The organism is Alteromonas sp. KUL49 (assembly GCF_006538345.1).
Classification (GTDB): domain Bacteria; phylum Pseudomonadota; class Gammaproteobacteria; order Enterobacterales; family Alteromonadaceae; genus Alteromonas.
In genome coordinates this window covers 230,687-288,357 of the sequence record NZ_BJKL01000004.1, presented here as the reverse complement: position 1 = coordinate 288,357, position 57,671 = coordinate 230,687, and the positions used below count along the sequence as shown (strand labels likewise).

Annotated in this window: 55 protein-coding genes and 5 tRNA genes (2 of these 60 running past the window's edge); 29 read left to right on the top strand and 31 right to left on the bottom strand. The window is 44.5% G+C overall.

What is annotated here, in order from left to right; all coding sequences use genetic code 11:
• The 5 genes from EYS00_RS09170 to miaB form a co-directional block, all read right to left on the bottom strand.
• Positions 1–175, bottom strand: the beginning of a protein-coding gene (locus EYS00_RS09170; protein ID WP_130636248.1) for a hypothetical protein. The gene continues 362 nt to the left of window position 1, outside the view; 175 of the gene's 537 nt are visible here — the first part of the coding sequence; its start codon is at positions 173–175; its stop codon lies off the left edge, out of view.
• A 191-nt stretch (positions 176–366) separates the two neighbouring features.
• Positions 367–786, bottom strand: a complete 420-nt coding sequence (locus tag EYS00_RS09165; protein ID WP_307723735.1) for a 3-phosphoshikimate 1-carboxyvinyltransferase — start codon at positions 784–786, stop codon at positions 367–369.
• 53 nt (positions 787–839) lie between these two features.
• Complete coding sequence (gene ybeY / locus EYS00_RS09160; protein ID WP_130636247.1) at positions 840–1,313, bottom strand: rRNA maturation RNase YbeY; 474 nt, start codon at positions 1,311–1,313, stop codon at positions 840–842.
• On the bottom strand, positions 1,310–2,380 hold the full coding sequence (locus EYS00_RS09155) for a PhoH family protein (protein WP_130636246.1): 1,071 nt from the start codon (positions 2,378–2,380) through the stop codon (positions 1,310–1,312). The genes ybeY and EYS00_RS09155 overlap by 4 nt, the downstream gene beginning before the upstream one ends.
• Before the next feature lie 24 nt (positions 2,381–2,404).
• Positions 2,405–3,841 (bottom strand): tRNA (N6-isopentenyl adenosine(37)-C2)-methylthiotransferase MiaB, encoded by a 1,437-nt coding sequence (gene miaB, locus EYS00_RS09150; RefSeq protein WP_130636245.1) that lies wholly within the window; start codon positions 3,839–3,841, stop codon positions 2,405–2,407.
• A gap of 292 nt (positions 3,842–4,133) precedes the next feature.
• Between miaB and EYS00_RS21170 the strand changes: the two genes are divergently transcribed.
• The 6 genes from EYS00_RS21170 to EYS00_RS09130 all read left to right on the top strand — a co-directional run bounded on the left by EYS00_RS21170 (position 4,134) and on the right by EYS00_RS09130 (position 11,141).
• Complete coding sequence (locus EYS00_RS21170; protein WP_307723734.1) at positions 4,134–4,451, top strand: FAD-dependent monooxygenase; 318 nt, start codon at positions 4,134–4,136, stop codon at positions 4,449–4,451.
• A complete protein-coding gene (locus EYS00_RS09145; protein ID WP_307723733.1) occupies positions 4,427–5,320 on the top strand; it encodes an FAD-dependent monooxygenase in 894 nt (297 codons plus the stop codon). The genes EYS00_RS21170 and EYS00_RS09145 overlap by 25 nt, the downstream gene beginning before the upstream one ends.
• Entirely contained in the window at positions 5,311–5,484 is a 174-nt protein-coding gene (locus tag EYS00_RS20510) for a hypothetical protein (RefSeq protein WP_165399344.1), read from the top strand. The genes EYS00_RS09145 and EYS00_RS20510 overlap by 10 nt, the downstream gene beginning before the upstream one ends.
• Before the next feature lie 186 nt (positions 5,485–5,670).
• Entirely contained in the window at positions 5,671–6,798 is a 1,128-nt protein-coding gene (locus EYS00_RS09140) for a hypothetical protein (protein ID WP_130636244.1), read from the top strand.
• Between the two features lie 109 nt (positions 6,799–6,907).
• The gene (locus tag EYS00_RS09135) at positions 6,908–8,635 is read left to right on the top strand and encodes a sulfotransferase (RefSeq protein WP_165399343.1); all 1,728 of its coding nucleotides are present in this window, start codon (positions 6,908–6,910) and stop codon (positions 8,633–8,635) included.
• Positions 8,636–8,654: 19 nt separating this feature from the next.
• Positions 8,655–11,141, top strand: coding sequence for a tetratricopeptide repeat protein (locus EYS00_RS09130; protein WP_130636242.1), 2,487 nt, complete (start codon positions 8,655–8,657; stop codon positions 11,139–11,141).
• Between the two features lie 71 nt (positions 11,142–11,212).
• Here the strand turns inward: EYS00_RS09130 and EYS00_RS09125 are convergent, their stop codons facing one another.
• The 5 genes from EYS00_RS09125 to EYS00_RS09105 all read right to left on the bottom strand — a co-directional run bounded on the left by EYS00_RS09125 (position 11,213) and on the right by EYS00_RS09105 (position 14,081).
• Entirely contained in the window at positions 11,213–12,616 is a 1,404-nt protein-coding gene (locus EYS00_RS09125; protein WP_130636241.1) for a sodium:alanine symporter family protein, read from the bottom strand.
• 169 nt (positions 12,617–12,785) lie between these two features.
• Positions 12,786–12,861, bottom strand: a tRNA-Gln gene (locus EYS00_RS09120).
• Positions 12,862–12,865: 4 nt separating this feature from the next.
• A tRNA-Leu gene (locus EYS00_RS09115) sits at positions 12,866–12,950 on the bottom strand.
• 36 nt (positions 12,951–12,986) lie between these two features.
• A tRNA-Met gene (locus EYS00_RS09110) sits at positions 12,987–13,063 on the bottom strand.
• Positions 13,064–13,238: 175 nt separating this feature from the next.
• On the bottom strand, positions 13,239–14,081 hold the full coding sequence (locus EYS00_RS09105) for a peptidylprolyl isomerase (protein WP_242618715.1): 843 nt from the start codon (positions 14,079–14,081) through the stop codon (positions 13,239–13,241).
• Between the two features lie 71 nt (positions 14,082–14,152).
• Here EYS00_RS09105 and EYS00_RS09100 point away from each other — a divergent pair, with 71 nt between their 5' ends.
• Positions 14,153–15,262, top strand: a complete 1,110-nt coding sequence (locus EYS00_RS09100; protein ID WP_130636239.1) for a GDSL-type esterase/lipase family protein — start codon at positions 14,153–14,155, stop codon at positions 15,260–15,262.
• Between the two features lie 58 nt (positions 15,263–15,320).
• Here EYS00_RS09100 and ychF read toward each other — a convergent pair whose 3' ends face one another.
• The 8 genes from ychF to lolB form a co-directional block, all read right to left on the bottom strand.
• Positions 15,321–16,412, bottom strand: a complete 1,092-nt coding sequence (gene ychF / locus EYS00_RS09095; RefSeq protein ID WP_130636238.1) for a redox-regulated ATPase YchF — start codon at positions 16,410–16,412, stop codon at positions 15,321–15,323.
• Between the two features lie 37 nt (positions 16,413–16,449).
• Positions 16,450–17,031: an aminoacyl-tRNA hydrolase gene (gene pth, locus EYS00_RS09090; protein WP_130636237.1), complete on the bottom strand. Its 582-nt coding sequence runs from the start codon at positions 17,029–17,031 to the stop codon at positions 16,450–16,452.
• Between the two features lie 5 nt (positions 17,032–17,036).
• Positions 17,037–17,660: a 50S ribosomal protein L25/general stress protein Ctc gene (locus EYS00_RS09085; RefSeq protein WP_130636236.1), complete on the bottom strand. Its 624-nt coding sequence runs from the start codon at positions 17,658–17,660 to the stop codon at positions 17,037–17,039.
• A gap of 170 nt (positions 17,661–17,830) precedes the next feature.
• Positions 17,831–18,289 (bottom strand): ribose-phosphate pyrophosphokinase, encoded by a 459-nt coding sequence (locus EYS00_RS09080; protein WP_130636235.1) that lies wholly within the window; start codon positions 18,287–18,289, stop codon positions 17,831–17,833.
• A gap of 277 nt (positions 18,290–18,566) precedes the next feature.
• The gene (locus tag EYS00_RS09075) at positions 18,567–19,514 is read right to left on the bottom strand and encodes a ribose-phosphate pyrophosphokinase (RefSeq protein WP_130636234.1); all 948 of its coding nucleotides are present in this window, start codon (positions 19,512–19,514) and stop codon (positions 18,567–18,569) included.
• Positions 19,515–19,547: 33 nt separating this feature from the next.
• Positions 19,548–19,623, bottom strand: a tRNA-Gln gene (locus EYS00_RS09070).
• Between the two features lie 5 nt (positions 19,624–19,628).
• Positions 19,629–20,510 carry a 4-(cytidine 5'-diphospho)-2-C-methyl-D-erythritol kinase gene (gene ispE, locus EYS00_RS09065; protein WP_130636233.1) on the bottom strand — a complete coding sequence of 294 codons (882 nt, stop codon included), beginning with the start codon at positions 20,508–20,510 and terminating at the stop codon, positions 19,629–19,631.
• A complete protein-coding gene (gene lolB, locus EYS00_RS09060; RefSeq protein WP_130636232.1) occupies positions 20,495–21,157 on the bottom strand; it encodes a lipoprotein insertase outer membrane protein LolB in 663 nt (220 codons plus the stop codon). Before lolB ends, ispE begins: the two co-directional genes overlap by 16 nt.
• Before the next feature lie 71 nt (positions 21,158–21,228).
• Here lolB and hemA point away from each other — a divergent pair, with 71 nt between their 5' ends.
• From hemA to kdsA, 6 genes are all read left to right on the top strand, one after another.
• Positions 21,229–22,503: a glutamyl-tRNA reductase gene (gene hemA, locus EYS00_RS09055; RefSeq protein ID WP_130636231.1), complete on the top strand. Its 1,275-nt coding sequence runs from the start codon at positions 21,229–21,231 to the stop codon at positions 22,501–22,503.
• Positions 22,504–22,519: 16 nt separating this feature from the next.
• Positions 22,520–23,605: a peptide chain release factor 1 gene (prfA, locus tag EYS00_RS09050; RefSeq protein ID WP_130636230.1), complete on the top strand. Its 1,086-nt coding sequence runs from the start codon at positions 22,520–22,522 to the stop codon at positions 23,603–23,605.
• Positions 23,606–23,616: 11 nt separating this feature from the next.
• Positions 23,617–24,459 (top strand): peptide chain release factor N(5)-glutamine methyltransferase, encoded by an 843-nt coding sequence (gene prmC / locus EYS00_RS09045; RefSeq protein ID WP_130636229.1) that lies wholly within the window; start codon positions 23,617–23,619, stop codon positions 24,457–24,459.
• Between the two features lie 80 nt (positions 24,460–24,539).
• A complete protein-coding gene (locus EYS00_RS09040; protein WP_130636228.1) occupies positions 24,540–26,114 on the top strand; it encodes a response regulator in 1,575 nt (524 codons plus the stop codon).
• A 33-nt stretch (positions 26,115–26,147) separates the two neighbouring features.
• A complete protein-coding gene (locus EYS00_RS09035; protein ID WP_130636227.1) occupies positions 26,148–26,525 on the top strand; it encodes a SirB2 family protein in 378 nt (125 codons plus the stop codon).
• 52 nt (positions 26,526–26,577) lie between these two features.
• Positions 26,578–27,432, top strand: coding sequence for a 3-deoxy-8-phosphooctulonate synthase (gene kdsA, locus EYS00_RS09030; RefSeq protein WP_130636226.1), 855 nt, complete (start codon positions 26,578–26,580; stop codon positions 27,430–27,432).
• Positions 27,433–27,501: 69 nt separating this feature from the next.
• Here kdsA and EYS00_RS09025 read toward each other — a convergent pair whose 3' ends face one another.
• Entirely contained in the window at positions 27,502–27,771 is a 270-nt protein-coding gene (locus tag EYS00_RS09025; RefSeq protein WP_130636225.1) for a hypothetical protein, read from the bottom strand.
• 214 nt (positions 27,772–27,985) lie between these two features.
• On the opposite strand from EYS00_RS09025, the gene EYS00_RS09020 reads away from it, so the two are divergent.
• From EYS00_RS09020 to EYS00_RS08970, 11 genes are all read left to right on the top strand, one after another.
• Complete coding sequence (locus tag EYS00_RS09020; protein WP_130636224.1) at positions 27,986–28,885, top strand: transcriptional regulator GcvA; 900 nt, start codon at positions 27,986–27,988, stop codon at positions 28,883–28,885.
• Entirely contained in the window at positions 28,878–29,531 is a 654-nt protein-coding gene (locus tag EYS00_RS09015) for an alpha/beta family hydrolase (RefSeq protein WP_130636223.1), read from the top strand. Before EYS00_RS09020 ends, EYS00_RS09015 begins: the two co-directional genes overlap by 8 nt.
• Positions 29,532–29,555: 24 nt before the next feature.
• On the top strand, positions 29,556–29,942 hold the full coding sequence (locus EYS00_RS09010; protein ID WP_130636222.1) for a DUF423 domain-containing protein: 387 nt from the start codon (positions 29,556–29,558) through the stop codon (positions 29,940–29,942).
• Positions 29,935–31,023 carry a 23S rRNA (cytidine(2498)-2'-O)-methyltransferase RlmM gene (gene rlmM, locus EYS00_RS09005; RefSeq protein ID WP_242618714.1) on the top strand — a complete coding sequence of 363 codons (1,089 nt, stop codon included), beginning with the start codon at positions 29,935–29,937 and terminating at the stop codon, positions 31,021–31,023. Before EYS00_RS09010 ends, rlmM begins: the two co-directional genes overlap by 8 nt.
• A 182-nt stretch (positions 31,024–31,205) precedes the next feature.
• Entirely contained in the window at positions 31,206–33,290 is a 2,085-nt protein-coding gene (gene fusA, locus EYS00_RS09000) for an elongation factor G (RefSeq protein WP_130636220.1), read from the top strand.
• Between the two features lie 143 nt (positions 33,291–33,433).
• On the top strand, positions 33,434–34,054 hold the full coding sequence (locus tag EYS00_RS08995) for a SeqA protein (RefSeq protein ID WP_130636219.1): 621 nt from the start codon (positions 33,434–33,436) through the stop codon (positions 34,052–34,054).
• A gap of 52 nt (positions 34,055–34,106) precedes the next feature.
• Entirely contained in the window at positions 34,107–35,759 is a 1,653-nt protein-coding gene (gene pgm, locus EYS00_RS08990; RefSeq protein ID WP_130636218.1) for a phosphoglucomutase (alpha-D-glucose-1,6-bisphosphate-dependent), read from the top strand.
• Positions 35,760–35,972: 213 nt separating this feature from the next.
• Positions 35,973–38,453, top strand: coding sequence for a glycogen/starch/alpha-glucan phosphorylase (locus tag EYS00_RS08985; protein WP_130636217.1), 2,481 nt, complete (start codon positions 35,973–35,975; stop codon positions 38,451–38,453).
• A gap of 212 nt (positions 38,454–38,665) precedes the next feature.
• A complete protein-coding gene (locus EYS00_RS08980) occupies positions 38,666–39,973 on the top strand; it encodes a bifunctional diguanylate cyclase/phosphodiesterase (protein WP_130636216.1) in 1,308 nt (435 codons plus the stop codon).
• A 73-nt stretch (positions 39,974–40,046) separates the two neighbouring features.
• On the top strand, positions 40,047–41,108 hold the full coding sequence (gene astE / locus EYS00_RS08975) for a succinylglutamate desuccinylase (RefSeq protein WP_130636215.1): 1,062 nt from the start codon (positions 40,047–40,049) through the stop codon (positions 41,106–41,108).
• A gap of 109 nt (positions 41,109–41,217) precedes the next feature.
• Complete coding sequence (locus EYS00_RS08970) at positions 41,218–41,538, top strand: heavy metal-binding domain-containing protein (RefSeq protein WP_130636214.1); 321 nt, start codon at positions 41,218–41,220, stop codon at positions 41,536–41,538.
• A 47-nt stretch (positions 41,539–41,585) separates the two neighbouring features.
• On the opposite strand, the gene EYS00_RS08965 is transcribed toward EYS00_RS08970, so the two are convergent.
• The 7 genes from EYS00_RS08965 to EYS00_RS08935 form a co-directional block, all read right to left on the bottom strand.
• Entirely contained in the window at positions 41,586–43,457 is a 1,872-nt protein-coding gene (locus EYS00_RS08965) for an extracellular solute-binding protein (RefSeq protein ID WP_130636213.1), read from the bottom strand.
• Positions 43,458–43,533: 76 nt separating this feature from the next.
• On the bottom strand, positions 43,534–43,686 hold the full coding sequence (locus EYS00_RS08960; RefSeq protein WP_130636212.1) for a DUF2897 family protein: 153 nt from the start codon (positions 43,684–43,686) through the stop codon (positions 43,534–43,536).
• Complete coding sequence (locus EYS00_RS08955; RefSeq protein ID WP_130636211.1) at positions 43,683–44,351, bottom strand: M15 family metallopeptidase; 669 nt, start codon at positions 44,349–44,351, stop codon at positions 43,683–43,685. Before EYS00_RS08955 ends, EYS00_RS08960 begins: the two co-directional genes overlap by 4 nt.
• Positions 44,348–45,478 carry a succinyl-diaminopimelate desuccinylase gene (gene dapE, locus EYS00_RS08950; protein ID WP_373995561.1) on the bottom strand — a complete coding sequence of 377 codons (1,131 nt, stop codon included), beginning with the start codon at positions 45,476–45,478 and terminating at the stop codon, positions 44,348–44,350. Before dapE ends, EYS00_RS08955 begins: the two co-directional genes overlap by 4 nt.
• Entirely contained in the window at positions 45,478–45,822 is a 345-nt protein-coding gene (locus tag EYS00_RS08945) for an ArsC family reductase (protein ID WP_130636209.1), read from the bottom strand. The genes dapE and EYS00_RS08945 overlap by 1 nt, the downstream gene beginning before the upstream one ends.
• 101 nt (positions 45,823–45,923) lie before the next feature.
• Positions 45,924–46,427, bottom strand: a complete 504-nt coding sequence (locus EYS00_RS08940) for a PTS glucose transporter subunit IIA (protein ID WP_130636208.1) — start codon at positions 46,425–46,427, stop codon at positions 45,924–45,926.
• Positions 46,428–46,432: 5 nt separating this feature from the next.
• Complete coding sequence (locus EYS00_RS08935) at positions 46,433–46,819, bottom strand: ACT domain-containing protein (protein ID WP_130636207.1); 387 nt, start codon at positions 46,817–46,819, stop codon at positions 46,433–46,435.
• A 348-nt stretch (positions 46,820–47,167) separates the two neighbouring features.
• Between EYS00_RS08935 and EYS00_RS08930 the strand changes: the two genes are divergently transcribed.
• On the top strand, positions 47,168–47,545 hold the full coding sequence (locus EYS00_RS08930) for a VOC family protein (protein ID WP_130636206.1): 378 nt from the start codon (positions 47,168–47,170) through the stop codon (positions 47,543–47,545).
• 72 nt (positions 47,546–47,617) lie between these two features.
• On the opposite strand, the gene hppD is transcribed toward EYS00_RS08930, so the two are convergent.
• Together hppD and hmgA are read right to left on the bottom strand one after the other, a co-directional pair.
• Complete coding sequence (gene hppD / locus EYS00_RS08925) at positions 47,618–48,697, bottom strand: 4-hydroxyphenylpyruvate dioxygenase (protein ID WP_130636205.1); 1,080 nt, start codon at positions 48,695–48,697, stop codon at positions 47,618–47,620.
• Between the two features lie 273 nt (positions 48,698–48,970).
• The gene (hmgA, locus tag EYS00_RS08920; protein ID WP_130636204.1) at positions 48,971–50,263 is read right to left on the bottom strand and encodes a homogentisate 1,2-dioxygenase; all 1,293 of its coding nucleotides are present in this window, start codon (positions 50,261–50,263) and stop codon (positions 48,971–48,973) included.
• A gap of 141 nt (positions 50,264–50,404) precedes the next feature.
• On the opposite strand from hmgA, the gene EYS00_RS08915 reads away from it, so the two are divergent.
• The 3 genes from EYS00_RS08915 (at position 50,405) to EYS00_RS08905 (ending at position 52,204) form a co-directional block, all read left to right on the top strand.
• The gene (locus EYS00_RS08915; RefSeq protein ID WP_130636203.1) at positions 50,405–50,848 is read left to right on the top strand and encodes a MarR family winged helix-turn-helix transcriptional regulator; all 444 of its coding nucleotides are present in this window, start codon (positions 50,405–50,407) and stop codon (positions 50,846–50,848) included.
• An 84-nt stretch (positions 50,849–50,932) separates the two neighbouring features.
• A complete protein-coding gene (locus EYS00_RS08910; RefSeq protein WP_130636202.1) occupies positions 50,933–52,006 on the top strand; it encodes a patatin-like phospholipase family protein in 1,074 nt (357 codons plus the stop codon).
• Between the two features lie 121 nt (positions 52,007–52,127).
• Positions 52,128–52,204: transfer RNA gene (locus EYS00_RS08905), tRNA-Val, on the top strand.
• Between the two features lie 16 nt (positions 52,205–52,220).
• Here EYS00_RS08905 and EYS00_RS08900 read toward each other — a convergent pair.
• The 3 genes from EYS00_RS08900 to EYS00_RS08890 are packed head-to-tail and all read right to left on the bottom strand — an operon-like array spanning position 52,221 to position 57,132.
• The gene (locus tag EYS00_RS08900) at positions 52,221–53,294 is read right to left on the bottom strand and encodes an ankyrin repeat domain-containing protein (protein WP_130636201.1); all 1,074 of its coding nucleotides are present in this window, start codon (positions 53,292–53,294) and stop codon (positions 52,221–52,223) included.
• Between the two features lie 9 nt (positions 53,295–53,303).
• Positions 53,304–54,656 (bottom strand): DUF1552 domain-containing protein, encoded by a 1,353-nt coding sequence (locus tag EYS00_RS08895; RefSeq protein ID WP_130636200.1) that lies wholly within the window; start codon positions 54,654–54,656, stop codon positions 53,304–53,306.
• Complete coding sequence (locus EYS00_RS08890; protein ID WP_130636199.1) at positions 54,628–57,132, bottom strand: DUF1592 domain-containing protein; 2,505 nt, start codon at positions 57,130–57,132, stop codon at positions 54,628–54,630. The genes EYS00_RS08895 and EYS00_RS08890 overlap by 29 nt, the downstream gene beginning before the upstream one ends.
• A 212-nt stretch (positions 57,133–57,344) precedes the next feature.
• Here EYS00_RS08890 and EYS00_RS08885 point away from each other — a divergent pair, with 212 nt between their 5' ends.
• Positions 57,345–57,671, top strand: partial view of a PepSY-associated TM helix domain-containing protein gene (locus EYS00_RS08885; RefSeq protein ID WP_130636198.1) — the 5' portion only. 207 nt of this gene lie beyond the right edge of the window; the window shows 327 of its 534 coding nt (coding positions 1–327); its start codon is at positions 57,345–57,347; the stop codon falls past the right edge of the window.

Below are 57,671 nucleotides of genomic sequence, written 5' to 3'. Positions count from 1 at the left end.
AGTCGCCTTTTATAATCAGGTCGACATAAACGCTTGAGTAAGTGTCATTGAGTGACACGGTTTCTGAATATGTCTGGCCTGTAGTTGTCAATTCTGTAAAGTCACTCGTGATGACCGCTGCGTTAGCTGACATACACATAACAGCGCCGAAAAATGTGATTAAAAACTTCTTCATTTGTTTTTTCCCGAAAAGTAAAAAGTACACTCGTTAGTAAGCATTTAGTGTGCCAGTTTATTAGTGTTATGATATATAAGGTTTTTTTGAAGTTGACTTAGTTTATTTTATTCTGTGTAAAAATATTTGACAAGATTTAGACGCCGGTGTCGTTAATAAATACTTAGTTAATTCAGCACGTTTTTAAATTATCACTTAACGGAAATAAAAAATATTCCTCTAAACCAATCCCACAACCCTAAACTCCAGCCCTCGATCAAATTAATGCCCAATGCCGATTTAATCAGATACAAAACTATCAACCCAAACAGTACTGAGATACACACAAACCCAGTAAACAGCATAGCGTTCAACAGAGCAGCTATACGCAACTCTTTGTCTGATAGTGTTCTGCGGTTGCGTCCAGCGAGTATGACGTAATAGTAACGCCAGCGGAAGAACTTGATGGTGCCTCTTAAATCAACTTTGTGTACACCCCATTCACGCGCGCCAATGGCATTGCGTATATGAGATAATTGCTCCTCGTCGAACGAGTCTGCGACTCGTTCAGGCATCTTCTCTAAAAAACGAAGTATGACGGGGTCGTGTTTTATGTCGTTGATTTCCAGCACAGCATTATCCCTTAATATTTCTTCCCATGATTCTGGGGCTATTAATGAATAACTTACTGTGCTTGATAGGGGTCGTCTATACCCAAAGTTAACAAAATAGCGATTTCTTTGGCTTCCATTGCTTCCGCTTCGTCATTTTCGATATGATCGTAACCAAGCAGATGCAAAAGTCCATGCACTATCATGTGAGCGTAATGAGCATTGGATGTTTTTGACTGTTCTGATGCTTCACTGATGATCACTGGTACACAAATGACTAAATCTCCGAGCAGTGGGATTTCTATTCCCGGCGGAGCTTCAAAGGGGAATGAAAGTACATTGGTAGGTTTGTTTTTACCACGGTACTCATTATTGAGCCCTTGAGATTCTTGTTCGCCTACGAAGCGTACCGTAAACTCTTGCTCGTCTAGCGCCTCTGCAGTGAGTACCGCATTTGCCCATAACTGAATATCTGCAAGAGGAGGGATGGACGCTATACTATCCGAGTCCCCCTCGTAGGCTTGCTGTAAGTCGACGATTGCGCTCACTCGTCATCACCACTATTGGCATTCGACCCAGAGTTATCTTCAGCCTGCTGTTTGAGCGCTTGCTCTTTCTTCTCTTTGCGAATGCGCTCTTGTTCAGCGTCGTGTACTTCGTAAGCTCTGACGATACGAGCAACCACTGGATGCCTCACAACATCATCGGCATTGAAGAAATTAAACGATATGTCGTTCACGCTTTCAAGCACTTGAATCGCATGTCGTAAACCTGAACGTGCACCGCGAGGTAAATCGACTTGGGTGATATCCCCTGTAATTACCGCTTTTGAATTAAATCCTATGCGGGTGAGGAACATCTTCATTTGTTCAACAGTGGTATTTTGACTCTCGTCCAAAATAATAAACGCATCATTTAATGTACGACCACGCATATAGGCTAGGGGAGCCACTTCTATGACGTTCCGCTCCATGAGCTTTTCGACTTTTTCAAACCCAAGCATTTCAAATAGCGCGTCGTATAAAGGGCGCAAGTAAGGGTCGACTTTTTGTGACAAGTCACCAGGTAAAAAGCCGAGTTTCTCTCCGGCTTCTACCGCTGGACGAGTGAGCAGAATCCGACGAATCTCTTGGCGCTCTAGGGCGTCTACTGCAGCGGCGACGGCTAAATATGTTTTACCGGTACCCGCAGGGCCAATACCAAACGTAATATCATGGTTGATAATATTGGCTACGTACTGGCCTTGGTTGGGGTTGCGAGGCTTTATAACACCGCGCTTGGTCCGGATGTTGACTTCTTTTCCGTAGGCATGTGTCGACTCTTTCTCTAACACTCGAGCTTCCTGAATGGCCAAATGAACTTGCTCAGGCTCTAGTTCAGGAATGCGCCCTTTAATCGGTTGAGTCTCGATATAGAGTAACTTGAGTAATTCGGCGGCACTATTCATTTGTTGTGGCTCACCTAACACCTTGAAGTCATTGTTGCGATAGGTGATCTCAACGCCGAGTCGACGTTCTATTTGTTTGATATTGTCATCAAACGGGCCACATAAACTAGACAGGCGCTTTGCATCTGCCGGTTCTAAACTAAATTCGCTGCTTACCAAAGTACTCAAGTTTCTTATTTCCTCTCTAATCTTTTATTGAGACGGTGTGTATTGACCAACACCGAGTTCATCTGGCTGGTTAGGTTGATGTTTCGCCACAATAGATTGAGGAGAAACTGCAACGCGTAGTCCCATATCTTTTTCACGACGAACTAGCTCACCACGAAGTGAGTTTGTGAATACGTCAGTAATTTTTACATCCACGAATTCACCAATCATATCCGGGCTACCTTCAAAGTTAACCACACGATTGTTTTCAGTACGTCCTGAAAGCTCCATTGGGTTTTTCTTTGATGGTCCTTCAACAAGAATACGTTGTTCTGTATCTAGCATGCCACGCGCAATGCGAAGTGCTTGTTGAGTTATTCGTTGTTGAAGCAAGTAAAGACGTTGTTTCTTGGTGTCTTCTGTCACATCGTCTACGGCATCAGCTGCTGGAGTGCCAGGACGCGCACTGTAAATAAAGCTGAAGCTCAAGTCGTAATTTACGGCTTGAATGAGGTCCATAGTAGCTTCGAAATCTGCATCGGTTTCACCTGGGAAACCAATGATAAAGTCTGACGACATACAGATATTTGGGCGAACTTTACGAAGACGACGAATTTTAGACTTATACTCAAGCGCTGTGTGACCGCGCTTCATAAGGTTGAGTACGCGGTCTGAGCCGCTTTGTACGGGTAGATGAAGGTGATCGACTAATTCTGGAATAGACGCATAGGCTTCGATGATGTCGTCGGTAAATTCTACCGGGTGCGATGTGGTGTATCGAATACGGTCAATACCATCTATGCTGGCAACTAGTTCTAACAACTCAGAGAAGCGGCAAACCGTGCCATCGTGATGATCACCGCGGTAAGCATTTACGTTCTGACCCAGCAAATTCACTTCACGTACGCCTTGCTCAGCAAGCTGTGCGATCTCAAGTAATACGTCATCTACTGGGCGGCTGACTTCCTCACCTCGAGTGTAAGGAACCACACAAAAAGTACAGTATTTCGAACAACCTTCCATAATCGATACGAATGCCGTAGGCCCTTCAGCGCGTGGCTCAGGTAAACGATCAAATTTCTCTATCTCGGGGAAGCTAACGTCGATAACTGATTTGGCACCGCCGTTAATTTCGTTAATCATTTCTGGGAGGCGGTGAAGGGTTTGTGGACCAAATACTAGGTCAACGTAGGGCGCTCGCTGCCTGATGGTGTCACCTTCTTGTGACGCTACGCATCCTCCCACACCTATAATCAAGTTGGGGTTGTCTTGTTTTAACGTTTTCCACCGACCTAGTTGGTGAAACACTTTTTCTTGTGCTTTTTCACGAATCGAACAGGTGTTGAGCAAAATAACGTCTGCATCTTCTGGCTCTTGCGCCGCAGTGAATCCGTGAGTCGTATCTAATAGGTCAGCCATTTTCTCCGAGTCATACTCGTTCATTTGGCAGCCCCACGTTTTTATATACAGCTTTTTAGTCATAACAACTATTCATCAACCTGTTGTAGCATCCTGTAACGCACTGACATTACGTATTTTTAAGTTCGCTCAGCACCTTGCTGATATTGCCGTGGCGTAGAATCAGGGAATATGTTCAAAATAGCCGCGTATTTTAGCGCTAAAGAGGGTCGTTGCCCAGTACTATGAACGAATAGACCAAGATTTTAATGTACAGGTTGCCCGACTTAATCTAACGCAAGCGTCGATTCGTTTTTAGTTAACTATGAGGGTGTAAATGAGTAATATTACCTAGCGTATGCATACAGGAGTGAAGATGTACGATTTTTGTATCAATGGTGGAGGTATGGTCGGTGCAGCTACGGCGCTTGGTTTAGCAAGCAAGGGCTGCCGCGTCGCGATAGTCGAGCCGCATATGCCCTCGCCATTCGATCGGGAAAGTAAACCAGATATTCGGGTATCAGCAATCAGTCAGACATCGGCTGATTTACTGGATGCCCTTGGAGCATGGCGTCATATCGCAGCCATGCGGGTTAAAACCCTACACCGGACTGAGTGTTTGGGAAAAACGCTGACTCACGCACTGACTTTACCGCAAGCAGTATTGGCATGCCTCAATTGGGCTATTTTGTAGAGAATCGCCTGATTCAGTTGGGCTGTCACCAAGCACTAAAAGCGTTCGATAACGTTGTGTGGTTTACTGATGACCATATTACTGATTTGTCTATTGGCACAGATAGTTCAACTATCACAGTAGGAAGTCAGTCTTTTGAGGCGCGCTGGTTGATAGGGGCGGATGGGGCAAACTCTCATGTTCGTAACGTTGCTCGTATTGGACAAGCAGGTTGGCAGTACAGGCAACATGCCATGGGTATCTTGGTCGAAATGGCTAACAAAGCCGAACCAATAACGTGGCAGCAATTTACACCGACGGGCCCTAAAGCATTTTTGCCTTTATTCGGTCGTTACGCGTCGCTTGTGTGGTATGACAGTGAGAATACGCTGAATGGTCTTAAAAAACTCTCGCCTGATCAGCTCAAAGCCAAGATTATATCTGAGTTTCCAGACGAATTAATGCTTAACAATAATGATTTCGATGTGCTGGAGTGTGCTTCTTTTCCTCTCACGCGTTCTCATGCAACTAAGTATGTCTCTCAATCGTCTATCTTGATTGGCGATGCTGCGCATACCATTAATCCGCTTGCGGGCCAGGGAGTTAACCTCGGATTTAAGGATGTGAGTGCGCTACTCGATTGTGTGGAGCGTTGTTCAGACATTAAGTCAGTAGAGTTTTCAAACTTGCTAATTACTGATTATGAAACTCCAAGACGTAGAGATAACCTATTAATGATGTCTGCGATGGATGGGTTTTATTCTGTGTTTAGTAACTCAAATTCTTTGGTATCTTCAGCTAGGAACAAGGTATTAAAACTTGTACAACGCTTTACCCCTCTAAAACAACAAGTGCTGGCTTATGCAATAGGAGCTCAAAAATGGAAGTGATAATTTTACTAGCAGTACTTTTCGGACTGTTGGCTATTGTGGTACCGCTATTAGAACGCTCCAAAATGCGTATTAGTAACGAAGATGCTGCAAAATGGGCCCGTTGGATATGGCCCCTTATGGGGATTTTACTCTTTATACAGCTCATTCGAATGCTTTTTTAAATCAGGTTCGTGTCGTTTATTGCTTTGTAATTGTAAATTAATTGTCAATAAAATTTACAATTGTAATTGAGCTAAAGTTAAAGGTGTTTAAATTTCAGTCAGTTATAAAATGGCATAAAAATGGCTTAGACCTAAGTATAAAGCGAACCTTCTAGTGGTAGCGGAAATACTAAGGAAAAACTGGGCATGAAAAACACCGTTAAACTCACACTTGTCTCTGCAGCAGTTGCCGCTGCGTTCTTATCTTCCACAGCTCATGCAACTCACTTTCGTGGGGCCGCGGTTGTTCCAAGCGTAAGTGCTACTGGCCTTGTGTCTGTTGACGCTACATCGTTTTGGCGACTTCAAAATGGTACTTCTGCAGGTAGCTTCCCTCATAGCGGTATTGCAAGTTTATCCGTAAGTGGAGGGGTTGGCAGTGTCAGCCGCACTACAGTCACCCAGAACACGAGCGATACCCGAAGAGCTGCCGTGTTTGAAGATTTTAGTTTTCAGCTGCCCTCTGCTGGTTTGTATACCATTTCCTGGGGCTCAAGTAGCTGGGTGGGCGGCGTTCCAAATGCTCGCAATAGTTACGGTACTACGTCCTCTATTTTCTGGGATGGAAGTAATGCTAACTCACCCATTGTTTTCGATATAGAAAATATTCAACAAGAGGTTGTTCGAGGAACGACATATAGCGACAATTTAGATGTGATCGGTAATGTTACCTACGACGATACGCATCTCTCTTTAGGAATGACTGCACAAGCTTCTGGCTACAGTATTGATAGTACGGGTCAAATAACGGTTACTAATCCACAATTCGCTGACAATTCGGGTAATGATGGTGCCGACCAAGCCTTCAGTGGCACCATAGACGCTGCTGACGGAAGTTCCGTAGAATTTGTATGGCTTTTTGATGCGGTTGATACGGGCACTGTCACGAATCAGGCTCCAACGGTGGTTGACGATGTAGTTAATGCGCTTGTAGGCGATACGATATCTGAAACCATTGTCATGACGGACCCTGATTTGGATACTGTGACGGGGTCGTTTGTGAGTTTTCTTGATAGCTCGGGCGGTGCGGTTAATGCCTCCACCTATAGTTTCACTCCTGGAACATACGCTTTTGAGTGGGATTCAACTGGCTTTGCCGCAGGTACATATCAAGCGGTATTTGAAGGCACTGATGGCAGCCTTACCGACCGCGGTACACTCACTATCAACTTGACTGAGCCAGTGGCCGCGGTATCCGCACCATCTATCTTTGCTCTTGGTGGGTTAGCTGGGTTATTTGTGTTCCGTTCCCGAAGAAACAAGCGTAAGCTTTAAGTACTCATTCGTTTTCGATGAAGGCAGCCAATGGGCTGCCTTCCTTATTGAGTGGTCATAAATGCCTCGATGTCAGTGTGGCAATAATAAAACACCTTCGTCGTGTTGCTTGATAAAGATATCTAGCAAGCCGTGGACAGGCTTACCTAAAAAAGTCCTTATTAAGCAAGCGTTATCCGATGCTCAGAGTCTCGCACAGCAGGGTAACTGGCGACTGTGCCTTGATATATGTGAACATGTAGAACGTAAGGTTAAAGACCATCCTCAAACGATTTATTTGAGAGCCTTACATGCTGCTTCACTAGGTCATGCCGCTAAAAGTGCTGTGCTTTTTAAGTCAATTTATGACAGTCAAAACGGTAAACTTCCGTACCTGCTTAACTATGCCAATGCACTTTATCAGTCTGGCAACCGCGCCGATGTTTTAACGCTCATTGAAGCTAATGAGAAAGCCTTTTCTTCTGATTTGAGAGGCTTAAAGTTAGCAGTGGATATTTACACGTATTTAAACCAAAACAAGTGTGCTGCTAAATACATTCGCACCTTGATAAAAAAGCAACCTGATGAAGTAGTACACAGATTAGCGTTAGCAAACACTTACCATCGTTCACTCGATGACGAAGCAGCGCTCGCAGTGCTCGACGACGCGTTGCGAAAGTTTCCAAATCATCCTGAGCTGCTATTTACCAAGGCGAGTATTTTGGAAATACAGAATACTGATCAACAGGCGTTAGACCTTGTTATTGATATACTCGAGCAAGGTAACCATAGTGCTCATGGGTATATTTTAGCGGCAAAACTATCCAGAAAACTCAATCGCATGAGCGAGGCATATCAGTATCTAGATAAGGCTAAACAGGAACTATCAAATAGCAACCAAGATACACAACGTGCATATCTAGGTGAGCGTTTAGCACAGGCAAGACTATCAGGGAATTACAAATTAGCGTACGAAACCGCAGTAGCGCAAAAACAGGGTAGAAAGAAATCAACTGATAGGGATTGGCAAATATTGGAGAAACACCGGGCATGCGTGTCTCAATTTGTACCCTCGACCCGCGTAGTAAAAGAGGAAAGTGATAGCAGCTCGCCTCATCTATTTATTGTTGGCTTTCCGCGCTGTGGCTCAACGCTGTTAGAAAGGTTGCTTTGCTCGAATTTTGTAGCGAGCAGTTACGGTGAGTCAGATGTGATACCGAGAGTCATTTCTTCTCTCACTGTTAACAAGACTGATGAATGGTGGAGCTTAGCTGACGATGCATGGAATTGTGCGAACCAAAAAACGTTGAGCGATCCTACTTACTATGACCAAAGCACAGCTAGTGTAGACAAAAACCTATTTAATGGGCTTCGAATACCTTTTATACGTCATCTTGATACAAATGCAGTGGTAATTAGGTGTCTTAGAGATCCACTATCAATAGTTATGTCTAATTTTTTTGCTAATTATATGCAATACGAACCTTGGCAATACTCGGTTGAAAGCATTACCAAGTTTTTATTCCATGTAGACACTGTGTGGGACGCTACCGTAAACCCGTGTGATGAACGGATTGTGACGGTAAAGTACGAAGAGGTAACACAGCGCAACGGTATACCATCAACGCTTGATGTTTTTTTAGGTAAGTACTGGGGCGCTCAAAGAGTGGAGCGCGGTGTGATTAAACAACGAGCTTTGGCATTCTCCACGAGAACCGCTTCGTACGAGCAAGTTACAAAGAACATCACAACAACAGCAAACGATGAATATAAGCACTATATTTCTATGATACCCCCATCAGTTAAAATAAAAATCGCTGAACTACAGGAAAAGTGGGGATACGAACTGGCAGTTTGATTTATGTTAAGGACACTTTATGTCGTGTACTGTTCGAGGAAAATTGCGTTTAGTAGTTAAGTCTATAGCCTTTGCGACGGCGTTGATAACCGTATTATTGTCAACAAGCTTGCATGCTGGTCTAACCGCTACTCCAACTGAATTAGAAAAGCGGTATAGTTCAGGGATTTGGTCAGACTCTGGTTTGATGGAATTACTTTCAAAAAGTCAACTTAACGATATTAATCGCGGTATGGCTGAATATATCGTAGCCCCCCCATTGCAAGATAGTGTTAAAGATCCGGAAGCACTTTCGTTTATAGCTCAGCTCATGTTAGCAGGTGATCCAAGAGCATCTCAAGGATTGGCAAATTACCTTAAACGTTACCCTGAAGATATGTACGGCCTTTATCTGGCATCCGTTGCACTGATCAAACAAGAGAAGTTTTCTCAAGCTGAAGCTGCGCTAAAGCGTGTTATCAATGCTTATCCTGATTTTAGTACGCCCTATGTTTTGATGGGAATTATGGCGTTCAATGAACAGCGATACGCCAAGGGTGTTCCTCATTTTAATCGAGCAGTAAGTGCCGAACGGCCAGATTTACGTGGTTATAAGTATTTAATTTGGTTCAACTTACAGCAAGGCAACATTTCCGATGCTATTGATTACACTGAGCAACGCAATCAGTGGCTAGACGGTGAGGCACTATCGTTAGAAGTACTCGAGCTTGCAGAGCTTTATCGGGTAGCGCAGCGATATGTGGACATTACGCATCTGCTCTCGCCTTATGAATCTTTACCAGTGATGAATGATGAGAATAACCTTCATTACGAAGCGAAAATAAGGCTGCTGGAAGCCTACAGCCTTATTGGCGAAACTGCGAAAGGTCTGGCGGTCTACAGTTCGATAAGTCAAACAGACGCTGTTAAGTTGTTTCCATCATTATTAGCGCAATCCCGACTGTTAAACCAACAGGGCAATCACGACGAAGCAATTGCTCTGCTAGAAGGACTTGAGCCACGGTCTAACCAGCTTATTCGCTTGAAGGAACTTGAATTATTAAAGAGTTACACATTAGCAGGTAATAATAATGGCCAACAAATAGCAGTCGCGCGCTACTTTGACAGCCTATCTCGTCCACTGCAGCCATCGGAAATAGCGCCACTAGGCGAATTTTCCATGCAAGTCGGCCTTGGTAACTCATTGATTCAATTGGTAATGAGCGAACTAAACGAGTCAACTAACAACCTATCAACATTACTAGTGTTGTCTGATTTGCATCTTGCGGCAGGCGACACCTACGAGGCAAATCGATTGCTGTCTCAAGGATTAGTGAAATACCCCGATGCACACGAAATACACTACAGACAAGGAGTGCTGTTTTACAACGATATGCAAAATGATGAGGCAAAAGCGGCTTTTACAAAGGCGACTTCTCTGGCTCCTACACAGATCGATTATTGGATGGCGTTGATTGGTGCTGCGCATGATCATCGAGAACATAGTCACTCGTCTGGTATGGCCGCAAATGACCACAAATCCGTATTGCCACTTTTTGACCAAGCAATCGCTGCAAACCCTTTATCTTCAGAACTCTATTACGAAAAGGGGCTTACGGCCTATTCTGGAAGCGAACTCGCACTGGCACAGGAGCTATTCGCAAAGTCAGTTTCACTTACACCATTTAGTGTCCCCGCACTAGCGATGCAGGCGATGACGATTATTGATAGTGATGGCGATTTGTCTTTGGCGTCTGCCTTGCTTGATAAGGCCAGTAATATCGATAGCACTAACCCAGCAGTCATCGATACTCAAGGCTGGCTGTTAACAAAGCAAGGAAGTCTTGATGAGGGTAAAAGTGTGCTAGAAAGAGCGTTGGCTCTTATGCCATCTGATGAAGCTGTGCTGGCTCACTTGGCTGTTAATCGAAAAATGATGAGCGATACAAAGGGGGCTTTGGATTATTCACTTTTAGCACTTCGCGGTAACTTACCTGATCATATGGAAACACCGCTCCGAGAAATTTTGACAACACTCGATCCAAGAGACGTTCTACAGTTTCCTATTCACAAAATTAATAATTTAGGTGTAGCTCAATCATTGGGTACTGCTGAAATCACTGCCGTGGATGAGGGAGTCATGGTAAAGGTAGATGCTGAAGGCCTTCCACCAGGTCTCAATGGATTGCACTTTCATGAAAACCCTTCATGCGATGCGGGAATGCTAAATGGTGAGCAAAAAGCGGGTCTAGCCGCAGGTGAACACTATGGACACGATATGACTATGATGGCAGGTATGGATATGTCTTCCATGACGCCAGAACAGCACCGCATGCACATGGCGATGATGAAGCCTAAAGGAGACTTGCCACCTTTAGAAGTTGATGAGAGTGGGAGTGTTGTAGCGCCTGTGATAGGTAAAGGGCTCACTTTAAATGAGTTAAGAGGCCGTTCTCTAATGATACACAGAGGGCCCGATGTAGATGGTGTTTCTGGCCCTAAATACGCTTGCGTAGTGATTGAGTAGTTGTACGGAAAAGCAACACACTTTTTACTGCACGCCGAAAAGTGTGTTGCTTATCATTAAGCGCCAATGGCTTACCAAATACCTTCTTCTGACTTACCTTGAATTTCACAGTCGCCAGTTTTGTACTCAGGTTTTTCACCCTTATCATGCTTTGTAAAGTAGTCTTTGCTGATTGATACAATCGTAGGTGTCATCCATACAATGGCAATGATGTTAATGACCGTCATTAATCCTAGCGCCATGTCTGCCATTGCCCACACTTGAGGTAGGGCTGCTTGCGCACCCCAATAAATCATTGCGAGGTAACCGATAGTATAGGCAGCGCGACCAGCACGGTTGTCCAGTTTAAACATGTGCAGGTTACTCTCGCCATAGGCGTAGTTAGCAACCACTGAGGTAAATGCAAATAAGCTGATTGCTGCTGCAACAAAGTCAGTGCCGCCAGTGCCTAAATGACTACTCATGGCTTCTTGAGTAAGACGAATACCTTCCATTTGATCAGAGCTAGAGCCGCCAGCAAGAAGGATGATGAATGCAGTGGCCGTACATAGGATCATAGTGTCAATGAATACCCCCAGCATTTGTACATACCCTTGCGAGACTGGGTGGTTAGGGTAGGGAACCGCACTTGCAGCAGCATGGGGAACTGAGCCGCTACCAGCTTCATTAGAGTATAGCCCTCGCTGAATACCGTTCTTTATCGCCGCTCCCAATGCGCCTGCACCGGCCTCTTGAAGACCGAACGCAGATTTAACAATATCTAGTAGCATGGCGGGGAGTAAATCTATGTTTAGCACGGTAATGACCAACGCCACTGAAACATAACCCACAGCCATGAACGGCACCACGTATTCAGCAAATCGCGCAATGCCTCGCAAGCCGCCAACTACGATAAGTGCAGCCATTACAATGATCACAATACCGGTATATTCACTGGGGAATTGATACGCATTATTCAGTGCATCTGTAATGGTGTTGGCTTGTACCGCACTGAACACGAATCCGTAGCCAAAAAACAAAAACAGTGAAAACGCTACTGCGAGCCATGTTTTGTTCAAACCTTGTTTTATATAATAGGCTGGCCCACCACGAAACTCGCCGTTTTCATCTTTAACTTTATAAAGTTGGCCTAAAACACTTTCAGCAAAGCCGGTGGCCATGCCTAAAAGTGCAATCATCCACATCCAAAAAATAGCACCAGAACCGCCCAGAGATATTGCCACGGCGACACCAGCCAAGTTTCCTGTGCCCACTCGTGCAGACAAACTAGTACACAATGCCTGAAATGCACTAATGCCCTCACTTGATGATTTGTTACTACCTTTGAGTAGGGTAAACATATGACCGAAATGGCGTATTTGGACACCACCGAGCTTAACGGTAAACCAGACACCACAGGCGATAAGCATGAAAATAAGAACCTGGCCGTTGCCCCAAAGCACATTATTGACGGCCGATACAATGTCGTTGATCACAGAAATTCCCTTGTTGTTTTATTTATAGTCGCGCTGAATAGCGGGTAGTAGGCATATTTTTATTATTGTGTATGGCTTTATACTATCACGGAGGGGGAAAGATTGAAGTGATTAAAATTAAAGGTCGGTAGAAAGTAAAAAACCGGTCATAAGACCGGTTTCTTGAATATGGCTGGGGTAACAGGACTCGAACCTATGAATGGCGGGATCAAAACCCGCTGCCTTACCAACTTGGCTATACCCCAATAATGGTGCGGAAGGAGAGACTTGAACTCTCACGCCGTGAAGCACTGGAACCTAAATCCAGCGTGTCTACCAATTCCACCACTTCCGCGCAGTCAGACTTTCCTTTAAGAGTGTAAAAAAAGAGTGGTGGCTATGGCGAGATTCGAACTTGCGACCCCATCATTATGAGTGATGTGCTCTAACCAACTGAGCTACATAGCCTCCGGGTTTTTTTCTTTTCCCTCTCAGGAAGTGGCGCGTATTATGCTGATATGAATGCGCACCGTCAACCCCTTTTTTACTAACTTTTTCTAAGTGCTCAATATCTGTTCTTTGCAGTCGTATTTATCAGCAAACTGGGTTTAAATTGAACATAATTGGCAAAATAAAGGCATTGCTACCAAGGTGTTGAGGTAACTTTGAGTTGGTGATAACACACATCAATGGCTCTTGGGCCGAAAATATTGTCGTGAAAAAATGGGTTATCTAGATTTCTACCCGTATTTATTCGTTTTTCATACTCAGGGTGACTGGTTTTTTGGATGAAAATAGGGCGATCGGCACCTATAGTGGCTGAAATGATTTTATTTTTCTCTTCCATTACATCCAACACGCCAGCATTTTCCATATTGCCACGTAATAGGCTTTGCAACACAGGCATACCGCTTACTACTTTACCTATCACCGACATGTTTCTGTCCAGATGGCGGGGTGCTTGCCCTATTACCGCATAAAATTCTGTGCTTGCTGTGTCTTTAGCAACATCTCGAGCAAAAGCGACCGTGCCAGGGCAGTGTAAACCCCACATTTCGTTACGCTCGGTATCTAAGCCAACGGGAAAGCCAACTAAAAAGCCTGTTGCGGGTGCGAACATATCGTTATGTTCTATCACCACGACGTCTTTTGACGGCTTAACGACGAATTCTGCGTCTAGTGTCCCAGAATTTCTTGTGTCTTCTGAGTGATTGCCGTTACTTCCGCCTTGAGCAACAAATCCGTCGACTACTCGGTAAAAAAATTGGTCGTTAAAGAAGCCTTGAGCCGTCAGTGCTTTAAAACGCTGCACATGTTTCGGGGCCAGTCGTTCTGAAAGAGCAAAAACTACGTTGCCTTCTAGGGTTTCAAGTGTAATCAAATCCTCATTGGGCACAGAGTACCAATGTTGATCAATGTTCTGTTCTTGTGCTCCGCTTTTTACAGCAACGAGTAGCATCAGCGTTATTAATGTCGACTTCATCATATAATTTTCGTTATCTTTGTTGATGGAAAAGGGCCTTTGAAAAGCCATGTACAATCGTTATAAGGATTACTGTGAATAGATTACTACAAAACATCAAGGTGTCTAAGGTACTCAGCACAATACTGATGTTGCTGAGTTTTCATGCGAATGCGCTTAATCCAAATGGTAATTACTCTTCAAATAGTGATGAGTTTAGATACAGTGGGAGAATAAGCTTTAATCAAGAAAGTGCTTATTTAACATGGCCTGGAACCAGTGTGTCGTTTTCGTTTTCAGGGCGCAAACTAGTGCTCGATTTAGATGATGATACGGGTAACAACTACTTCAATGTGATTATTAATGACAATCAGGACTTTCCTTTAGTGTTGAATACGAAGAAAGGACGGCATCAATACGACATCAGCTATGCAATAAACACTGATGTTTCCTCTGTAACACTCTTTAAAAGAACGGAAGGGGCAGAGGGCGGTACGTTTTTCCATGGTGTTGCTCTTGATAGTGAAGAAGTACTTTTAGACAGTGCTCTAGTATCAAGGAGGAGGATCCTTTTTTATGGTGATTCGATTACTGTGGGTATGGGCAATGAGGCTGCTGATAATAATCGGGATAATTTAGCCTCAGAGAAGAATCACTACCTGTCTTATGCTGCGATCACAGCCCGAAATCTCGACGCTGAGTTTCACTCTATCGCTAAGAGCGGTATCGGCTTTATGGTGAGTTGGTTTGATTTCATTATGCCTGAGTATTACGACCAACTGACTGGCGAGAGTAATAATGATTCAACATGGGATTTTGAACAATGGCAACCTCATGTCGTGGTGGTTAATTTGGGACAGAACGATAAGTGGCTTATTGAAAATGAGCGAAAGTTGTTGGCAACACCTCAGGAAATTCAGAACGCCTATGAAGCATTTATTCGAGAGCTGATGCGACTGCACCCTGATGCAACCTTTGTATGTGCTATAGGAAGTATGGACGCTTCTCGCGATGAGCGTTGGCCCGGATATATTGATAATGCAGTCAATAAGATAAAAGTATCACCAGATAACGAGGGAGATAGCACGCGCATCTATACGACTGTCTTTGAGTTTAATGGATACGGTGCGCATCCAAGAGTTGCTCAGCACCATCAAAATGCCGAGAAGCTAACCTCAATACTAAAAACAGTGATGGGCTGGTAGGTTTACCTTTTAAAAAAATCCCAGCTAAGGCTGGGATTTTTTAACGATAATTGGCGAGTTACACGTTAAAGCGGAAATGAATGACATCACCGTCTTGTACAATGTAATCTTTACCTTCTAAACGCCACTTACCAGCGTCTTTAGCGCCTTGTTCACCGTTGAACTCAACATAATGGTCGTAGCCAACGATTTCTGCGCGAATAAAGCCTTTTTCAAAGTCGGTGTGTATTTTACCTGCTGCCTGAGGTGCGGTTGAACCGTCAGGGAAGGTCCATGCACGTACTTCTTTTACACCTGCCGTAAAGTAGGTTTTTAGCGTAAGTAGGTTGTAACCTGCGCGAATAACACGATTAAGGCCTGGTTCTTCAAGGCCCATATCTTCCATGAATTCGTCACGTTCTTCGTCGTCAAGTTCAGCAATTTCTGATTCAATTGCAGCACATACCGCAACAACCACAGCGTTTTCTTGCGCTGCAATTTCTTTGACTTTGTCTAAGTAGGGGTTGTTTTCAAAACCGTCTTCGTTGACGTTTGCAACATACATGGTTGGCTTAAGTGTGAGCATGTTCATGTAGCTGATGGCTGCCAATTCTTCAGGGCTAAGCTCTACAGAGCGGAGTAACTTGCCTTCATCAAGGTGTGGCTTGATCTTTTCAAGCACTTTAAGTTCGTACTTGGCATCGGCATCACCGCCTTTAGCGCGCTTAGCTACGCGAATGAGAGCCTTTTCTGTGGTCTCTAGATCAGCAAGTGCAAGCTCAGTATTGATGACATCAATATCGTCCTGCGGGCTTACTTTACCTGCAACGTGAACAATGTTTTCGTCATCAAAGCAACGCACCACGTGTCCGATGGCATCGGTTTCGCGAATGTTAGCGAGGAACTTGTTACCTAGGCCTTCGCCCTTTGAAGCGCCTTCTACCAGACCCGCAATATCCACAAACTCCATGGTGGTGGGAATCACTTTTTCTGGGCTTACAATAGCGGCTAATTTGTCCAAACGTAGGTCTGGAACAGGCACTACGCCAGTGTTAGGCTCGATGGTACAAAAAGGAAAGTTAGCTGCTTCAATGCCCGCTTTAGTCAGCGCATTAAACAATGTGGACTTACCCACATTTGGCAAGCCTACGATACCGCATTTAAAACCCATGGTCGTGGATCCTTGTTAGAAGGTTATTCTGTAAAGGCTACCCTTTGTGGGAATGTAGCCGGTTTTGTGCTTGCTTTAGGTCGCCCTTCAACAGTATTTCTGTACAACGAACTGCTTCGTCAATGGCACTGTCAATGGCCTCTTTTTCATCTGCGGGCGGTTTACCTAATACATGGCCGGTAACTCGGCTTTTGTGGCCAGGGTGCCCAATACCTATGCGCAAGCGCAAGAAATTCTTATTGTTACCCAGTTTTGACACAATGTCTCTAACGCCGTTCTGGCTAGAGCTGCCACCTACCTTAAATTTTGCCACTCCCGGTGGTAAATCCAGTTCATCGAAGGCAACTAGGATCTGTTCTGGTTCAATTCGGTAGAAGTTCGCGAGCGCAGCAACGCCTTGACCGCTTTTGTTCATAAAAGTAGTAGGGTAGAGCAAGCGAATATCGTGACCTGCAATGGTGATTCTTGCAGTTTTACCAAAGAACTTAGATTCGGGTTTTAGTGGAGTGTTGTAGGTGCTCGCCAGTTGGTTGAGATACCATTCTCCGGCGTTGTGTCGGGTATTATCATATTCGGGGCCTGGATTACCCAGACCCACGATAAGACGAATATCAGACAAGCTGATTATTCCTCAGTTGCTTCTTCGCTTTCGTCAGAAGCAGCACCTTTAGGCGCCTTAACAGTAACAACAGCTAGGTCGTGTGACTCGTCGTCTTTTGCTAGCTCAACAGAAGAAACGCCTTCTGGAAGTGCTAGGTCAGAAAGGTGAAGAGTTTGACCTAATTCAACGTTAGCCATGTCTACTTCGATGAACTCAGGAAGTGCAGCTGGAAGACAAGTTACTTCAACTTCAGTAGCGTGGTGTTCTGCAACACCGCCTGCCTTGATTGCAGCAGAGCTATCTTCGTTGATGAAGTGTAGAGGCACGTTAGTGTGTACTTTGTGGCCAGCAACTACACGTTGGAAATCTACGTGCATGATTTTTGGCTTGAACGGGTGACGCTGCATGTCTTTAACCAAAACTTCTACAGACTGACCGTCTACATTAAGCGTAAGAACGTGTGAGTAGAATGCTTCAAATTCAGAAGCTTGGAAAACCTTGTTATGAGCAAGGGTGATTGATACAGGCGCTTCTTCGCCACCGTAGATGATACCAGGAAGCTTGTCTTCGCGACGTAGGCGGCGGCTCGCACCTTTCCCTAGGTCAGAACGAACGGTAGCGTCCAAGGTAAAAATTGCTTCAGACATTGACTGTCTCCAAAATAATAAAATGTAATTTGTAGATTTTTGCGACCAAAACCTACGCTATCGGGCTTTTCAACTGCTTAAAAAAGCAAAAAGCCGCCACTCAAAATTTGAGGGCGGCGAATTCTAACACCATAGCACCGCAGTTACAAACGTTATACTGTTGGTTTGAACTACAAAATCGTATTGTTCTGAATAATACTTTTCGCGGCGCTGTCGTCTAATACTTCCACACTAGTCACTTCAAATACAGTTCCGAATTGGGTGATTGTCATCATGTCTGGTTGAGGCGTACCCGAAACTCGAACGATCAATCCGTCTTTTTGGTGAACAGATTCAAGATTGTGAAGGGTATAATGTGCGCCTGACTCATCAATAAATGCAAAAAAGCCACCTTCAACATCTTTGTAAATAATGGTGCCTACTAGTGTTGTCTCTGCCATGCCTGAAGTATCCGATTTTTCTGTTTCTACTGGCGCAATGGTTTGCTCTGCGGGTGTTGCTTCTATACCAGTTGGTGCTGAAGACGATGCCGTCTCATCAACGTCTTCACTGGCTTTTTCATTGCAACCGACAAGGAAAAAGGGAACTGCAATCAATGCAATCAGTGTTTTTGCAGAATTGTTTCGCATGGTTAAATCCATCTATCAATGTTGTGAACGTAACCTAACTTTATCTTCTACGAAAATAAAGGCAAATAATGGCTGAGGTTTTAGAAGGAGACGAATGAGCTAATGTTCATTCAGTTTCGCTGACAATAACTAAGAAATACGAGAGAAGGAGCGATGAGCTTTTTATTGTCATCTAAGGCAAGGATGCTGAAGCTGAGCCCCACGAATGCCGCTAGCGTACAATAAAAAGCTCATCGCTCCCTCTCAAAACGGGCGAATAAGCTGTTGCGCTTTGTTCTTAGTATTCGAACATCGCAGAGATAGACTCTTCGTTGCTAATACGGCGAATCGTTTCTGCTAGCATGCTTGAAAGGGTAAGTTGTTTTACTTTACCTATGGCTTTCATGTCATTGCTTAGTGGAATTGAGTCGGTAACAATGATTTCATCGATCACTGATTCTTTGAGGTTGTTGGCAGCATTACCCGAAAAGATAGCGTGCGTGGCATAAGCGTATACGTTACGAGCACCATGGCTCTTAAGCGCTTCAGCTGCTTTTGCTAATGTACCACCAGTATCAATCATATCGTCAACGATAATACAATCACGGCCGTTCACATCACCAATAATGTTCATTACTTGAGCAACGTTAGCCTTTGGACGACGCTTATCGATAATCGCTAAATCAGAGTCGTTTAATAGCTTCGCAGTTGCGCGGGCACGCACAACACCACCAATGTCTGGGGATACTACAACCGGATCATCAAACTGACGCTGTACCATATCTGCAAGTAAGATAGGTGTGCCGAATGCGTTATCTACTGGTACGTCAAAGAAACCTTGAATTTGTTCAGCATGTAAATCGATAGTCAGTACGCGGTCTACACCGACGTTAGACAGGAAATCAGCCACAACTTTTGCGGTAATAGGTACACGAGCTGAGCGCACTCGGCGGTCTTGGCGAGCATAACCAAAATACGGAATAACAGCAGTGATTCGGCCAGCAGACGCGCGACGCAGGGCGTCGATCATCACGATAAGCTCCATCAGGTTATCATTGGTCGGTGCGCATGTAGATTGAATGATGAAGGTGTCCGAACCGCGGACATTTTCATGTATTTCTACGGCAATTTCGCCATCACTGAAACGGCCAACACTGGCGTTTCCGAGTTTAGTATATAGGCGATCGGCGACTTTCTGGGCAAGTTCTGGTACGGCATTACCTGCGAAGAGCTTCATATCTGGCACAAGTGGTTCCTCAGTGCATTGATAAAAAAGAGGTGGCTGGGGTAGCAGGACTCGAACCTACGAATGGCGGGATCAAAACCCGCTGCCTTACCAACTTGGCTATACCCCAATTGTTCAATTCATGTCCGATGTGGCGTTCACGAGTTTTAGTTTTTCTTGTAATGGTGAGATATTTACACCTTTTGAGACAAAACTTGACCAAGAATTGGGCATAAGTGCCTGAATTTTCTCAGCTTCCATCCTACTCTTAAAGGTAGCAAATACGCACGCACCTGTGCCCGTCATTCGCGACGGTGCGTAGTGTAACAACCACTGTAATAATTTTGCAACTTCGGGATAGCGATCCTCGACGAATTGCTGACAATCATTTCGTGTTTCTTCGAAAGTATAGTCGCTCCATTCCATTATCGGAGTGTTTCTTGGCAGTTCCGGATCGCGAAAAACATCTGCAGTTGAGATGTGAACGCCGGGATTTGCCACGAGGAACCATTGCTCTTTTTGAGGCGCTGGAGTTATTTCCTCCCCAACTCCGCCGGCAAAAGCGGTTAGACCGTGAATAAATATAGGAACATCAGCACCTAGTTGTAGCCCCAAGTTGGCAAGGGTTTTTACTGACAAATTACACCGCCAAAGGTGGTTCAGTGCTACAAGGGTGGTGGCGGCGTTTGACGATCCGCCACCAATACCGCCACCCATCGGTAAGTGTTTTTTGAGAGAGATAGCCACTCCCGAGGTTAGGTTACAGTGTTTAGCAAGTAGCTTAGCCGCTTTAATAATCAAATTATCCTCGTCTGGAACACCTTTTAGTGGTGTTTCCATAACGATATTTGACGAATCAAGTAGGTCAAAGGCTAGCGAATCACCACAATCAAGCATTTGGAATAAGCTCTGAAGTTGGTGATAGCCGTTTTCATACCTGCCCACTATGTGAAGAAATAGGTTGAGCTTTGCTGGCGCAGGCCACCAGTCTTTATCAATTGTTAGTTGATTGTCCATTGGTAAACTTTAATCTTTATTGTTGTGTTTGGATCATACTTTGACGTTAAGGTTACATTGCGAGGCAGCCACACAGTTTGATCCTGCTCATTCTCAACCGCCATGTAATTTTGATAGCTCACCGACCATTGTTCGCATTGATAGCAGAACCCCTCAAGTGTTTTCAGTAGCCCTTTGTCATTTACCGTGTAAGTATCTTCCCGCAATGGTAATCCTTTCATCCAGAAGAGCAGTTGATTGACCGGAACGGTCAGGCCCGACGCTTGATAAATAAGATATGCGGGATCGCTTCCTTCATACGTTTTACCGTCGGCTTTTAATACTGCACCACCATCATTTGATGACAAATTGACAAGGGTGACACCAAGCACGTTTGTTAATCGAAAATTGAAATCAAGTTCATCGGTATTCCAGTTAACTGTAGCGCTAAGCGAGGATTCTGGGCTGATGAAAGCCATTTTTCCTCGTAGCGTCCATGTCGAAATATCAGCAGCCCGTTGTAGTTGAGAGCTCAGGTTAACTGGGTGTTGTGGGCCTGTTGGTCGGTTTGCACAGCCGACAAGAAAAAGGGCAACCACGATAAATAAGGTGGCAATTCGAAGCATGTTCGCATGGGTAAAATAAATCGTAGGGATATGGGAACACATAACAGTCGATACTTTCAATCATTTTGGCTTTTTCGTACAATGCCGCCCCTACGACGTAACCATATGAATCAATGACGCTACTCACCCTAGGTATCAACCATAAAACTGCCCCTGTCGCGTTGCGAGAAAAAGTGGCTTTTACACCAGATTTGCTGGTGGAGGCGTTGGCATCTATGAAAAAGCTGACTTGGGTTGAATCATCGGTGATTGTTTCTACGTGCAATCGCACTGAACTATATGTCAATGCTCCTGATAACAGTGGCGAGGCGCTGATTGACTGGTTGGCGAATTTCCATCAATTAGATAAGGACGCTATTTGCGACAATAGCTATGTGCTGCAAAAAGACGATGCCGTAAAGCACTTAATGCGAGTTGCCAGTGGTCTTGATTCATTGATATTAGGTGAGCCACAAATACTCGGTCAGGTGAAGCAAGCCTTTGGTGATGCAAAACACTCGGGTGTTGTTAACAGTGAATTTGAAAAGCTGTTCCAATGCACATTTTCAGTAGCGAAGCGCGTAAGAAGCGAGACTGATATCGGTGCCAATGCTGTCAGTGTGGCTTATGCCGCTGTGCAGCTTGCTAAACATATTTTTGCTGAGCTGCCAAAACGTTCAGTGCTTTTGGTTGGCGCGGGAGAGACTATCGAACTTGTTGCTCAGCATTTGAAAGAGCAGGGAGTGGGGCGATTAGCGGTTGCCAATAGAACGGTTTCCAGAGCAGAAGAACTTGCGGCTAGTCTCGACGCCAGTGTATACACACTCGCGCAAATCCCTGAACATTTGCACGAATTTGACATAGTGATCAGTTCTACGGCGAGTCAGTTGCCACTTATTGGAAAGGGTATGGTTGAGAAAGCGTTGAAAAAGCGCCGAAACGTACCTATGTTTTTGGTAGATCTAGCCGTGCCCAGAGATATTGAAGCTGAAGTCAATGAACTGGGGGACGCTTACCTGTATACCGTAGATGACCTGCAACATATCGTAGAGCAAAATATTCAAAATAGAGAACAGGCAGCGCAAGATGCTGAAAAGCTTATCGAGCATCAAGCTAACGAATTTTTTACCTGGAAGCATTCACTGCAATCCATAGATTTAGTGAAAGAATACAGAGAGAAAGGCACACAGCAACGGGATGAGCTTGTTGAGCGTGCATTAACGCAGCTTGCGGAAGGAAAGTCCGCTGAAGACGTTTTAAATGAAATGGCGTACAAACTCACCAATGCGTTGTTGCATCCAACGACATTGGCGTTGAAAGAAGCTGCTAAACATGATGAGCCGCATATGAGTCAGTGGTTAGGTCAAGCTCTGGCCTTGTCTGGTAGCTCAGCTGACATAAAGAAATAAGGTAAATACACAAATTATGAAAGAGTCGGTAGTAAGAAAGTTAGAAAACCTGGTAGAACGCTTTGAAGAGGTTCAAGCGCTGCTAGGTGACCCCGACGTGATAGGTAATCAAGACAAATTCCGTGCCCTGTCAAAAGAATTCAGCCAGCTAGAGAGTGTTGTTGCAGGCTTTAATGCTTATCAACAAGCCCAAGAAAATCTATCTTCAGCATTAGAAATGCTTGAGGAAGATGACGCGGAAATGCGTGAAATGGCGCAAGAAGAGTTAAAAATTGCCAAGGCCGATATCGAGCGTCTAGAAACTGAGCTGCAAGTTTTGTTGCTACCTCGCGACCCAAATGACGATCACAACTGCTTCCTTGAAATACGTGCAGGGGCGGGTGGTGATGAAGCTGCAATCTTCGCCGGAGATTTGTTCCGTATGTACAGCCGCTACGCTGAGACTCGTGGTTGGCGTGTTGAATTAGTGAGTGCTAATGAGGGTGAACATGGAGGCTATAAAGAAGTTATCGCTAACCTGAGTGGCGAGGGCGTTTACGGTGTAATGAAGTTTGAATCTGGTGGTCACCGTGTTCAACGTGTACCCGAGACAGAATCACAAGGTCGAATTCACACCTCGGCCTGTACCGTTGCGGTACTACCTGAAATTCCAGAGTCAGAAGCTATTGAGATTAATCCTGCCGATTTACGTGTGGATACTTTTAGAGCGTCAGGTGCTGGTGGTCAGCACGTTAACAAAACCGACTCTGCTATTCGATTGACTCACTTGCCGACGGGCGTAGTGGTTGAATGTCAGGACGAGCGCTCACAACATAAGAACCGTGCTAAAGCCATGTCGGTGCTACAGGCTCGATTGAACCAGATAGAAGAGGAAAAACGCGCCGCTGAAGAAGCCTCTACCCGACGAAATCTCGTTGGTAGTGGTGACCGCTCAGAGCGTATCCGTACCTATAACTTCCCACAGGGACGCGTTACCGACCACCGAATCAACTTAACACTTTATCGCTTGGATGAAGTGGTTGAAGGCGATTTAAAACAGCTAGTTGATCCTATCTTGCAAGAACATCAGGCCGATTTGTTAGCGTCACTCTCTGACGAATAATCCTTCCCTCAATGAGAATAGACGACGCATTAGCATGGGCAAACGGGGAATTACAGGCATCTAGCTCCAGCGATCTAGATGCCAAAGTCTTGCTTTGCCATGTGTTAGACAAACCTACGAGCTTTCTTTTTGCCTGGCCAGAACATGAGTTAGACGATACTCAAAAAAACACATTTATCGATTATGTGAAGCAACGAGCAAAAGGCAAACCCGTTGCATACATTACAGGTGTGCGAGACTTCTGGACACTCACACTAAAAACGTCACCAGTCACCTTAATTCCTCGCCCTGACACTGAAGTGTTGGTTGAGCAAGCGCTATTATGTGCCTCAACTTTTAAAAGTAAGACATTAGACATTTGTGATTTGGGCACCGGCACTGGCGCAATTGCCTTGGCGTTGGCCAGTGAATTGCCAACGTCGCATGTACTTGGTGTGGATTTTGTTGCTGATGCTGTTGAGTTGGCTACACAGAACGCGACGTTAAACAGAATTAATAATGCATCATTTAGACAAAGCAATTGGTTTGATAGTGTTGGAGACGCTAAATTTAATCTAATCGTAAGTAACCCACCGTACGTAGAAACTAATAGTCCCTATTTGCAACAAGGGGATTTAAGGTTCGAACCTGATAGTGCACTTACGTCGGGTGAGGACGGGTTAGAGGACATTCGTAATATTATCCACCTAGCACCATCGTTTCTTGTAGATGCTGGCGCGTTATTGTTTGAGCATGGGTTTGAACAGGGCCAAGCAGTGCGAAATTTGTTTGTGCAACGTGGTTTTTCAGAAGTGAAAACGGTACAAGATTACAGCGGCCTCGACAGGGTAACATTGGGTTATTGGAAAATTTAACCTAGTATGTTTAGAAAAAGTACTGTAATTGTTAAGACTCATTGGTATCTTAGCAATTCGAAATCGCGCAGGATGTTGTAATGGATGATGATTTATTTTTCGCCGACGATGATGATGACATCGTCGAAGAAGAGCTTGGTCGCTGGAAGATCTTAATTGTAGACGATGAACCTGAAGTTCACGTGGTCACTAAATTAGCGCTTAGTGATTTTGAACTAAACGGTAAGTCTCTCGAGTTCGTCAGTGCCTACAATGGTGATGAAGCGAAAGAAATGTTTCGCACGCACAAGGATATTGCCGTTGTTTTGCTAGATGTGGTGATGGAAACTGATGATGCTGGCCTAAAGGTCGCAGAGTATGTTCGCAACGACTTAGACAACCACTTTACCCGAATTATTCTTAGAACAGGTCAGCCCGGGCAAGCACCAGAGCGGGATGTCATTGTTAATTATGATATTAATGATTACAAATCAAAGACCGAGCTCACTGCTCAAAAACTGTTCACTGTAATTATTGCTGCACTCAGATCCTACCGCGATATTATCGTGATTGAAGAAAACAGGGCCGGTCTTGAGAAGATTATTGATGCTTCTGTTGACTTGTTTTCTTCAAGCTCTCTCGAAAAATTTATGCAAGGTATTATTCAGCAGCTCTCGTCTATACTGGGTTGTTCGAAAGATGCCGCTTACATTACTACCGCCGTTGCTGTAACCCCAGACGCCTCTCCTAATCCCATGATTGGTAAAAAGGCTGGGGAGCTTTACGTGTTTGCTGGTAACGGAGAATACGCAGACAAAGAAGGGGTTCCACTCAAAAACGCTGTGACCTCGGAAGAGTACGCGCTATGCCTCGAGGCCATGACGAAAAAAGAAATCGTTTATGCCGAAGATCATGTAGTGGCTTACTGTAATAGTCAATCTCAACAAGGCTCGTTGCTTTATTTATCGGGTTTACCTCGGCGTATTGGTGAAAGCGACAAACATTTGGTGAGACGTTTTTCTAATAGTGTTCAACTTGCCTTTGATAATGTACTGAAAACTATTGAAATAGAGGAAACTCAGCGGGAAATCATTGAGCGATTGGGTAAGGCATTAGAGCATGATGACCCAGGAAGTAGACATTTACTCCGTTTGGCACACATGGCGCACTTGATGGGCAGGGGGATTGGCCTTAGCGAAAGTGCCAATAGAACGCTGAAACTCGCTATACCACTGCACGATGTTGGCAATTCAAAAGTACCTCGAGCAATACTCCGTAAAACTGAACCTCTGACTGAGGAAGAAATCTTTGCGATAAGACAGCATGCCGAGTTTGGTTATCAAATTTTAAAAGATTCCTCCCGACCAACGGTACAACTTGCTGCAACTTTGGCCAAACAGCATCATGAACGTTGGGATGGAGAAGGCTACCCTGATAAAATTGCAGGCGCTGATATTTTGTTAGAGAGTCGCATTGCAACACTCTTAGATGCGTTTGACGCCTTGCTCAATGTTCGCCCGTATAAAGATGCTTGGCCAGTTGACGCAGTCATGGAGATTCTTGAACAAGAAAAAGGCAAGCACTTTGACCCGAAACTAGTTGACTATCTGCTTGCCAATGTCGATAAGTTTATGGCGATTCAAGATGCCTACCCTGACGAGCCAGAAACCGATTAATCCAATAATAATATTAATAAGGCGTAGTAACCTATGTATATGATGGCTAAACACATCCATTTGACGGCAGTAGCGCTGAGTATTCTGCTTTTCGTTATTCGATTTGTGTGGTCTCAGTTTAATGCTGATGTTTTGCAAAAGAAGTGGGCGAAGATCCTTCCCCACGTGATCGACACCTTTTTACTTGTTAGTGCTATCACGCTTTGCGTTATTCTCTCTCAATATCCGTTTGTCACCGCATGGGTAACCGCAAAATTAATAGGTGTTATTGCCTATATAGTACTTGGGTTGTTCGCACTTAAGAAAGCCTCTACAAAAATGGGTAAATGGCTGTGCTTTGCCGGCGCGCTCGCGGTGTTGGCGTTCACAGCTAAAGTCGCAATTCTTAAACAAGTCCCTTTTATTTCATAATTTTATCGTCGTGCAATAGTGCACGACGATGACACAACACAGAAAATTATCTATGTCAGTTTCGAATCAAGTGATAAAGGTTGGTAACATCGAGGTTGCCAATCATCTTCCTTTTGTACTCTTTGGTGGAATGAACGTATTGGAGTCTCGTGACCTTGCAATGAGGATCGCCGAACACTACGTCAAAGTCACCGAAGCACTTAACATTCCCTACGTGTTTAAAGCGTCTTTTGATAAAGCTAACCGCTCTTCTGTGACTTCGTATCGCGGTCCGGGAATGGACGAAGGCTTGAAAATCTTTGAAGAGATCAAGCGCACTTTCAACGTGCCTTTGATTACCGATGTTCACGAGCCCCATCAGGCAGCACCCGTCGCTGAAGTGGTCGACGTTATTCAGTTGCCAGCTTTTTTGGCTCGCCAGACTGACTTAGTCGTCGCTATGGCAAAAACAGGTAATGTGATTAACGTTAAAAAGCCCCAGTTTTTAGCACCTCATGAAATGCGTCATATTATTGGTAAGTTTAGCGAAGCGGGTAACGACAATATAATTCTTTGTGAGCGCGGTAGCTGTTTTGGGTACAATAATCTTATTGTCGATATGCTAGGTATGGATGCAATGAAGTCTTACGCGCCGGTTATTTTTGATGCTACACACGCGTTACAAATGCCTGGAGGTAGAGCAACGTCTGCAGATGGCCGTCGAGCTCAAGCCGCGCAATTAGCGAGAAGTGGTATGGCGTTAGGTCTAGGTGGCTTGTTTATTGAAGCACATCCAAATCCGGATGAAGCAAAGTGTGATGGTCCGTGCGCTTTACCGTTGGCAAAATTAGAACCTTATCTAGCGCAAATGAAAGCGCTTGATGACCTTGTTAAGTCTTTCGAACCGTTAGATACCAGTAATACCTAGCGAGTGGTTTGTACCGATACAATGAGTTAAGTTTCATTGTATCGGCCAAAAACCAGGTGTGAATTGGGCTTATTCAGCGCTAACTGGTGCCTCTTCGTAATTCATCGCTAGTAGACGCTTGGGCTGTGCTTGAGATAAAGCTTCCAGCAAAGAGTCTTTTGATTGTTGTTGCACTGAAATATGTGCGTCATTTACAGGCAAGATTTCCTGTAGGTTAATGCTAGATATTGCTTCGATAACTAGCGCTTGAAGCTCAACGGGTTGTGGTTGTTCTACAGCCTGAGCGGTTACGCTAAAGCATGCTAAAAGAGATAAACCTAATAAACGTAATTTTTTCATGTTCACACCTAATTAAATTAATATAAAATGTTAACGTTAATGTTAAATTTATTAACGTAAATGAAATGTAAAAATCTGAGTTTTAAATGGGATTTTTGCTTTCGGGGTGAATATTAGACATTTGCTGGTCAAAAATAAAACGAATTAAAGTATGGCTTGTCATTAGAAAAACTTATGCTAATGTCATGCTGATGTAACAAGAGAAAATAAAGTCATGCAGCGACGTTTACCCCCTCTCAATGCGCTCAAAGCGTTTGAAGCCGCGGCTCGCCACCTAAGTTTTACCAAGGCTGCCGATGAATTATTTGTCACTCAAGCTGCGGTAAGCCATCAAATCAAAGCACTTGAGGAATACTTATCCATGAAGTTGTTCCTCCGACGTAACCGTACTTTGCTGTTAACCGAAGAGGGGCAGTCGTATTTTCTCGAGCTCAAAGATATCTTCAAGCACTTGCAAGAAGCGACTGAACGACTAGTGGCCAAAGGAAGTAAAGGTGCAATCACTGTGGCCATGCCTCCGAGCTTTGCGAGTATTTGGTTAGTTCCCCGTATCAACAGTTTTTCGGCGATTCACCCGGATATCGACGTGCGGATAAAAGCGGTAGATTTTGATGAAGGTTTTTTAGAAGACGATATTGACGTGGCCATTTATTACGGCAAGGGCCGGTGGAGCGGCGTGCAAGCAGACAAACTGCATCGAGAGTTCCTCACGCCATTGTGCTCACCAAGCTTGTTCAATGGCCCTAAACCTTTAAATGATTTAACTGACTTAAAACATCACGTGCTTTTACACGATGAAACCCGAGCTGCGTGGAAAAATTGGTTGAAGCAAATTGGTGTACCGGGTGTCAATGTAAATCATGGTCCCGTATTTAGCCACTCTATGCTCGTCTTACAAGCGGCTGCCCTTGGTCAGGGGATCGCTCTAGGAAATACCGTGCTAGCCAGACCAGAAATAGAAGCTGGACGTCTCATTATGCCCTTTGAAGACAAACTAGAAAGTAGGGAAGCTTTTTATGTGGTGTGCGATGAGTCTCAAGCAGAACTCGGAAAAATTGCTGCATTCCGTGATTGGATCTTAGCGTTAGTTGAAGAAGAGCAAGACGATGTTTGATACTCAGGTATTCACCGCAGTTAATCCAAAAGCAAGGTTTGTATTTGCGCATGGTGCTGGGGCTGGTATGCACCACGACTTTATGCAACAAATGGCCACTATGCTGGCAAGCAAAGGCACAGAAGTCGTGTTGTTTAACTTCCCCTATATGCAAACTATAAACGAGACGGGGAAGCGCCGTCCTCCCGATAAACAGCAAAAGCTCACTGATCATTTTGATGCCCTGTTAAATCACATCAAAAATGAGAAGGACGATTTGCCGCTCTTTATTGGGGGAAAGTCAATGGGAGGCAGAATGGCAACCTTATTGGCAGATCAGTATCAAACGGCGTCAAACTCACTCGCAGTGAAAGGCGTTATCGTTTTCGGTTATCCGTTTCACCCACCAGGGAAACCTGAAAAGCTTCGCGTGTCACATTTGGAATCTCTTGAGACACCAACGTTAATCGTGCAAGGAGAGCGAGATACTTTTGGTACACAAACTGAAGTACTCGGTTATTCATTGTCATCTGTGGTCAATTGTGAATTTATGCAAGATGGCGATCACAGTCTAAAACCCCGTAAGGCAAGTGGTCGTACTTTGGATGACAATCTAGAGCAGGCCGCTACACTAGCTAACGAGTTTGTCTCAAATCACCTTAACTGATAATTACTCGGGTGAAATCTTTACATGTTAATTAAAAAAAATCTGTTGATGATCGGCGCGCTTCTGGGCGGGCTTGCGGTAATATTGGGGGCATTTGGCGCCCATGGTTTAAAAAGTGTGTTGTCTGCAGCGCAGTTGGTAACATTTGAGACAGCGGTTCGATATCAAATGTATCATGCCTTGGCAATTTTAGTCTTACCCAGCCTGCTAAGTGTGGCTAGTGTTAAATGGTTAACTCGCGCTGCTATTGCCTTTCTCATTGGGATTTTTTTGTTCAGTGGCAGTTTATACATGCTTGTTATGACGGGTATCAAACTGTTTGGGCCGATAACGCCTCTTGGTGGAGTAGGGTTCATTATTGGCTGGCTGTGTGTAGCAATGTCCATCAAAGTAGGTAATAGCAATGAATAGCATACTGGCCTACTGTCGCCCCGGCTATGAGAATGACACCGCCAATGAGCTGACCTCGTTGTATAGCGAGCGTGGTATTTATGGGTATCCCGATTTTATTCCAAAACAGGGTTTTACCAAGTTCCAATTATACGAGGCTGAAACCCTTGATAAAGCGCTAAAAGCTTATGCAATCGACCACACTGTATTTCCGCGACAGCTCGTTGCTGTGTTTGCAAGCACTCAGCATTTAGAGAAAGAGGACAGAGTAGGGCAGCTGTTGGCGCTGCTTGAGGACTGCGAGGTTCCAGATATTACTTTCGGTGCCTTTGATGTGGAATATCCAGATACGGAAGACGGAAAAACACTGGCTAAGTTTTGTCGGAAGTTTACCGTTCCTATGCGACAAGCCCTAAGAAAAAAAGGCATTTTGCTTCCTAAAGAAAACATCAATAAGCCAAAACTGCATATTTTCTTCGAGAGCTTTGCTACTTGTTACATTGGTTACAGCTACCCAACCCACTCGTCTCCTCATCACTTGGGTATATGTCGTTTAAAATTTCCTGCAGAAGCACCCAGTCGGTCTACGCTCAAATTAGAAGACGCCATTGTAAACATGCTTACAGATAAAGAGCGTAACCTCGTTTTTCGAGAGGGGGCACGTGGGGTAGACTTGGGCGCATGCCCGGGGGGATGGACCTATCAGCTAGTGACGCGCGGAATGTATGTCGAAGCCATTGATAATGGATTAGTGGATGAAAGTTTAATGAAAACTGGTTTGGTTGAGCACTATGCAGCAGACGGTTTTACGTATAAACCACAATATGGCCGTGTAGATTTGCTGGTTTGTGATATGATCGAACAACCCGATAGAGTTGCTAAGCTCATGGCGAATTGGTTAGTCAAAGGTTGGACGACCCACGCCATTTTTAATTTGAAGCTGCCGATGAAGCGCCGCTTTGAAACCGTAAGCGAAGCAATGCAAGCAGTTAAGGCGTGTTTAAACGAGACAAGTGATACGTTTAACATACGCGTTAGACATCTCTATCACGATAGGGATGAAGTAACCGTTACCGTTATCCGCACTTCAAAAGAGGTGTGATTGTGTATTGGTTAAAAAAATATCGATTTTTATTAAATTGTTGATATTTATAGTTATTATTTGTTATTGGCCCGTGATTGGGAAAACTGAGCATCAGTTTGTGCATAAAAAGGTATAAATGTGATGCAAAAATCCTTTATAATCCGGCCGTTTTTTTACTCTGAACCAATGAAAGTGAACTAATGGCAGACTTATCTCATTACAGAAACATTGGTATTTTCGCCCACGTAGACGCGGGTAAAACTACCACTACAGAACGTATTTTGAAGCTAACTGGTAAAATCCATAAGACAGGTGAAGTACACGACGGTGAGTCGACTACTGACTTCATGGAGCAGGAAGCAGAGCGTGGTATCACTATCCAGTCAGCAGCGACAACCTGTTTCTGGAAAGATCACCGTATGAACATCATCGATACTCCTGGACACGTTGACTTCACTGTTGAAGTTTACCGTTCATTGAAAGTACTTGATGGTGGTATCGGTGTATTCTGTGGTTCTGGTGGTGTTGAGCCTCAGTCAGAAACTAACTGGCGTTATGCTAACGAATCAGAAGTTGCACGTTGTATCTTCGTAAACAAACTTGACCGTATGGGCGCAGATTTCTATCGCGTTGTTGGTCAGGTTAAGAAAGTACTTGCGGCTAACCCACTAGTTATGACGCTTCCAATCGGTATCGAAGACGATTTCGTTGGTGTTGTTAACCTACTAGACATGAAAGCATACATCTGGGATGACTCAGGCCTACCTGAGAACTACGAAGTTACAGACATCCCTGAAGACATGGTTGAAAAAGCTAACGAATATCGCGAGCAGCTAATCGAATCAGCTGTTGAGATGGACGACGACCTAATGATGGCTTACATGGACGGTGAAGAGCCTTCATTAGAAGACATCAAGCGTTGTATCCGTATCGGTACTCGTGACATGACTTTCTTCCCAACATACTGTGGTTCTGCGTTTAAGAACAAAGGTATCCAGTTGGTACTAGATGCGGTTGTAGATTTCCTACCTTCTCCAACAGAAGTTGACCCTCAAGAACTAACTGATGAAGAAACTGGTGAGCCTACTGGTGAAGTAGCAACTGTTTCTACTGAAGAGCCGTTCCGTGCATTGGCGTTCAAAATTATGGACGACCGTTTCGGTGCTCTTACCTTTATCCGTGTTTACTCTGGTGTACTTAACAAGGGTGATACTATTCTTAACAGTGCAACTGGTAAGACTGAACGTATCGGCCGTATGGTTGAGATGCACGCGGACGAGCGTACTGAACTTACTTCAGCGCAAGCGGGTGACATTCTAGCGGTTGTAGGTATGAAGAATGTTCAAACTGGTCACACACTTTGTGATCCTAAGAACCCTTGTACGCTGGAGCCAATGATCTTCCCTGAGCCGGTAATCTCAATCGCTGTTAAGCCAAAAGATAAAGGCGCAACTGAGAAGATGGGTATCGCGATCGGTAAGCTAGTTGCAGAAGATCCATCGTTCCAGGTTGAAACTGACGAAGATTCAGGTGAAACCATCCTTAAAGGTATGGGTGAACTTCACTTGGATATCAAAGTAGATATCCTTAAGCGTACTTACGGCGTTGAGCTAGAAGTTGGTCAGCCTCAGGTAGCGTACCGTGAAACTATCACTACACCTGTTGAAGACAGCTACACGCACAAGAAGCAGTCTGGTGGTTCTGGTCAGTTCGGTAAGATCGATTACCGCATCAAGCCAGGTGAAGTTAACTCTGGCTTCACGTTCACATCAACCGTTGTTGGTGGTAACGTACCTAAAGAATTCTTCCCAGCAATCGAAAAAGGTTTTGCTGGTATGATGGAAACTGGTCCTCTAGCAGGCTACCCAGTACTAGACGTTGAAGTTGAACTATACGACGGTGGTTTCCACGCAGTTGACTCATCAGCAATCGCGTTCGAAATTGCAGCGAAAGGTGCATTCCGTCAATCAATGCCAAAAGCTGGTCCTCAGCTTCTTGAGCCAGTGATGAAAGTTGACGTGTTCAGCCCAGAAGACAACGTTGGTGACGTAATCGGTGACCTTAACCGTCGTCGTGGTATGATCAAAGACCAAGAAGCTGGCGCTACTGGCGTTCGCATCAAGGCTGACGTACCGCTTTCAGAAATGTTCGGTTACATCGGTCACTTGCGTACTATTACTTCTGGTCGTGGTCAGTTCTCTATGGAATTCAGCCACTACTCAGCATGTCCTCAGAACGTTGCTGACAAAGTAATTGAAGAAGTTAAAGCGCGTAACGCTAAGTAATTACGCCGCTTAACACGCTTTTTAAAAACCCGCCTTTTGGCGGGTTTTTTGTTTTTCTCCATCCTGAATATTTTAGCCCTTGATTAAGTGCTGCTTTAATTTACTTCCTTGCTATAATGGGCTATCAAATGTAGGAAGTAGTTATGAAAAGCATTGAAATAGATGACGATTTATATGCGTTTATTGCAAGTCAAACAAAGCATATTGGTGAAAACGCCTCACAAATTCTTCGAAGACTTTTGCTGTCAGAAGAGCCGAATGAAGCTCCCGCAGCTGCACCAGCGCCGCAGAAAGAAGCAGTAGAGTCAGAAAAAACAGTACAAGCCGTTGTGGAAACACAAGAAAAGTCAGTAGACAAGCCTGCTGAGGAACTTGAAACACCACCAACAGATACTCCTGTGGAAGCAACTACGGTAGACGTCGATAACGAAATCTTGTCTCAAGTTACACCTGAAGCGGTGTCCGCTTATACCAAGCGTGTCGACCAGTTCTTATTTATTCTTGGTGAGGCGCATCGCTTAAATCAAGGTAGATTTGAGGCGGTTGAAGCTATCAAAGGTAAAAACCGAACTTACTTTGCTAAAAGTAAAGAAGCGCTGCTCCTGAACGGCAGTAGCACTAATCCAAAGCAAATCCCAGACAGCCCTTTTTGGGTGGTTACCAACAACAACACTGCGAAGAAAATTAACATGCTACAGAACGTGTTGCTGACTTTGGGATACGAGCAGAATATAGTAGAAACTCTTGTTTCACGCTTTTCATAGCGTGTTTTTTCAAAACGGGAAAACCCTTTCATAACACAACAAGGACTTTGTCATGGCATTACACCCGCAGGCTGGAAAGCCAGCCGCGCAAGAACAGCTTATCAATGTTGCTCAGCTTGTGAGCCAATACTATAGTTTTAAGCCCAACCCCGAGGCGGCCGGTGAAGCAGTTAGTTTTGGCACTTCTGGCCACCGTGGTTCTTCAGCCTTGTATACCTTTACAGATACCCATATAGCGGCGATTTGTCAGGCGCTGGCTGAATACCGAAAAGAGCAGGGTATCACTGGGCCTCACTACATAGGTAAAGATACTCACGCATTGTCAGAGCCTGCCATGGTAACTGCCATTGAAGTCCTTTGCGCCAACGGTGTTGATGTGGTTATTCAAACTGCTGATAACGCAAGTCGTGGTTATACGCCGACACCGGTTATCTCTCGCACTATTATTCGTCACAATCGCGAGAACACAGAAGTACTAGCTGATGGCGTGGTTATCACACCTTCTCACAACCCTCCTGAAGATGGTGGATTTAAATATAACCCTCCTCACGGTGGCCCTGCTGACAGTGATGTGACTAAGCTCATTCAAGACCGAGCAAATGCGCTAATTGCTGAAGGCAACAAAGACGTCAAGCGTGTTGATATTCGCACTGCGGTTGCTGATAAATTGGTGCGTGAAGAAGATTTCATGGAACCCTATATTGCCGACTTAGCGCAAGTTATCGATATGGAAGCCATTGCAAAAGCAAACCTAAAACTAGGTACTGATCCGCTAGGCGGCGCGGGTATTGGCTATTGGTCTCGTATCAGTGAACTTTACGGTTTAGATATTACCGTAGTTAACGACGCAGTTGACCCTCAGTTTGGTTTTATGCGTCGTGACAAAGACGGCAAGCTTCGCATGGATTGCTCGTCAGCCTATGCCATGGCGGGACTCATTGAGCTAAAAGACAATTTTGATTTGGCGTGGGGTAACGACCCCGATTTCGACAGACACGGTATTGTGTGCAAAAGTGCGGGGTTGATGAATCCAAATCACTACTTGGCTGTAGCAATTAACTATCTATACACCAACCGTCCTGAATGGCCAACAGATCTCAAAATAGGTAAGACCTTAGTTTCAAGTAGCATGATTGATCGTGTTGCTGCTAGCCTTGATAAACCACTGGCCGAAATGCCTGTAGGATTTAAATGGTTCGTTGGGGGGCTGTCAGACAGTGAAATAGGTTTTGCCGGTGAAGAAAGTGCTGGTGGCATCTTCTTACAGCGTGATGGCAATACATGGGCGACCGACAAAGATGGCTTTATTCTTTGTTTACTAGCTGCAGAAATACTTGCCACTACGGGTAAAGACCCAGGTGAACACTATCAAGCCCTTACTGAAAAGTTCGCTGCACCTGTTTATAAGCGCGTAGACGTTGCTGCAACACTAGAGCAAAAGCAGAAGCTATCAGCAATGGATGCTTCTGTCGTAACCAGTGAATCTTTAGCGGGTGAGCCTATTACTAACGTTCAGACTCACGCGCCTGGAAACAATGCGGCTATTGGTGGCGTTAAGGTGTCAACGGAAAACGGCTGGTTTGCTGCGCGTCCGTCTGGTACTGAGCAAATCTATAAAATCTATGCAGAAAGCTTTAAGGGTGAAAGTCACTTACAAGATTTGATTGCCGAAGCAGAAGAACTTGTGGGAAAAATTATAAAATAATGACCAATCACGCCGATTTCAAATCGATAAATTGTGAATAAAATGTAAAATTAAGGGGTGATGCATACGTTTTCACCCCTTTTTTGTGGTTTTTTAACAATTATTTTACAACTTTTTGGTCTCGTCACTGCTATATTGCTGTCATATTGTTGAATTATTCTGTAATTAAATTACATTTTCGCGCTAATTAGCGCCTAAAGAGTGAGACGCAAAATGAACGCAAAAACAAAAGCGAAAGCTACGCCAGATTTACCAAAAATCGACAAAGCAGCTTTTAAAGAAGCCGTTGTTAAACATCTTCACTGTACGCTAGGTACAGACGAAAACAAGGCAAACAACCACGCATGGTGGAAGGCAACTTGTGCAGCAATTCAAGAAGAAGTGCTTGAAGGTTTGCGCAAAACGCAAAAGAGCCATTATCTGAACGACACCCGCGCAGTACACTATTTCTCTGCTGAATTCCTTATGGGTCGTCTGTTGTCAAACAACCTTCAAAACTTTGGTTTGTTTGATGTGGCAAGTGAAGCGCTTAAAGAGCTAGGTATCGAAATTTCAGACATCATGGAAGAAGAGCCAGACATGGCCCTGGGTAATGGTGGCCTTGGCCGTCTTGCGGCGTGTTATATCGATTCATTGGCAACCATGGAACTCCCAGCTATTGGTTACGGCATTCACTATGAACACGGTTTGTTCCGCCAAGAAGTACAGAGTGGTGCACAAATTGAACGTCCAGATAGCTGGCGTGATTACGGTAACCCGTGGGAAATCTGCCGCCCTGAATCAACCCAAGAAGTGTCGCTTTACGGTTATGTAGAAACCAAATACGGTGAAAACGGTCGCATTCAAAAAGAATGGCACCCTGGCTCTATCGTCAAAGGTGTTCCATGGGATATCCCTGTTGTAGGTTACGAAGGTAAAACGGTAAACGTATTGCGTTTGTGGCAGTCGAAGTCTTCTGGTTACTTTAACTGGGACGTTTTCAATGCGGGTGGTTACGTTGATGCACAAGTAGAAAATGTGCAAGCAGAAACCATTTCTAAAGTACTGTATCCAAACGATGAGACCGAAGCGGGTAAAGAACTGCGCCTAATTCAGCAGTACTTCTTCTGCTCATGTTCATTGAAAGATATTATCCGTCGATACAAGCGTGCTCATGGCGATGACTGGAGCCGTTTTGTCGATCAAGTGGTTATTCAGTTAAACGACACACACCCAGCGATAGCTATTCCTGAACTTATGCGTATTCTTGTTGACCGCGCTGAACTGGATTGGGATTACGCATGGGAAATCTGTACGCAAGTATTCGCTTACACAAACCACACTCTATTGCCTGAAGCACTAGAAAAGTGGCCAGCGCGTATGATTGAAAAAATCTTACCTCGTCACTTGGAAATCATCTATGAAATCAATCATCGTTTCATGGATGAGGTTGAGAAGAAATGGCCGGGCAATAACGCTATCAAAGCCAAACTTTCGATCATCGAAGAAGGTAACGAGAAAATGGTTCGCATGGGCCACCTATCAGTTATCGGCTCTTTTGCGGTTAACGGCGTTGCAGAAATCCACTCTAAGCTGGTTAAAGCTAACTTGTTCCCTGAGTTCGACGAACTATGGCCTGGTAAATTAACCAACGTGACTAACGGTATTACACCGCGTCGTTGGTTGAAGGCATGTAACCCTAAATTGTCTAAGCTAATCGACAAAAAGATTGGTAACGAATGGCCAAGAGAGCTGCACAAGCTAGAAGGGCTTGCTAAGTTTGCCAACACTAAGACGTTCCAAAAGCAATTTATGCAAGTGAAGCAAGAAAACAAAAAGTTACTTGCTGCTGAAATTAAAGAGACTCTTGGCTTAGACGTCGATGTAAATGCAATCTTTGACGTTCAAATTAAGCGCCTTCACGAATATAAGCGTCAGCATTTGAATTTGCTGCACATAATGGCCTTGTACCGTCGTTTGCTTGAGAACCCTGATTACGACATGCATCCTCGGGTATTCATTTTCGGTGCGAAGGCTGCACCGGGATACAAGCTTGCGAAAGATATTATTTACGCCATCAACAAAGTAGCAGACAAGATCAACAACGACCCTCGTGTGAACGACAAGATCAAAGTTGTATTTATGCCTAACTACCGCGTATCTATGGCTGAGAAAATGATTCCAGCGTCTGACGTCTCTGAGCAAATCAGTACGGCAGGTAAAGAAGCTTCTGGTACAGGTAACATGAAGCTAGCGCTTAATGGCGCTATTACCATTGGTACATTAGATGGAGCCAACATCGAAATCGCTGAAGAAGTAGGTGATGAGAATATCTTTATCTTTGGTATGACGGTTGATGAAGTGCAAGCACTTAAAGCTGAAGGCTACAACCCTCATGACTATTACTACCGCGATGGTGAAATCAAAGCTATTTTGGACTGGTTAGAGTCTGATTACTTTACACCAGGCAAACCAGGTGCATTGGTATCAATTAAGCAAAGCCTATTGGATCACGGCGACCCGTACATGGTATTGGCTGATTTCCGCAGCTATTCAGATGCGCAAATCAAAGTAGACCAAGCTTACCGTGACAAAGAAGGCTGGGCGAAAATGGCTATTATCAATACGGCTAAAATGGGTAAATTTACCTCAGACCGCTCAATTAGCGACTACGTAGATAGAATTTGGAAACTGTCTGCTTGTAAGATCGACTAATAGTCAATAACTTAGATGAAAGCCTCGCAACTGCGGGGCTTTTTTGTAAGACCAATAGCGTTAAATTACAGTTGTTGTTTAATTGAGCAAAGGATAACGAGGTATAAAAAAATATACGTTTTGCTGTTGATATGCGCGAAGGAATTTGGTCTTATTGGCTAACTCTTATTATTGTTAGTACCCAAGCTCTGTAGTAGCGGAAGGAAATAATCATGAGCCGACTGCATCAATCGCTGGCGACTATTCCGAACAGATACGCTTTTATAGACAGTGTTTCTCGCTGTGCATCTCAGCACGCTTCTCTTTCAATAATGTTAATTGATGTGGTTCGTTTTTCCGATGTCACTACAAGCTTAGGTATCAAAGTTGGCGACCACTTACTGCTAGATATTGCCAATCGAATTCATTTCCTTTTTGATGATATTGCCACCATCGGACGTACCAGTGGCGATGTATTCGGCGTTGTGTTTCCGAACCTTCACAGTGAAAAGAAGATGCGGGCTATGTTCGAGCGCTTGATCGAACATTTTAAAACGCCTTTACACTGCGACAATCATGCCTTCATTGCGGATTTTAATGTGGGTGTAGTGATGGGCGATGGAAAGCAAAACGATATCACCGCTATGTTTTCTCGTGCAGAGGCTGCGTTAAAACAGGCAAAGCAAAACAAGTATGAGAACTACTTTCAGCTAAGTATGCGTGATGATACCAATACTGGACGTAGTTTAGCGTTAAAAGCCGACTTAAAAAGAGCGTTGTCGCAGGACGAGTTGGAACTGTACTACCAACCTAAGGTTGATCTACGAACGCTTAAAGTCGTTGGTGCCGAGTGTTTGCTGCGATGGAACCATCCTCTTGATGGGGTGTTATTTCCAGGGCCATTAATTGAGGCCGCAGAATCTTACAATATGATGAATGAACTGGCTTATTGGACCCTTGAACAGGCGTTTAAAAGCTTAGTTGAGCTGGATTCACAACGTCTTCCCATAAAGATCTCTGTTAATATTTCACCCACCCAGTTGTACGACAACCAACTTATCCCAACGTTAATCACACTAGAGAAAACGTACAATATTCCACTCTCAAGAATTGAGCTTGAGCTCACCGAAGACGTGGCACTGTCCAATTCACTGATGGTCAAAAATCAACTTTCTCAGTTGTGTCACTTAGGTGTTGAGATATCGGTAGACGACTTTGGTAAAGGCTATTCGAATCTTGCGTATATTCGAGACCTTACCCTTGATGCATTGAAAATTGATAAGACCTTTGTCATGGAGTTGGGCTTACACCCGGTAAACCGTGCCATTATCGAAGCGGCTAAAGTGATTGGTGTAGCCAAAGGATGTAAAGTCATTGCTGAGGGGGTAGAAACCCTAGAACAGCTTCACATACTCCGTGAACTTGGTATTTCTCAAGGGCAGGGATATTTGTTTTCAAAAGCCGTACCGCTCTCTGACTTTGTGGAATTAGCACACAAAGAAGTCATTGTTGGCGACTCTCCTTTACGCGCAGCAATTTAGCATTCCCCTATAGCGTTGGCATTTAATGGGTAAACCGTTAGACTAGCGACCCTGTTTTTCTCGGGAAGCGTCAATGTCTACTGCGTCACAAGTACAATCTGTTATCTCTCTGCTCCAACAAAAAGGGCATTTTCTGTCACTCTCTCGTGAGCAGCCCGAATACTTTTCTGAAGAAATTGCGTTTACGCTGAATAACGGCACTTCAGTCAATATTACTGATGCCGGTATTGTGTCATTCGAACCTCCTGTTGCCTCTAATAAGCATATTGTTCTTTCCTGTGGTGTGCACGGTAACGAAACTGCACCTATTGAGATCTGTAACGATATGGTGCAACGCATACTGACAGGCGACTTAGTTTTAGCACATCGCGTATTGTTCTTATTTGGAAATTTGCCTGCGATGGATATTGCCGAGCGATTTGTCGAAGAGAACATGAACCGTTTGTTTAATGGTGCGCACTCTGAAGGGGAAGGTTGTAATAACGCTGAGAGAATCAGAGCAAGAGCGCTTGAAAATTCGATTGAGCACTTTTATGGTTCAGCAGACATCCGTGACACCAAGCTACACTACGACCTCCACACGGCAATCAGAGAGTCGAAAAACGAGAAGTTTGCGGTCTATCCATTCTTACATGAACGCAACTACAACTTGGAACAGTTGGGTTTCTTGGCGGCTTGTGGCGTAAAAACAATTCTGTTGTCAGAAAATCCTACCACTACTTTTAGTTACTTCTCATCGGTTAACTTTAACGCTCACGCGTTTACCGTTGAACTTGGTAAGGTTCGTCCATTTGGACAAAACGACATGTCGCGATTCGAGGCAGCAAAATCTGCTTTGGTATCACTGGTGAGTTTGTCCGATTTCTCTCCTACCGTTTCTCTAGATGACTTGGATATTTTTCGGGTAAACCAAGTGATAAATCGCCATGAGGAAGACTTTGTCCTTCATTTTGATGACGATACACCCAACTTTACTGGCTTTGCGAAAGGTGAGCTATTAGCCAGTGAGACAGGACGTGAGTACCGAGCTGAGTTTGAAGGGGAGGCCATCGTCTTTCCAAATGCCAAGGTGGCGTTAGGTCAACGTGCGTTGCTAACGGTTATTCCTACCATCATTGAAAACTTTGATAATTAAGTAAAAGTGTAACAGCACGTTAGTCGCCCGTTGAAACTCAACTGACTAACGTGCAATGATAACCACACTCTCATCACATCATTTTGATGTTAACTTCTAGGGAATGGTTATGATTATTTCAACTACACCGTCTTTGCAAGACAAGAAAATCACTGAATACTGCGGCATTGTTGTGGGGGAAGCCGTGATGGGTGCAAACGTATTTAAAGACCTTTTTGCATCAATTCGAGATATTGTTGGTGGACGTTCTGGGTCTTACGAAGCTGAACTTACACAAGCTCGCAAGCTTGCCTTCACAGAGCTAGAGCACGAGGCAAGAGCTATGGGGGCGAATGCGGTAGTTGGCATTGACCTTGATTATCAAGTTATCGGTGATAAAGGTAGTATGCTAATGGTGAGTATTAGCGGCACAGCAGTTCGCGTAGAGTAACGCTAATAAGCTTAAAGTGCCCATCAATTTCCCGGGCACTTGTATGCTTATTGCTCCGCACGATATTGTTCAAGAATGGCATCCCAAGTCCCTTCGACTTTTATCCGTTTCAATTCAGCGTCGAGTAAGGGGACTAAATCCCTATGGCGTTGATGAATATAATGATAAAGCTCAATCTCAATAACAGGCACAATTTTATAGTTCTGCAGATTATGTGACTGAGAGAGAATATCGAACTCAGGGCTAAACACCCCATCTACCTTTCCATCGAATAAATCTCGCCACATTGCAAAGCTTGAGGAGTAGTGTAGCAATTCGGTTTGGTTCTCATTTTCCCACCAGTCACCTACCGTGGAATTGATGCTCGTTGCAATTTTTTGTTTACTTCTCGCCGTGTGGTTACTGCATATGTCATCGGTTTTACATACCAGATAGAACGTACCTTTACCTATACTCTCTGAAAGTCTGATCAGGTCGGGATATTGTTCATCGTACCCGGATTGGCGTAGGAACTCTCCGTCGAGCCCTTGGGCATATGCGTGAGTAAGTGCCTGTTCGTTCTCTACGTAATTTACATCTAACTCATAGCCTATGTTTTCATACAGCTGCCTGAATAGTTTCACCACAAGATGAGTTCCAGTAACGCCAGACAGCGCGCCTAACGTAATAGTGTTTTGCTGGGGTGGGGGTAATTCTTCTTGATGAGGCTTTGGGTCCGATAAGAAAGACGCTAAAGCTGAGCTATCATCTTGTTGAATAGAGGCTATCAATGCAGATTCAAAGGCAGATGCGTAATAACGGCTCACGTCTCTGTCGAAGTAAGAAACATGAGTTGTCGCTGAAGTTAGCGCGTTTAATGCTGTTAACTCTCTTTGAGAGAGTGGAAGCGCTTTTGTGTTTATGTTCGACACGGGTAACCAGTCTAAGCTTACCGCAAGCTGAGCACTTTTTTCTGGATCAGACAGCATTTCCAATAGCTTTATAAGGGCAGGAGACTTCTGTGTAATCCGCGGTACAACCCATAATTCAAGGGCAGAAATTTGAATGTTTGGAGACAAGGGAAGCGGGAAGTAGCCAATTCTATCACTCAAACTCGCGGGAATTCTGCCCTCAGCAAACTGGCCCAAAAGCACCATTGCAGCCTGACCTCTCAATACATTTGGGATCCCTTCCGTCCACTTCCAGGCATGACCTGGGGCGTAAAAGAAATCTTGGCCAAGCACCTGATTAGCGCGGTTTAGCAATGGCTCTATATCTTTTGGGTCATTGCTTGGTGTGTCAGAAACCCAGTTAGAATGTAACGGCTGACTACCCGCGGCAAGTGTCAACAAGTCTATCCATGCACCCACAGGCCAACTGTCGTCAACAGGTTGGATAAAAGGAGAAATATCGTTTGCCTTTAACTCAAGCATGACGTTTATGAATTCAGACCATGCTTTTGGAGGGGATAGAGCCAGTTGGGTGAAAATTGCTTTGTTGTAGTAAAAGCCCCAGGAATACTGTGCCATTGGCAGCGCATAGACAAAGTTATCTTGTGTGACCCTCTCTAACACGTTTGCTTGGTATGCATTTTCGATATGTGTTTTTGATATTAAAGTGTCGATAGGAACGAGTAGTTGTTTTTCGATGAGGGACACAAGGCGTTCTCCGCCTTGCCAGTAGAGCACATCATAGCTGCCATTTTCCATCCAGTGATTAATATCCCGTTTGTATCTCGCATCACTGTAATAATCTACGGTAACGGATATATCTGGATGTTGAGCATCGAAGTCTGTGAAGAATTTGTCGAATACCTCAATGTAAGCAGGGTCTACAGTCATAATCGCAATGTTTAACGAGTTGCTGTGGGCAGAGAGGGAAACAACAGGGCTACTGAGAATCAGTAACCAAAGAATAAATGTGAGGCTAAGCTTTTTCATTAATTATCACAAACTTGAGATAGGTTTTAAGCATAGCGCATAAACGTACTATTCGATAATTAGATATAAGTTTAGATTACCAACTACTGTCTTCGTCATCCTCATTTTCAATTTTCTTCACTTTATCTGCGGGCATTTTCAAATTTGCGCTGTGCTTGAGTAGCAAAATATTGCCAATGATTACGCCAAGAACGATGGCAATAATGATAAGGATCCAAGTTAGGCTCATAATGTTCCTCGGTTTAAAACGAAGCGCGGAAATATCTCAGTAAAGCATGCTTCTATGGTTGATAAACCTGAAATGTTGGCGGACTGCAAATGTTGCAGTAGTGCTTTTGCGTTTCGCTCTTTCTCGTAGGTTTCTGCCGTAGTTTTGAAACTAATGTGCCAGGGCTCAGCAGCGACTCCCCCTGTGTATGCATCGAATGGCCGATAAAACCCAAAGCTTTCCATGTTGTCTGATAACCAGAATGAAAGCTCGGCACAAGGGCCGTTGCCTTCATACTCAGCGGTAACTAACTCAAACGGTTCACCCCACGCTTTTACTCTTTGGTAGTCAAACACGTCCATATCAGTACCCCAGTGATGACGACTTGCTCCGGGGAGCGCTGACCAAGTGAGAATCGCGAAGAGTTTTTGTTTATCAGTGAGTGTTTCAAAAACAAGTGGCTGGCCTAACGGATCATAGAGCGTGGCACCACCATTCCATTTGTTGTTCCAAATAGCTAATTGGCGATCAAAGCTTCGGTAACTACTGACTAACTGAAGATCTATGCCGTCGTTAATTGCACTCAGCTGCATTGCTTTGTAAGCAAGCAATGCCTCTGAATGCAGTTGATGGCGTTCTTCTACCTCATGTAAGTGGTTTCCGTGAAGCCCCATCCAATCAATCATGCGAGCAAGCGTACCAAAATGCCGTAGTACATCTTCGCTAACGCTTCCAAGTCAGCCATTTTCACACACTCGTTGATCTTATGAATAGTGGCATTTACTGGACCTAGCTCAATAACCTGTGCACCAGTGGGGGCAATAAAACGTCCATCAGAAGTACCACCTGCAGTGGATAAAGTGGTTGGTATACCGTTAACTTCTTCTATGGCTGCTGTAGTTGCTTCTAAAAGTGCACCAGTATCTGTGAGGAAAGGTTGGCCGTTAAAGGTCCATTTAATGTCGTATTCTAGGTCGTGCTTATCTAGGACTTTTGTTACTCGGTCGATAAGAATGTCATTGGTAACTTCTGTTGAAAAACGGAAATTAAAACAAACGTGTAGTTCACCTGGAATAACGTTCCCTGCTCCTGTACCTGCATGAATGTTAGATATTTGAAAGCTAGTGGGAGGGAAGTAATCATTGCCGTTGTCCCAGTGACTCTCGGCCAGTTCAGCAAGGGCAGTAGAAGCCTTGTGTACTGGATTACTAGCGAGATGGGGATATGCTACGTGTCCTTGTACGCCCTTAACGACAAGATCGCCGGTGAGTGAACCTCTACGTCCATTCTTGACGATGTCTCCCACATTGTCGGTAGAGCTTGGCTCACCCACAATACACCAATCAATTTTCTCGTTACGAGCTTCTAGCGTATCTACAACACGAGTTGTACCGTTGATAAAAGGCCCTTCTTCATCACTGGTAATTAGGTAAGCAATACTGCCTTTGTGATCTGGGTAATCGCGCACGAACTCTCGTGTTGCCACCAACATAGCTGCAAGACTACCTTTCATATCCGCTGCACCGCGACCATGAAGATAACCATCGACTTCTGTGGCAGTAAATGGAGGTGTTTCCCAAGAAGACTCAGGGCCGCTTGGTACTACGTCAGTATGACCAGCAAAACAAAAAACAGGACCTTCGGTTCCTTTGCGAGACCATAAGTTCGTTGTATCTTCAAACACCATAGTTTCATTGTTAAAGCCAAGGGAGCCTAAAAAAGCCTTCATTTCGTCTTGGCAACCAGCATCTTCAGGAGTTACCGAGCGACGGTTGATGAGCTCTTTGGCAATTTCAATAACGTCTAAATCAATCAAAATATGCTCTCGTATTGTGCGGGTTTAAATGCAATGTGAAATTGACCTTCATGAGACAGAATAGGGCGTTTTATCATTGCCGGATGCTCTTTTAGAAGTGCAAGAGCCTTATCTTTAGTCAAGTCTGCTTTGTCCTCGTCACTCAATTGACGAAACGTGGTTCCACGTTTATTAAGCATGGCTTCCCAACCTAACGCCGCCTCGGCATCGTTTAGAAATTGGTCTGTAATTCCGTCTTTTCTATAATCGTGAAACTCGAAGGCTACTTGGTTTTCAGTAAGCCATTTTTTGGCTTTTTTGATGGTATCGCAGTTTGCGATGCCATAAAGAACAGTACTCATTTGAATGCTCATACATCGTAAATAGGCTCACAGTCTAGCCTTAGGACTTTTTCGATGCAAAACATAAAAGTATGGTGATAGACAGGGAAATTATATAGCACTTAAACGTACACGGTAAATATAGGATCGATATTCGCATTTACATGTTTCTGTGCCGATGGAACAACACCCAGTATGCGTTTGGCGTTGGCTACGGTCACAATACACAGTGGCTGTACGCCGTTCTGCTTGAGCCAGCCACCGTTTACGGTAAACAGTGGTTGCCCGGCAACTATCTGATCTTTGGGGTTCACCAAACACATAAAACGCTCACCATGAAGGTGTGCAGTGTTGTCGCCGTATTTTACTCTGCATATAAGCCCAAAAGACGCCTTAATTGTAACTGAATAATCAAGTGGGGAAACATCTACAACTGTGCCGTTGAAAGGGCTCGTTAGTTGGGGCGACATGGTGTTTATTGCGCAGCCGGGCCCCCAAACTTCGTGACGGGTTAGTACACAAGAAGATGTGTCGAGTGACGTAACTTTGCCCGACGCAGGGCTTGCTACAGGAACGGCTTTGCGAAAATTTTCTGGGTGCTCAGTAAGCGTTTTACTGCTGTTCATAGGGACTAGTAAGATTTGATGGTGTAACCCGCCGATTCAAGCGCCTTTACCGCGTCTTTTAGCTTGTTGCTTTTTACCAGGAAAAAGTCGGTTTCAAAGGTTGAAACCACAAATATAGCAACTTTTGCTGCGGCAAGCACTGCGCCAATCTGCGCCATAATTCCAACCATGGATAAATGCAGCGGACCAATAAGCTCCATCGCACGCCAATGCTCATCCTTGTCGAGTGAATCGACCGCCACAGAAGCAGGGACAACAATAGAGAGTTCCTCTTGGGTTTTACCCAGAAAAAAGAGTGGGCTCGTGAGTACTGAACTAGGGATCCCACTGTCAGCATCAAGGCTGTGGATCGTGAACTCTTCGCTTAAAACTGCCAGGGTCTGCTTGGCCATGTATACCTTTTGAAAATGTTTGATAAGCAACGTGCCCATTAAACACTAACTGTGACTAACTACCAAGTGTTATCCACTTAATCTGTGGATAAGTTTGTTGAGTAGTTTGGATGTAATTGCTAACTGCATGATTTTTAAAGGTTATATAAATTGTACAAACAATGTTCAGTGGATAAGATTATAAAAATACCAAGCATTTTCCACAGCCCCTGTCTATATCTTAAATAGAAATAGTTTTTAATTTTTTCTTATTTGTTCGCTTGACATGCACTAATGTTTTACTGTTGCTTGATTAAAATTGTAGCGATCTTACTGGTCGAAATACGCGAATAACTGCAGGGAATTACTATGTCTGAAAATACGTGGATCGATATCACCACAGATAATGCGACAGAACTCGCAAATTTTTATCAACGGGTCATGGGTTGGACGTGCGACGCTGTTAACATGGGCGACTACTCTGATTTCGTGATGCTTAACAGTGAGGGTGAACCCGTAGGGGGAATTTGCCATCGAAAAGGACCAAATAAAGACTTGCCATCTGGCTGGATACCTTACTTTGTAGTGTCAGACCTAGATTACGCATTGATCGAAGTTAGTCAGTGTGGCGGCATGCAGCACAGCGAAATTCGATATCACGGTAAAGCTGCCTTTGTCATTATTAAAGACGTTAGTGGCTCGTTTTGCGCACTGTATGACAAAGCTTATGTGGACGAAGAGGATTAATTGAAAATAAAAAAGCCGACTTAGTTGGGATTAAGCCGGCTTGAAATCACACTGTAAACAGTAACCTTTTAATTATTGCGCAGTTTCTAGCACGCCGCGATTCAGTTGGTCGCGCTCAATCGATTCAAATAGTGCTTTAAAGTTACCTTCGCCGAATCCATCGTCTTGTTTACGTTGAATGAACTCAAAGAACACGGGACCAAACACCGTCTCTGAAAATATCTGAAGTAGTAGTTTGGGCTGTCCACCTTCTGTGGTTCCATCTAGCAATATGCCTCGTGCTTGTAGTTCGTCGACAGGCTCTCCATGACCGGGTAGACGCTCTTGCAACATTTTGTAGTAAGTTTCTGGCGGTGCAGTCATAAACTTCATGCCTTTTGCTTTGAGCTTGTCAAGGCAAGAGAGCAGGTCGTCACAAGCGAACGCGATATGCTGGATACCTTCACCGTTGTACTTCATCAAGAACTCTTCAATTTGACCGCCACCACCGACAGCTTCTTCGTTGAGTGGGATACGGATCTTTCCGTCCGGTGCAGTCATTGCTTTTGATAGTAAGCCGGTGTACTCGCCTTTAATGTCGAAGTATCTGATCTCCTTAAAGTTAAACAAACTTTCGTAGAATTTTGCCCAATAATCCATACGACCGCGGTAAACGTTATGAGTGAGATGGTCAAGGGTATGGAATCCGCAGCCTTTAGGGTGGCGATCTACGCCCTCTAACCAATTGAAGTCGATGTCATAAATAGTACTACCGGTTTCGTAGCGGTCAATGAGATACAACATAGCACCGCCAATTCCCTTGATTGCAGGTAAGCGAAGCTCCATCGGTCCAGTATGGGTATCCATCGGCTGAGCCCCACGTTCAAGTACTTCTGAGTACGCTTTCTGAGCGTCTTTTACTCGGAATGCCATGCCGCATGCAGATGGCCCGTGTTCTTCGGCGTAATAAGATGCGTGGCAGTTTTTCTCGTAGTTGCTTAATAAATTAATATCGCCTTGACGCCAAAGCTCAACGTCTTTTGATTTGTGGCGAGCTACTAGCGTAAAGCCCATCGCTTCGAAAATAGGCTCTAACATGCCTTTTTCTGGGGCAGTGAATTCTAAGAACTCGAAGCCATCTAATCCAATTGGGTTGTCAAAAAGGTCTGCCATGTTTGTCTCACTTGTTGAAACTGCATCGGTTCTAAAGTGACCGATGTTCGATTTGTAGATGCCTGATTTTATGCATGAGGTGACAACAGGGGCAATGAAGTGGCGAAACCAGACATTGGGCTAGTGGCAAGTGTATCTGTAACGAAAAGTTGATAGCGGTATTTTGTAAAGAATTACCTTACTGACGAAGTAAGGTAATTCTATATAAAACAGTGAATTAACTCTTATATGTACAGCCTTTTTGTGTAAATATAATGTTACGCATGTTCTTGTTTACAGCTTCCCATTAAAGTGTTTTTGCAAACCTTTCCAGCAATCTATGTAGTTGTTTTGTCGTTGAGGGGCGTTTAGTGCAAATTCAGTGGGTGCGATGGGATATCGGCTTTCCAACATAAATGCTAACGTGTTCTCGTACTTCTGAGGTGCTAAATCAGCTCTAGAAGCCTTATCAAACACTTCCGCCTCTGGACCATGGGGTGTCATACAATTGTGTAAACTCATTCCGCCAGGCGCAAAACCTTTCTCTTTCGCATCGTAGGTTCCCTCAATTAGCCCCATAAACTCGCTCATGATATTTCTGTGGTAATAGGGGGGTCTGAAAGTGTTCTCTGCCACCATCCATCGTGGTGGGAAGATAACAAAGTCAACATTGGCCGTTCCTTCCGTATCAGACGGGGAAGTGAGTACTGTAAAAATGGATGGGTCTGGGTGATCAAAACTTACGGTATTGATAACGTTAAAGTTGGCGAGGTCATACTTGTAGGGAGCGGAGTTGCCTACCCACGCAACAACATCAAAAGGTGAATGACTGAGTGGTGCACTGTATAAATGCCCGCAAAACTTGTTAATTAATGTATGAGGGGTGTCGTCATCTTCAAATGATGCCGTTGGGTACAAGAAATCTCGCTGATTGCTATAGCCATTGGCTCCTACCGGGCCACGTTCCGGTAACTCAAAAGGGTGGCCATAGTTTTCACAAACATAACCACGGATCGCTTTGCTTTTGGGTGAAATAGAAAACTTCACACCACGGGGAATCACCATGATCTCGCCAGGAGAAAGGTTCACGTTGCCAAATTCAGTTTTAGCGACAAGTTCACCGAGTTGAGGAACAAACAAAAGCTCACCGTCAGATGAGTAAAATACCCGTTTCTCCATTGATTTGTTGGCAGCGTAATAGTGAATAGCCATTCCAGTTTGATGAGAGACGTCGCCACACGTTGAAATGGTCACCAAACTATCTACAAAATCAGTTGGGTTTTCGGGTAGTGGCATGGGGTCCCATCGCATCACATTTGGGGGGCAGGGAATATTCGAAGGCGCCGTTTCAATGCCATTGTTTTCATACGGCGTAAAATCTCCCATGGCGATGGATGGCCGAATTCGATATAGCCAACTCCTGCGATTCTTGGCTCTAGACATAGTAAATGCTGTGCTACTCAACTGCTCGCAGTAGAGGTTGTAATTGACACGTTGTGGATTGAATTGCCCTTTGGGTAGTGCGTTGGGAAGGGCTTCGGTTTCATGTTCGTTGTTAAAACCACAAAGGTATTCAGGGTGAGTCATGTTTTTTCCTGTAAACTAGTTACAAATGAAACTAATTGTCTTAGAGTAGTGACCTGTAAAACGTAAATCAAATGTAAATAGAAAATGCTGAAAGGCAGTTTTGGTTTCACTGTTTTGATAACTTTACGATAGGAGCGCAGAGTGCAGACATTTAAGTTAGAAGATATGTTGGCTTATCGCGCTGTTTTTTTAGCGGAAGGTTTAAGCCAATCCTTATCTCAGGTGTACAAAGAGCATCTTTCGCTATCTACGCCAGAGTGGCGGATCATGGCAACGATACAACAAAAAGGTGAGTGTCGAGCAAGAGACGTGGCAGAATTAACCTTATTGGATAAGGTGAAAGTTTCCCGCGCTATCCAACGTTTAGTCGATAGGGGCTTTTTGTTAAAGCGTCAGCATTCAACGGATAAACGAGCCTTCTTTTTATCCTTAACGCCGCTAGGAAGAGAGAGCTACAACGACTTAGTTCCAAAGATTCAAACGTGGCAAACACAGATTAAGCAAGGTATTTCTCAAGAAGAGTTCGATGTTTTTTCTAGAGTACTGGGTCAACTAACCAATAATGTGAATGGCGTTCAGCGTTAAGTATGAATGCAAGCGTGACTTATAGCCATTGTGTTGAAAAACAAAACACTAAATAATAAAGAAAAAAGAAAGTAAGGATAAAGGTTGGAAGCGCTAGAGATATTTGCTGGAAGCAAAGCTATTGAGACAATTCGAAATCAGGGTTTTCACCCTTCACTTTTTCGCTATTTTTTGGGAGCGTCGGGAGGCCCAAAATGGTTTACCTTAGCAGGGTTAGACCGCGTTATATTCCCCGAGTGGTTTCAACAATCTCAACATAGAGTTGATGTGATAGGCTCATCGGCTGGTGCGTTTCGAGCAATATGTGCGGTACAAAGAGATCCTTTAGCCGCGATTAATCGACTTGCCGATTCATATTCAAGTACAGAATACAGCCGTCATCCAACACCTCGAGAAATCACACAAAAAGCAGAAGCTTTAGTGAAGTATATGGTCGACACCGATGGCAAGATTGAAGTACTCGACAATCAAAGATTTAAAGCACATATTATTGCCGCTCGTTGTGAGGGAAAAGATAAGCAGAGAGGTAAGCTGGCGCAAATGAGTGGCTTAGCCATGAGTGCGACGGCTAATGCTATTGGAAGGAAGCATTTAGGAAAGTTTTATACCCGTTGTATTTTCTCTTCTCCTAATGCAACACTGACATTCCAAGACCCCTACAATATTCCTACCGAACACTACAAGTTAGGAATAAATAACATTCATAGTAGTTTACTCGCATCGGGTGCCATACCCATTGTGCTTGAGGGAATGGAGGATATTCCTGGCGCGCCAGAGGGTATGTATCGTGACGGTGGAATTATTGATTACCACTTTGACCTAAAGTTTGGTCAGGGTGATGAACTGGTGCTTTATCCTCACTTTTACAACAAGGCTATTCCAGGTTGGTTTGATAAGGGATTAAAGAAGCGTTATCCCCACCAATCTAGTTTCGATAATGTTGTCATGTTAGTTCCGTCACCAGACTTTGTGGCCTCACTGCCGTTTGAAAAAATACCCGATAGGAAAGACTTCGAAAAAATGGAAGCTGCCACGAGAATTCGTTACTGGCGTCGCGTGTTAGAGGAAACCGACAGGTTAGGTGAGTGTTTTATGAATTGGGTAAGAAATGGTCAAATCGTAGACAAAATTCAACCGCTCCCTTTCAATATGAAGTGAGTTATGTGGAAACTGCACGTGAATTAATCAATTGACACTTGATTTCACAACTTTTTCTTGCACGATATATGGCGCGTAGTTATTATACGCGCCTCAAATGCAACGCCCGTTGCAACATGATGCGTCTATAGCTCAGTTGGTTAGAGCGCTACCTTGACATGGTAGAGGTCCCCTGTTCGAGTCAGGGTAGACGCACCAATCCTCATTTCAATTTCTATGCTTTACCTTTTAGTGCTTGTTCTAAAACACATAAAATCTCATTGAAATTATTCTTCTCAGCAATCTCTATGGGTGTTTGTTGGGGGGGAATATAATCTTCCATTTTAAAGTTGGCTTCGTAGCGCCAAGTGAGCGTGGAAGGTTCACTTATGGTGGTGGGGTTAGCACCGGCATCTAGCAGTGCTTCGACTAACGCTAGTTGATTGGCGGTGACTGCGGCGTGGAGTAGCTGATTGCCGTCTCTGTCGGTTTGGGTTAGTACATCATTGACCGCATCGGTTGGTAATAGGTTAGTAAGTTCTGATGCAAACCAGACTAGAAACGGGTAGTTTTTGGTGTATACCCCTAGTTGAGCTGCGGTCGTTCCGTCGTCAGCGGTTGCAAGAAGATCTGCGCCGCTTTCTACTGCTTCTTGAACCGTATCCAAATGATGGCTTTTGATGGCGAAGAACAAAGGGCTATAACCTTCGAGTGTTTTGTGGTTTATATTTGCGCCTTGATTAACTAGTAATCTCACATTCTCTGGTTTACCTGAATTTGCGGCCCACATAAGCGCCGTTTGACCATACTGATTTTGTGAAGAGACCTGCGCGCCAAGACTGACCATTCGCAAGAGTAACTCTGGCGTTGTGCTTCCAGCACACAGTTGAAAGGCAGTTGTGCCATCTTCTATGGCATCCATAGGATTGGCGCTATGATCAAGTAAGGTGGATATAATGCTGGGGTTACCATACCGGCACGCCTGAATAATCGGAGTAAATGGGTTTCCCGTGTTGGCATTGGTATCTGCCCCCTTGCTCAATAATAACTCCACTAATTCGGGTGTTTGAGTTTCCACCGCCCATGCAAGTAACGTGGATTTATCGGGAAGCGGGTGGTTTACATCTATTATTGACGTAATGGTAGCTAAGGCGTCTATGTCGAGGTCGAGTATAGCTTGCTTGGCCTTAACGAGTGCTACCTCTTGTTGTGGTGAAAACTCAGTCATTATTGATGAGTTCTTTTCACCAGAACATCCCGCTAGGGCGAATAGCGAGAGTGCACAGAGAGCAATTCTATTAATTTTCACAACAATACCTTACGCCAAAATTTCGGAAAGTGGGCCAGTGCTATCACCAAACTGCTCTATAGGAACGCCCATTTGTTGCAACACAGACACCAGTAGATTACACATAGGGGTGTGTTTTTGGGCTGCTATATGGCGATTACCTTTAAGTCCACCGCCCGCAAGCATGATAGGTAAGTCCATGTGATCGTGATCGTTTGATTCACCGATACATGCACCTCTAACGACAAAAGTGTTCTCGAGCAAATTTGAGTCTCCGTCGGGAATACTTGCCATTTTTTCTAAATAGTCTGCGAATAGCTGCATGTGGTAGGCGTTTATATTTACCAGCTTATCTATTTTTTCGGGTATGTTGGCGTGATGACTTAACGCGTGATGGCCATCGGGAATACCCAGATTGGTGTAGGCATGGTTACTGAGTTCACGGCCTAACATAAATGTACTGACTCGAGTAATGTCAGTTTGTAGGGCAAGCATTTGTAAGTCGAGCATGATTTTTACATGCTCTTCGTAATCGGAAGGAATATTCGCAGGTACGGAAAACCCGTCTAAATTCATTTCAATTGAAGTTTCTTTTGCTTTTGCAATACGCCGCTCTACATCGCGAATAGACTCTAAATACTGGGCCATTTTGTGTCGGTCGTTGGTACCTAGGTGACGATTTACTCGTTTTGCCTCTTCATTAATAAAATCGAGGATACTGCTTTTATGTGCAAGGCGCATTTGGCGAGTTGATTCGTCGATACTATTGCCATCACCGAACAAATGTTCAAATACATCGCTCGGCGCTACCATGGCCGGAAGGGCTTGGGTCGGGCTTTTCCACGATATGGTATTGGTATAGGTACAGCTGTAGTTAATGTCACAGCTGCCCAGTAAGCTGGGCGGTTCAATCCCCAGCTCTAACGAAGCAAGTTGGGTGTCTTTGGCAAAGTATTGTGCAGCCACTTGGTCAGCGGATATTCCGCAGTAAATATCTGAGCCTTCAGTGGCTTTTACGTGCACCCCAGTAAGAAACGCAGGACAGCTCCTGCCGTGCCCAGCAGGCGGAGAATCAAACGCACTGGCTTGATAATGGGCTAGCCCAGAGATAACGGAGAACTTGTCTCGCACTTTTTCTAAGGGTTTGAGGATCGGTGTAATATCATAGTTTTCACCCACCATATTTGGGGTATAGCTTTGCATTCGCACACCATTAGGCGAATAAAATACTGTCATGCGTTTAGGGCGTTTTTCAAACGATGCGGCATGGGCTTTCGGCATCAGCGACTCCATGCTCGGCAACGCGATAGACACGCCTAATCCTTTCAAAAATGTGCGGCGGGATAATCTCTCTCTAGTGAGCTGTGGCAATGTGTTGTTCATCTCTCGCCTCTGGTACTTTTTTGAAATTAAATGGGGTACTGGTAACCACTGCTTCTATAATGCTGTGAATCTGGTAGTTGTGTGTACTCGCTTGCTCAACTATCTGTCTCACCGTTGGTTGGTCATAGGGCTCTAAACCTCGCCCAAGTGCAAAGGTGAGTAATCTTTCGGTAAAGGCATGAGCAAAGCGCTCTCGCTTATCCCACAATATGGTATGCAGGCCCTGCAAGCCTTCGAATTGCGTGCCGTTAGGCATTTGTGCACTAACGTCAATCTCTTGTCCTGCGTAAACGGTGCGAAAAGCGCCAACAGCATCGTACTTTTCTAAAGCCAGCCCTAATGGATCCATACGCACATGGCACGCGGCACACACGGGATCTTGTCGATGTTGTTCTAACTGTTCACGGGCGGTAAGCGCAATACCGTTGTGTTCTGCAATAAGCGATGGTACGTCCGGTGGAGGAGGCGGTGGGCTCGCCGCCAATAAATTATCTAAAATCCATTTGCCCCGTTTTACTGGTGACGTGTGATTGGGATTTGAGGTTAACGTAAGTATGCTTGCGTGCCCCAATAATCCGCCGCGGTTTTCATTCTCTCTCAAATCAACTCTACGAAACGCATTGCCTTTTACACCATCAATGCCGTAATGCTCGGCTAACCATTCGTTTAAGTAGGTATAGTCAGCATTAAGAAAGTCAAAAATTGACCGGTTGTCTTTCAATATACGAGTGAAAAACAGCTCTGTTTCACGCTCAATAGATTGGCGAAGTGGAACGTTAAACTGGGGGAACTCAAATACGTCAGGGAAGTGATAGGGCAGATTTCGCAAGTATAACCATTGGCCTGCAAAGTTGTCGGTGAGTGCACGAGCTTTATCGGACGCTAGCATACGTTGTATTTGCGCTCGCAATACTTCTGGCTCACGTAACGTACCTGATTGGGCAGCTTCAGCCAGTTCGACATCGGGTAAACTACTCCATAGAAACAAGGCTAGCCGTGCTGCAAATTGAGTATCATTAATTTGGTATACGTTATTGGAAGTAGGCGTTTGGGTCATAGGCTCTTGAATGTACAAAAAGCCGGGGGAAACCAGCAATGCCTGAATGGTAGTGGCGATACTGGATTTAAAATCGAGATCAACTCTAGCTCGTTGGTAGACAGAAAGCAGCGGCGTAACATCGTTGTGCGTCACAGGGCGGCGATAGGCCTTAGCAGATAAGTTTTCGATAATAGTGGTGGCGCAATCGAGTTCACTATCGGGCGTATTGTCTGGTTCGCAGATGAATATTTTCTGTGTACTTGGCGTTTGGTTTTGGGCAAACGTAAGACTTGAACTACTGCTTGGCTCGTTATTGAGATGTGTATTGCTTAAAGGCCCAATAACCTCAATTTCTTGCACGTCTCGTAAAAAGGCTGCCTGCGAAAAACGGTCAGACATGTTATATGAAGGTACTTTCACTGAGTGAGTACGGGCACCATCTACAATGAAGTCGAGGTCTAATGTTGTTGGGGCTCTATCGGGTATTACTACGTAGCTCGTGCCCTCTCGCACAGTGGGTACATGCTCTGATAGTGCCAGCCGTTTGCGAAAAGACAAGCCAATGGTATGGCTGCCCGCTGATAAATGGAGTTGATGGCTATATCGGTGAATATCGAGTCGGTCTACTTCATTGTTAGTGTTGGCATTGATAAAGCCCGCTATTTCATACTCACCAGCGACGGGCGCATAAAAATTAAAACTACCACCACCGCGAGAGTCTAGTGGTAAATCGTCACTCATCCTCAAGTCGAAGGACGGCACCCCGCTGTTTTTTACTGAGCCGTCTTTGGGAATCAAGTACACCGTCTTACTTGCATTGTCTCCAGCAGTGCCGGTGGCCAGTCGGCTGACTTTACCTGCCACAGAAATGTATCGTTCAAGTAATGTAGTTGACACACCTAACACATCAGCATTGTTGTCGAAACCGTAGCCCGAATCGTCACCCGGTAGCCACCCACTAATATCCACATCTAGTGCCAGTAGGTCTCTTACTGAATTGGCGTATTCATTGCGATTCAATCGCCTCAGTGTTGCGCGCCCGGGATTGGGATGATGTTCACTGTAACTATTGAGCGATACCTCAAGCCACTGTAACAAGCCCGCTTTTTGTTCGGCGGTGAGTGGCTTTTTATCGGCTGGGGGCATGTCACCCATTTCAACGGCTTTTAATATAGACTCCCAACGCCCCAGGTTTCTGCCGTGAGCAATGTCCTCGGCGCTGATGTCTTCAACCGACCAATTCCCTGAAAATATGTAGTCGTTGTGGCAACTTTCACAACGATCATATAGCAGTGCTGCGGCATCTTTAGTTTGAAATGACAAATCATTGGTCTGAGCCATGGTATGTGGCGATGTAGCAAGCAAACCGCACCAAAGTAATGAACTAAGGTATTTTCGCGTATGAACGTAGACCAATTTTGGTGAGGATTTCAGCACGTTTTGCACTCTCTTTGCGCATTTTGGCGGGTAACCGCAGATATCTTAAGGAACTTAGGTGAATGGTGCAGTTTGTATGCCAAAAGCTGACTGTTTGGTCATGGGGGGAGTGACTTTTCAAACACGATGCATTGACTTAATTTGACGTTAACTTGAGTTACTAAAACGGTTAACTCACGTATAGTAGTAGGGTGTATCCAGGTAGTTGTTCCATGTCTATAAAACTTCGTAAAACTAGTCGCTCCCTTCATTTATGGGTTTCTTTGGGAATTTTCATTCCAGTGCTTATTGTACTGGTGAGTGGTTTATTACTGCAGGTTAAGAAAGAGTTTGATTGGGTACAACCGCCTACGCAAAAAGGACTGAGTGCTGCTCCAGAACTCAGCTTTGAAGCAATACTCCGTGCTGCAAAAGAAGTCCCACAAGCGGGTATTACTCAATGGGATGATATTGACCGACTTGATGTTAGGCCCAGCAAAGGGATTGTGAAAGTGCGCGCTAAAAACCATTGGGAAGTACAACTCGACACACAGACGGGT

Excerpts from the sequence above, each read along its gene's own strand:
- EYS00_RS09145 (WP_307723733.1), top strand. The coding sequence starts at position 4,427 with ATGCCTCAATTGGGCTATTTTGTAGAGAATCGCCTGATTCAGTTGGGC.
- astE (WP_130636215.1), top strand. The coding sequence starts at position 40,047 with ATGTCTACTGCGTCACAAGTACAATCTGTTATCTCTCTGCTCCAACAA.
- EYS00_RS09130 (WP_130636242.1), top strand. The coding sequence starts at position 8,655 with ATGTCGTGTACTGTTCGAGGAAAATTGCGTTTAGTAGTTAAGTCTATA.
- lolB (WP_130636232.1), bottom strand. The coding sequence starts at position 21,157 with ATGTGTTCCCATATCCCTACGATTTATTTTACCCATGCGAACATGCTT.
- EYS00_RS09015 (WP_130636223.1), top strand. The coding sequence starts at position 28,878 with ATGTTTGATACTCAGGTATTCACCGCAGTTAATCCAAAAGCAAGGTTT.
- EYS00_RS08955 (WP_130636211.1), bottom strand. The coding sequence starts at position 44,351 with ATGATTGATTGGATGGGGCTTCACGGAAACCACTTACATGAGGTAGAA.
- EYS00_RS08940 (WP_130636208.1), bottom strand. The coding sequence starts at position 46,427 with ATGAACAGCAGTAAAACGCTTACTGAGCACCCAGAAAATTTTCGCAAA.
- pgm (WP_130636218.1), top strand. The coding sequence starts at position 34,107 with ATGGCATTACACCCGCAGGCTGGAAAGCCAGCCGCGCAAGAACAGCTT.
- EYS00_RS09140 (WP_130636244.1), top strand. The coding sequence starts at position 5,671 with ATGAAAAACACCGTTAAACTCACACTTGTCTCTGCAGCAGTTGCCGCT.
- hmgA (WP_130636204.1), bottom strand. The coding sequence starts at position 50,263 with ATGACTCACCCTGAATACCTTTGTGGTTTTAACAACGAACATGAAACC.
- EYS00_RS08960 (WP_130636212.1), bottom strand. The coding sequence starts at position 43,686 with ATGAGCCTAACTTGGATCCTTATCATTATTGCCATCGTTCTTGGCGTA.
- EYS00_RS20510 (WP_165399344.1), top strand. The coding sequence starts at position 5,311 with ATGGAAGTGATAATTTTACTAGCAGTACTTTTCGGACTGTTGGCTATT.
- prmC (WP_130636229.1), top strand. The coding sequence starts at position 23,617 with ATGAGAATAGACGACGCATTAGCATGGGCAAACGGGGAATTACAGGCA.
- EYS00_RS08935 (WP_130636207.1), bottom strand. The coding sequence starts at position 46,819 with ATGGCCAAGCAGACCCTGGCAGTTTTAAGCGAAGAGTTCACGATCCAC.
- EYS00_RS09085 (WP_130636236.1), bottom strand. The coding sequence starts at position 17,660 with ATGTCTGAAGCAATTTTTACCTTGGACGCTACCGTTCGTTCTGACCTA.
- rlmM (WP_242618714.1), top strand. The coding sequence starts at position 29,935 with ATGAATAGCATACTGGCCTACTGTCGCCCCGGCTATGAGAATGACACC.
- hemA (WP_130636231.1), top strand. The coding sequence starts at position 21,229 with ATGACGCTACTCACCCTAGGTATCAACCATAAAACTGCCCCTGTCGCG.
- EYS00_RS09020 (WP_130636224.1), top strand. The coding sequence starts at position 27,986 with ATGCAGCGACGTTTACCCCCTCTCAATGCGCTCAAAGCGTTTGAAGCC.
- hppD (WP_130636205.1), bottom strand. The coding sequence starts at position 48,697 with ATGGCAGACCTTTTTGACAACCCAATTGGATTAGATGGCTTCGAGTTC.
- EYS00_RS08895 (WP_130636200.1), bottom strand. The coding sequence starts at position 54,656 with ATGAACAACACATTGCCACAGCTCACTAGAGAGAGATTATCCCGCCGC.
- EYS00_RS21170 (WP_307723734.1), top strand. The coding sequence starts at position 4,134 with ATGTACGATTTTTGTATCAATGGTGGAGGTATGGTCGGTGCAGCTACG.
- EYS00_RS08980 (WP_130636216.1), top strand. The coding sequence starts at position 38,666 with ATGAGCCGACTGCATCAATCGCTGGCGACTATTCCGAACAGATACGCT.
- ychF (WP_130636238.1), bottom strand. The coding sequence starts at position 16,412 with ATGGGTTTTAAATGCGGTATCGTAGGCTTGCCAAATGTGGGTAAGTCC.
- EYS00_RS08985 (WP_130636217.1), top strand. The coding sequence starts at position 35,973 with ATGAACGCAAAAACAAAAGCGAAAGCTACGCCAGATTTACCAAAAATC.
- EYS00_RS09025 (WP_130636225.1), bottom strand. The coding sequence starts at position 27,771 with ATGAAAAAATTACGTTTATTAGGTTTATCTCTTTTAGCATGCTTTAGC.
- miaB (WP_130636245.1), bottom strand. The coding sequence starts at position 3,841 with ATGACTAAAAAGCTGTATATAAAAACGTGGGGCTGCCAAATGAACGAG.
- EYS00_RS08995 (WP_130636219.1), top strand. The coding sequence starts at position 33,434 with ATGAAAAGCATTGAAATAGATGACGATTTATATGCGTTTATTGCAAGT.
- fusA (WP_130636220.1), top strand. The coding sequence starts at position 31,206 with ATGGCAGACTTATCTCATTACAGAAACATTGGTATTTTCGCCCACGTA.
- EYS00_RS09010 (WP_130636222.1), top strand. The coding sequence starts at position 29,556 with ATGTTAATTAAAAAAAATCTGTTGATGATCGGCGCGCTTCTGGGCGGG.
- kdsA (WP_130636226.1), top strand. The coding sequence starts at position 26,578 with ATGTCAGTTTCGAATCAAGTGATAAAGGTTGGTAACATCGAGGTTGCC.
- EYS00_RS08965 (WP_130636213.1), bottom strand. The coding sequence starts at position 43,457 with ATGAAAAAGCTTAGCCTCACATTTATTCTTTGGTTACTGATTCTCAGT.
- EYS00_RS08930 (WP_130636206.1), top strand. The coding sequence starts at position 47,168 with ATGTCTGAAAATACGTGGATCGATATCACCACAGATAATGCGACAGAA.
- EYS00_RS09040 (WP_130636228.1), top strand. The coding sequence starts at position 24,540 with ATGGATGATGATTTATTTTTCGCCGACGATGATGATGACATCGTCGAA.
- EYS00_RS09035 (WP_130636227.1), top strand. The coding sequence starts at position 26,148 with ATGTATATGATGGCTAAACACATCCATTTGACGGCAGTAGCGCTGAGT.
- EYS00_RS09105 (WP_242618715.1), bottom strand. The coding sequence starts at position 14,081 with ATGATGAAGTCGACATTAATAACGCTGATGCTACTCGTTGCTGTAAAA.
- ispE (WP_130636233.1), bottom strand. The coding sequence starts at position 20,510 with ATGGACAATCAACTAACAATTGATAAAGACTGGTGGCCTGCGCCAGCA.
- EYS00_RS09080 (WP_130636235.1), bottom strand. The coding sequence starts at position 18,289 with ATGCGAAACAATTCTGCAAAAACACTGATTGCATTGATTGCAGTTCCC.
- EYS00_RS08970 (WP_130636214.1), top strand. The coding sequence starts at position 41,218 with ATGATTATTTCAACTACACCGTCTTTGCAAGACAAGAAAATCACTGAA.
- prfA (WP_130636230.1), top strand. The coding sequence starts at position 22,520 with ATGAAAGAGTCGGTAGTAAGAAAGTTAGAAAACCTGGTAGAACGCTTT.
- EYS00_RS08945 (WP_130636209.1), bottom strand. The coding sequence starts at position 45,822 with ATGAGTACTGTTCTTTATGGCATCGCAAACTGCGATACCATCAAAAAA.